We start from the raw sequence: 57,671 nt of genomic DNA on the forward strand, positions 1-57,671 counted from the left end.
GACGTCATGTGGCTGCAGCTGTCCGGCGCGGCCGGGCACGTCGCGGTGGTCGGCTCGACGATGAGCGGCAAGTCCACGGCGCTGCGCTCGATGATCTGCGGGCTCGCGCTCACCCACACCCCCGCCGAGGTGCAGGTCTACTGCCTCGACTTCGGCGGCGGCGCGCTGGGCACGCTGCGCGACCTTCCGCACGTCGGCGGCGTCTCCGGCCGGCTCGACACGGTCGGCGTCCGGCGTACGGTCGGCGAGATGTCCACCCTGCTCAACGAGCGGGAGGCGCGCTTCGCCGCGATGGGCATCGACTCGATGGCGTCCTACCGGCGCCGCCGCGCGAACACCGCCTCGCAGGCCGGCGACGACGACCCGTTCGGCGACGTGTTCCTGGTGATCGACGGCTGGGCCACGCTGCGCAAGGAGTACGAAGAGCTCGAGCCCGTCATCACCGACATCGCCACCCGCGGGCTGTCGTACGGCATCCACGTCGTCGCCGCGACCTCGCGCTGGATGGACTTCCGTCCCGGTATCCGCGACCTGTTCGGCTCGCGGCTCGAGCTGCGCCTCGGCGACCCCAGCGACTCCGCGGTGAACCGCCGCGCCGCGATGACCGTGCCCGAGAAGCCGGGCCGCGGCATCGTCGAACACCCGACGGACAAGAACAAGTTCCTGCACCTGCTCACCGTGCGACCCGAGCTGAGCACGCTCGCCGACACGACCGACCTGGTCAAGGAGATCACGGCGAACTGGCACGGCGCCCTTGCGCCGCGGGTACGGCTGCTGCCGGCCCAGGTCCCGTACGCCGACCTCGACCTCACCCGCAGCCGCGGGCTGCGCCTGCCCATCGGCATCAGCGAGGCCGACCTGCAGCCCGTCGAGATCGACTTCGCCTCCGACCCGCACTTCCTGCTGTTCGGCGACGCCGAGTGCGGCAAGTCGTCGTTCCTGCGCGCGCTGGCCACCACGATCACCCGGCGGTTCGCGCCCGAGGAGGCGCGGATCATCCTGGTCGACTACCGGCGGTCCCTCATGGACCTTCCGGAGTCCGAGCACCGCATCGGCTACGGGATCCAGGCGCAGAAGACGCTGGAGCTCATGCAGTCGGTGGCCGGCTACATGGAACGCCGCCTGCCCGGCCCCGACGTGACGGCCCAGCAGCTGCGCGAGCGCTCGTGGTGGACCGGGCCGGAGCTGTTCGTGCTGGTCGACGACTACGACCTGGTCGTGGCCGGGCCGACCAACCCGCTCACCCCGCTGATGGAATACCTGCCGCAGGCCCGCGACGTGGGCCTGCACCTGATCCTGACGCGGCGCGTGGGCGGCGCGGGCCGGGCGCTCTACGAGCCGGTGATCCAGCGGCTGCGCGAGCTGTCGGCGCCCGGCCTGGTGATGTCCGGGCCGTCGGACGAGGGCCCGCTGGTCGGCCCCGTACGGCCGGCGCTGCTGCCGCCGGGCCGCGGGCGGCTGGTCACCCGGCGTGAGGGCGTACGGCTGATTCAGTTGGCCCACCTGGCGCCGTACTGACCTGCCCCGCGAATTGACAGACAGCCGGTGCGACAAGGATCGACGGATCACCGCAATCGGACACCGTTTCGGAGTAATCTGCATCGACCGTGTTCCCAGCCTTTGGAGGCGGTGCGCCTTGGTGAGTGGTCGCCGACTGGCCGCGGCCGCGACGGCCGGGGTCTTCGCGCTAGGCGTGCCCGCGACGCCCGCTTTCGCCGAGCCTGTTCCGCTTCAGGGCGATTCCGTGCGGGCCGACGAGTGGCATCTGAGCGAGCTGAACGTCGCCGACGCGTGGACCTATGCCAACGGCTCCGGCGTGACGGTCGCCGTGATCGACTCCGGCGTCGACGCCGACCACCCCGACCTGCAGGGCCAGGTGCTCTCCGGCCTCGACCTGGTCGACGAGAAGGGCGACGGCGACACCGACCTGGTCGGCCACGGCACCACGGTCTCCGCGATCATCGCCGGCCGCAACGACGACGCGAACGGCGTGGTCGGCATCGCCCCCAAGGCCAAGATCCTTCCCGTACGGGTGCTGGACGAGGACAACCGCTACAGCGACGCGCTGATCGTCGCGCAGGGCGTCCGCTGGGCCGTCGACCGCGGCGCACGGGTCATCAACCTCTCGCTGGGCGGCAACGGCAGCAGCGCCGCCCTGGCCGCCGCCCTCGACTACGCGTTCGCCAAGGACGTCGTCGTGATCGCCTGCACCGGCAACACGAGCGCCTCCTCGTCCACCGGCGTGTGGTATCCGGCCCGCGAGCCCGGCGTGCTGGCCGTCGCCGGCATGGAACGCGACGGCCAAGCGCTCTGGTCGGGTTCGATCACCGGCAAGGAAACCGTCGTCACCGCCCCCGCCACCCAGCTGGTCGGCGCCAACACCGGCGGCCAGTACTGGAAGGTGCAGGGCACCAGCTTCGCCGCCCCCATGGTCTCGGCCACCGCAGCGCTCATCCGTTCCCGCTGGCCCCAGATGCCGGCCGGCGAGGTCATCAACCGCATCATCCGCACGGCGAAAGACAGAGGCCCGGCCGGCCGCGACGCCACCTTCGGCTTCGGTTTCGTCGACCCCGTCGGCGCCCTGACCGCCTCGGTCCCGCCCGTCTTCGAGAACCCGCTCGACACCTCTCCTTCCCCCGGCATCGCCCGTTTCGGCAGCGCTCCCGCTCCCGGCCAGGCCCAGTCGGCGCCCGACGGCACCACCAAGGAGCTGGTTCCCGCCTCCCCCCGCACCGAGTCCGGCAGCGGCGCCGCTCCGCTGGCCGCCCCACCATCTCCCAGCCATCGCAGCTGGTGGGCCGCGGGCGCCCTTTTCCTGATCTCAGCGGTAGCCGCCGTCCTGACAGTCCGCCGCTTCGCCGGCACCACCTGACGGATCAGCCTCCCCGGCCGTCCTTCCGTCGCCCTGGTGAGTCGCCCGGACCGCCACTCGCCCGTCGGCCGAGTACGTCTTTCCTTGCACGGCCGCCCGCCTTCGCACCCCGGTGCGGCACAACTGGCTGTCCGCCTCTCCCCTTATCGCCTGGGTGCGCCACCCACGGTTGTCCGCGTGGCGCCCACTCGCACCCTTCCACCCCGTGCGCCGCCCTCGAGCTGCCCGCACGCCCCCTGTCGGCCGCTCGCAGCGCGTCGGTCACCCGCGCCGTTCCCTGCCGATCGCCCGCATCCCAACGGACGCCTGCCGCGGTCGCTCCCACCGTCCCCGCCGCCCATCCAGCCGCGTGCCTCCAGCAGCCACCGCGCCTCCTCAGGCCCGCCCGTGCCTCCAGCTGCCACCGCGCTTCCTCCGGCAGCCGCCTGCACCGTCCTCTAGCCGCCGCGCGTTCTTCCCTGACGCGCTGCTCCAACGTTCGTCCCATTGGTCCCGCATACAGCCGCGCAAGCACTGCACCCGCCGCGGCATCGCCCATCCCACAGCCGATTCCCGCGGTCTCGCCTATCGCCACGCCCGCGTGTAGCGCCCGCTTCCCACCTGCGCTCGCCTTGACTCCCCCGGCGCTCCACGGAGCGAGCTCCCCAACACTTCACAGCGCATTCCCAGAACTTCAAGATCGCGGTACAGCCACCGCCTCCCCCACCCACCCGGGGTTCGGCGGTGACGCTACGCCCCTCCACCGACAGAAATTCGGATTGTCCACAGGCGACTCGAGCGGCCGAGCCAACCGCCCGGACTTATCCACAGACAGCCGCACGACTGGCTCGGCATGCGAGCCTTATTACCGCCCAGGGACACACCAACTGCTGGATCGGAAGGAGCCGAAGACGACGACAACCTGCATCGGCTGAGTTCTGGCGCGCCCACAAACCGCCACCCCACATAGCGGAGCACCCCCGCAGAGCTCCAGAATCATGCACCGTCCGCTCAGGCCGACGAAGGGTGGAGCCCGCTCGAGCCCGCGAAGGGTAGAGCCTGCTCGGGCCCGCGAAGGGCGGGGAGCGCGATCAGGCCCGCGAAGGGCGGGCAGCGCGATCAGGCCCGCGAAGAGCGGGGAGCGCGATCAGGCGCAGTCGCCGGTGCGGACGCCTCGGGTGCGGGTCACGCCGGCCCGGGCGACCGGAGCGGCCTCGTCGGCGGTCAGGGCGAAGCCGGTGTTCTTGTCATCGGCGGCGGCCGCGAAGATGACGCCCAGCACCTGGCCGTTCGTGGTGATCAGCGGGCCGCCGGAGTTGCCGCTGCGGACCAGGGCGCGGATCGTGTAGATCTCGCGCGTGACGTCGCCGGAGTCGTAGATGTCGGGGCCCGTGATGCGGCCGACGTCGCGTACCCGGGCCGACTGGGCGTCGTAGGGGCCGTCCTGCGGGTAGCCCAGCACGATGGCGCTGGCGCCGGTGTTGGCTTCCTTGCGGACGAAGGGCATCACGGGCGCGGTCAGGCCGGGTACGTGCAGCACGGCCAGGTCGCGGTCGGGGTCGTAGACGACGACCGTCGCGTTGCGCTGGCGGCCGTTGACCTCGACGGTTGTGCTCTCGGTGCCGGCGACGACGTGCGCGTTGGTCATCACGCGCTCGTCGGCGTAGACGAAACCGGAGCCCTCGATGCGCCTCGAGCAGCTGGGCGCCGTGCCCAGCACCTTGATGACCGAGCGCTTCGACCGCTGCACGATCTGGGAGCCCTTGAGAGCGGGGTCCGGTGCTGCGACGTCCTTGGCGTCGGTGGGGGTGAGCCCGCCGAACACGGCGGGGAAGCCGCTGGTGTCGAGGGTGTCGCGGAGCGCGCCGGAGAGCGCCTCGGCCTGGTCGGGCATGACGCGCTCGAGGCCGCCGAGGATGGCGCTGTTGCGGACCTCGCGGTTCAGGCCGGGGAACGGCGTGGAGCCCAGCGGCACCGCGATCAGCGAGGCGACGAGCAGCACGGCGAGCACCGAGACGGCGGCGCCGCCGGCGTCGTCGGCCTTCTGCAGCGGGCGGCTCTGGATCGCCCGGCGCAGGTGGGTGCCAAGCCAGCCGGCCAGCGTCTGCCCGAGCACGGCGAGCGCGAAGATGGTGACCAGCGAGACGACCAGGCGGGCCGTCGGGTCGGTGAAGCGGTCGGCGATCAGCGGGCCGACCTGCAGGCCGATCAGCACCCCGCTGAAGAAGCCGCCGAACGAGAGCGCGCCGATGACGAAGCCCTGGCGGTAGCCGCTGATCGCGAAGACCAGCATGAGCAGGATCAGGATGCCATCGACCACGGACACTCACCCAGGGTAGAAGTGGCGGGCCAGCGACGGGTCACGGCAGAACCTCGTCGGGCGCGCCGCCACGGCTGGCCGGCACCGGAGTGCTCGCGTCGGGCAGTTCGACCAGGGCGCCGGGCTGCCACGGCCGCGTCCAGCCACCCATGTCGAGCAACGTCGAGATCACCCCTGCCGTGAAGCCCCAGACCAGCATGCCGCGCACCTGGAACGCCGGACCGATCCAGCCGCTGGGGTGCCGCACCCGGATACGGTTGCGCGGGTCGACCAGTTCACCGATCGGGAGCCGCGCCACATGCGCGACCTCGGCGGCCTGGCGGGGGTGCACCGGGTGCGGGCGCCGCCACCAGGCGAGCACCGGGGTGACGACGAACGAGCTGACCGGGATGTAGAGGTCGGGCAGCAGCGCGAGCGCCTCGGCGCTGGACGGGTCGAGGCCGACCTCCTCGTTGGCCTCGCGCAGCGCGGTCGCCACGGCGTCGGCGTCCTCGGGGTCGGTGCCGCCGCCGGGGAAGGCGGGCTGCCCGGCGTGGTTGCGCATGGTCGCGGCGCGCTGGAGGACCAGCAGGTCGGGTCCGGCTTCGCCGTCGCCGATCAGCACCAGTACGGCACTGGGCCGCCCGCCGCCGGGCGGGGTGCGCAGCGGGGTGAAGTCCGCGGTGCCGCTCTCGCCGACGCGGGTCAGCAGCGGCTCGAACCAGTCGGGCAGCCCGTCCGGCCGGGCCAGGAGACGCGCCCGGCTCACCAAGCCACCCCGGGAGCCGCGGAAAAGCCGACCACGGCGGAGCGACCGGCAACCGCGGAACGACCGGCAACCGCGGAACGACCGGCAACCGCGGAACGACCGGCAACCGCGGAACGACCGGCAACCGCGGAACGACCGGCAACCGCGGAACGACCGGCAACCGCGAAGCGACCGGCAACCGCGAAGCGGCCGGCGGGAAGAACGTGCGGCGCGCTCACGGGGTCACCGTCACGCCGGTGTGCTTGCGGACCTGCTCGGCGAGGCCCGCGGCGTCCAGGGGCAGGGGGTGTACGTAGGAGCGCCCGGCAGCGTCGAGGAAGACCGTGACCGGCAGGTTGACGCGGCCCAGACCGTTGAGCAGCAGGCTTTTCTCGTCGAAGAGCGTCGGCATGCGCACGCCCTTGTCGCCGGCGAACGAGGCGCCCTTGTCGCGCTGGTCGCCGGTGTCGACGCCCAGGACGGTGAGCCGTCCGGCGGCCTTGTCGGCCAGGCTCTGCATGACCGGCAGCTCGGCCCGGCACGGCTGGCACCAGGACGCCCACAGGTTGATCACCGCGGGCCCGCGGAGGGAGCGCAGCGCAATGGCGCCGCCGTCGCCGGAGAAGCACGGCAATGACACGTCGGGCAGCCCGGTGGCCGGCGGAGCGGACGAGGATGCGGTGAGGGCCTCACAACCCGCGAACGGTGAGGCGACGGCGGGCTCGTCGTCGGAGCATGCGGCAGTCACCGCGGCAAGCAGGAGCACCAACGGGACAGCGAACAGCCGCGGCAGCGACACGCCGCGTGAACGCGATGCGCCACGGGGCAAGACAGTCCGAGGCAAAGATGCCGGGCGCGGCAAGGAGACGGGGCGCAACAGGGACGCAGGGCGCAGTAGGGAGGCGCGTGGCGGGAAGGAGACGGGGCGTAACAGGGAGGCGCGGCGCCGCAAGGAGCCGCAGCGCACCAAGAGGGCGGGGCGCCGCGGGGAGGGGGCGGACGGCCGCGGGAGTCTCACGGGGCCTCCGGGGCGGCGACGGCGGCGGCGGGGACCAGGTCGGGGTCGACGCCGGCGGCGGCGGCCAGGTCGCGGGCGCGGGGGCCCTTGAGCAGCTTGGCGGCCGCGGCGGCCTCGGTGGGGCCGGTGCCGTAGGAGGGGCACATCGGCGCCAGGGTGCAGGCTCCGCAGGCCGGCTTGCGGGCATGGCAGACGCGCCGGCCATGGAAGATCACCCGGTGCGACAGCATCGTCCAGTCGCGTTTCTCGATGAGGTCGGCGACCAGAAACTCGATCTTCACGGGGTCTTCCTCGGCGACCCAGCCGAAGCGGTTGGTGAGCCGCCGGAAGTGGGTGTCGACGGTGATGCCGGGAACGTCGAACGCGTTGCCGAGGATGACGTTCGCCGTCTTGCGGCCGATGCCGGGCAGCGCCACCAGGTCGTCGAGCCGGGCGGGCAGCACCCCGCCGTGCCGCTCGACCAGGGCCTGACCCAGCTTGATCAGCGAGTCGGTCTTGGCGCGGAAGAAGCCGGTGGGCTTGAGCAGCACCTCGAGCTCGCCCCGATCGGCCGCCGCGTAGTCCGCCGCGGTCCGGTAGCGCTGGAACAGCGTGGGGGTGACCTGGTTGACCCGCACGTCGGTGGTCTGCGCCGACAGGATGGTGGCGACCGCGAGCTCGAGCGGGGTGGTGAAGTCGAGCTCACAGTGCGCGTCGGGATGGGTCTCGGCCAGCACCCGGGCCATCTTGCGGGCCCGTCGTTTGCGCCCGATGGGCGTCTCTGCCGCGAACCGCTTAGCCGACCGCACCACCAGAGTCACCGCTAAAGAGTACGTCGCGGGTACGACAGGAATTACGGCGTGATCGACCCGTCCGCGCCGAGGCGGGCGCCGGTCTCGGGAAAGTCCTCCGCGGTGAGCCGCGCGACGAGCTTGCGCCCCTGCTCGGCGGAGGAGTCGCGGGTGGGCAGCCCCTCGGAGCTCATGGCGGTCGACAGCAGCTTGCCACCCGCGTACGACCCGTCCTTGCCCAGCGTCACGTGCAGGATCCCGCCGTACTTGAGCACCCCGGCGCGCGAGAGCGTCCGCCCGCCGCCGGCGAAGTTCCCGAGGCTGTACGCGATGAGCTTGCCCCGGTAGAACTCCATGCCGCGCAGCACGTGCGGCCCGTGCCCGACGACCAGGTCGGCGCCCGCGTCGATCACCGTGTGGCTGAACTTGACGGGGTCGCCCCTGTTCTCGCCGTGGAAGGTCTCGGTGCCCGGGCGTACGTGCTGCTCGCCCGCGCCCTCGGCGCCCATGTGCACCTGCACGACGACCAGGTCGGCCTGCTGACCGGCCCGCTCGACCACGGAGCGCGCCTGGTCGAGGTCGATCAGGCTGTTGGCGCCGGCGTACGACGAGAAGCCGATCACCGCGACCCTGACACCCTTGACCTCGACGACCGTGATCTCGTCGGTGTTGCCCGTGTATTTGACGCCCGCCTCGTCGAGCGCCGCCCGGGTGTTGCGCGCGCCGCGCGTACCGAAGTCCTTGGCGTGGTTGTTCGCCGTGTTCACCAGGTCGAAGCCGGCGTCGGCGAGGTGCGCGGCGTACGAGGGCGGCGAGCGGAACGCGAAGCAGTTGGGCGACGGCGGCGTGCCGCACTTGGAGGTGCCGGTGTTCTCGGTGAGCGGCTGCTCGAGGTTGCCCATCACCAGGTCGGCGGCGAGCGCCTGCTCGACGGAGTCGAAGAACCCCTTGCCGCCGGCGGGCGGCATCCGGTGGGGGGCGTTGCTCATCATGATGTCGCCGGTGGCCGACAGCGTGACGGTGCCCTGCGCCGCCACCGACTCGAGCGGTGGCGCGGGAGCGGAGGCGGAGGACGTGGGAGCCGGCAGCGGCTCCTGCCACCGGGAGGCGTCGTCGGAACCGGCGCGGGCGAACGCGACCCCGCCGGCGGCCAGGCCGGCCAGCGCAGCCAGGACAATGGTGATAGTAAGGACAGGGCGCCCGAAAAGGCCTTGTCGCTGGCGTGGGGGGTGGGAATTCATCGACGGCGACGATACCGTCAGGTAGCGACGCGGACGACCGTCGAAAGGCTTGTCGTCGCCTCCACCGGGCGACGAAAAATACTGCCCGTCACGGCGGGACTGGTTACCCTGCGGTATCTGGATCAAGGGGTGCCCGCCCGATTCACGCCCGCGTGCGCCTAGACTGATCGAGCGCAGGCGTTGCGCGTGTTCGGAGGTGCGGCGATGGATGAGGTACTGGCGCGCAGCGGAATCTTCCAGGGCGTGGACCCGGAAGCTGCCGAGGCGCTCGCCAAGGAGATGGACACGGTCGAGGTCCGCAAGGGCGACGTCCTGTTCAACGAGGGCGAGGCCGGTGACAGCCTGTACATCGTGCTGTCCGGCAAGATCAAGCTCGGCCGCCGCGCGGCCGACGGCCGGCAGAACCTCGTCTCGATCATGGGTCCGTCCGACATGGTCGGCGAGCTCTCGCTGTTCGACCCCGGCCCGCGCACCGCGACCGCGACCGCGGTGACCGACGCCCGGCTGGCCCGGCTCAAGAAGACGTCGCTGCGCCCCTGGCTCAACAACCGCCCCGAGATCGCCGAGCAGCTGCTGCGCGTGCTGGCCCGCCGGCTGCGGCGCACCAACGACGCGCTCGCCGACCTGATCTTCACCGACGTGCCCGGCCGGGTCGCGAAGAACCTGCTGCAGATGGCCGGCCGGTTCGGCACCCGCGACGGTGGTGTGCTGCGCGTCACGCACGACCTCACCCAGGAGGAGCTGGCTCAGCTCGTCGGGGCGTCCCGCGAGACGGTGAACAAGGCGCTCGCCGATTTCGCCTCGCGTGCCTGGCTGCGGCTCGACGGCAAGAGCGTCATCATCCTGGACCCCGAGCGCCTCGCGCGGCGCGCCCGCGTCTGACCCGCGCCGACCAGCAGGGGCCGTCCCGTCGGGGCGGCCCCTGAACTGCGTGCATTACGCCTGAACAGGCTACAAACCACCCGCATTCGCATCCGTGTCGCACCCGCTCGACCACTCGTTACGGAGGTGGTCGAGAGGCACCGGCGGATACGAGAGGGCGCGGCTTTGAACATGGTGGCGGGCGTACAGCGCATCGGGGTCCCGACGTGACCGTGCTCGACACCGCCATCGACTCGCGCACCCCCGGCTACCTCGACAGCCGCAACGCGACGCTCGACCGGCTCGACCGGCTGGAGGCGGCGATCGAGGAGGCACGGTGCGGCGGGGGCGAGCGGGCGGTCACCCGGCACCACGCACGCGGCAAGCTGCTGCCCCGCGAACGCATCGAGATGCTGCTCGACCAGGACGTGCCGTTCCTCGAGCTGTCACCCGTCTCCGGCTGGGGCACCGAGTTCCCGGTGGGCGCCGGCGTGGTCACCGGCATCGGCGTGGTCGAGGACGTCGAGTGCATGCTGGTCGCGACCGATCCGACCGTCGAGGAAACGGCGGTCAACCCGTACGCGGTCGAGAAGATCCGCCGTGCCGCCCGGATCGCCGCGTGCAACCGCCTGCCGCTGGTCAACCTCGTCGAGTCCGCCGCCGAGACCGCGTCGGGCTCGCCGCCGGGCGGGGGTGTCGCCCGCGACCTGAGCCGCCTGTCCGCCGGACGGGTGCCCACGGTGTGCGTGGTCTTCGGGCCGACCAGCGGCGACGTGGCGTACCTGCCGGCGTTCTCGGACTACACGATCATGGTGCGGGGGCACGCCAAGGCCCTCGCCGCGCCGGCCGACCAGCTCGCCGAGGATGAGCGCGACGCGCTGCGCCTGGCGCGTCAGTGCGTACGCCGTCTGAACTGGCGCAAGTCGGGCCCGCCGCCGCGCACCTTCCCGCCCGCCGCGCCCAAGTACGACGCCGAGGACCTGCTGGCGCTCGCCGGCCCCGCCGAGCTGTTCGACACGCGCGAGGTGCTGGCCCGCATCCTCGACGGCAGCGACTTCGACGAGTTCAAGCCGGCGGTGGGCACCTCGGTGCTGGCCGGCTGGGGCGAGCTGCACGGCTATCCGGTCGGGGTGCTCGCCACCGCGGACGGCACGCAGACCAGCGCCGACGCCCAGAAGGCGGTGCACTTCATCCAGCTCGCCAACGCCACCGACACGTCGCTGCTGCTCGTCCAGCGCGACGAGGCCGGCACGTTCGGCTCCGGCGCGCTCGACGCGCTGGCGCACTCCACCGTGCCGCTTCTCGCCCTCAACACCGGACGCACCGGCGACCCCCGCTTCGTGTTCAGCTGGCCGGCCGACGGCCCCACGGCGGGCGACGACGACGGCGTCATCGACCCCCGTGACACGCGCACCGTGCTCGGACTCTGCCTGTCGGCCGTGCACAGCGCGGCCGTCGAGGGCGCCGGGCGCGTCGGCGTGTTCCGACCCGGAAAGGTAGACCAGTGATCCGACGCCTGTTGGTGGCCGACCGTGGTGAGATCGCCCGCCGGGTGTTCGCCACCTGCCGCCTGGTCGGCATCGAAACGGTCGCCGTGTACTCCGACGCCGATTCCGACGCGCCCCACGTCGGGGAGGCGGACTATGCCGTACGCCTCGACGGCGACACACCCCGGTCCTCGTACCAGCGCGGTGACCTGATCATCACGGCCGCCCAGCGCTCCGGCGCGAACGCGATCCATCCCGGCACCGGCGAGCTCGCCGAGGACCCGGACTTCGCCTCCGCGGTGGCCGACGCCGGCATGATCTGGGTGGGCGCGCCCGCCAAGACGCTGGGCGTGCTGCGCAGCAAGCAGGAGACCAAGGCCCTGGTGGCCGAGGCGCGGGTGCCGGTGCTGCCCAGCTTCACCGACCCGGCGCAGGTGCCCGGCTTCCCCGTGCTGATCAAGCCGGACACCGGCGCGGGCGGGATCGGGCTGCGGGTCGTGCGCGACGCGGCCACGCTCGCCGAGGCGCTGGCCTCCACCCGCCGCGAGGTGGGCGGCGAGGTCTACTGCGAGCCGTACGTCGACGACGTGCGCCACATCGAGGTGCCGATCATCGCCGACGAGCACGGCGCGGTGATCCCGTTCGGTGAGCGCGAGTGCTCGATCCAGCGCCGCTATCAGAAGATCGTCGAGGAGACCCCGTCCCCCGCCGTCGACCCGGGGCTGCGCGAGGAGCTCTGCCGCGCCGCGATCATCACGGTCCGCGCGCTGGGCTACGTCGGGGCGGGCGCGGTGGAGTTCCTGCTCGATACCAACGGCGACTTCTACTTCCTCGAGCTCACCCCGACCCTGCAGGCCGACCACGCGGTCACCGAGTGCGTGTCGGGCTACGACCTCGTCCGCCTGCAGGTGCTGGTCGCCGAGGGCGGGAGCCTGCCGATGCCGGGCCCGCCGCCGATCCGCGGCCACGCGATCGAGGTGCGGCTGTGCGCCGAGGACCCCGCGTACGCCTGGCTGCCCGTCACCGGCACGCTGCACCGCTTCGCCGTCCCGGACGTGGCGAGCCGGTTCCGTCCGCTGGCCGCCCCCGGGCTGCGGCTGGACGCCGGGGTCGAGGACGGCTCGGTGATCGGCGTGCACCACGACTCGACGCTCGCGAAGCTGATCGCCTGGGCGCCCACCCGGCAGGAGGCGGCCCGGATGCTCGCCTCGGCGCTGACCCGCACCCAGCTGCACGGCGTCGCAACCAATCGGGACCTGCTGGTGCGCGCCCTGCGCCACCACGCCTTCCGCACCGGCGACGTGGACACCGGCTTCCTCGACCGCCGGCCCGAGGTGTTCGCCCCGCTGCTGTCGGCGGTCGACGCCGTACGCCTCTCGTGCCTCGCCGCCGCCCTGGCCGGAGCCGCCGCCCGGCGCGCCGCCGCCACCGTGCTGCGTTCGCTGCCCTCCGGCTGGCGCAACGTGCCGTCCGGCTCGCAGACCGCGGTCTACGACGGCCCTGCCGGCCCGGTGGAGGTCGGCTATCGCATGAACCGGCACGGCGAGCTTGCCGGCTGGTGGGTGCGCACGGTCGACCCCGAGGAGCTGGATCTGGCGGGGCTGGGCCAGGCGCCGGTGACCGCGGACTACCCCGAGACCGTGGTGGTGCACGCCGGCGACGAGCGCGTGGTGCTCGACGTGAACGGCATCCGGCTGACCTTCAACGTGCACCGGGTCGGCGAGGTCTCCTACGTGGACAGCCCCGAGGGCTCGGTCGCGCTGCGCGCGCTGTCCCGCTTCCCGCTGCCCGCCCCGGACGCCGTCGAGGGCTCGCTGATCGCGCCGCTGCCGGGAGCCGTCCGCCGGGTGCTGGTCGTGCCGGGTCAGCGGGTGCGGGCCGGGGAGCTGCTGCTCACGCTCGAGGCGATGAAGCTGGAGCATCCGGTGCACGCGCCGAGCGCCGGGGTGGTCGCCTCGCTGCCGGTGCAGCCGGGCGCCGAGGTCGACACCGGCGAGCTGTTAGCGATCCTGGATCCCGAGTAGGCCGAACAGCCACCTCTTCTTCGGCTGCCGCGGGTGCCGCACGGTCGGGGTGTCGTCGCCGGGGCCGAACCGCGGCGGTGGCACGTGGCTCGCCGGCTGCAGCTGCACGTCCGAGAGCATGTCGCGCAGCTGGCGGGCGGTCGGGCGGGAGGCCGGGTCGTTGGCCATGCCGTAGCGCAGCACCTGGGTCAGCGCCGGCGGGACGCCGGGCAGGTCGGGGATGGGCTGGTTGAACAGGTCCATCAGCGTGATCAGGCTGGGGCTGCGGTCGCCGTCCCAGCGCGGCGGGCGGCCCCGCATCACCGCGTAGAGCGTCGCGCAGAGCGCGTAGACGTCGACCGCGCCGCTGGGCTCGTCGTGGCGGAACATCTCGGGCGGCGCGTACGCCGGGGTGAGCACCTCGAGCGTCACCGAGGAGTCGCGCATCTCGCCCAGCACGGCGAGCCCGAAGTCGGCGAGCACGGCCGAGTTGAACTGCGAGTACAGGATGTTGGCCGGCTTGACGTCGCGGTGCAGCACCCCGTTGGCGTGCGAGTGCACCAGCGCGTCGGCGATCTTGACGCCCAGGTCGCGGGTCTCCTGCGCGCCGAGCGGGCTGCGGCGCATGCGGTCGAGGTACGACCCGTCGCACAGCTCCATGATCAGGTAGGGGTGCTGGTCGACCGTCACGCCGACGTCGAACAGGTCGACGACGTGCGGATGCGACGACATGCGCCCGGCCGCCCGCGCCTCGCGCAGGAAGCGGGCCTGGTCGCGGTCGCTGTCGAGGCGGCGGTTCTCCACCTTGATGGCGACCTCGCGGCCCACCGAGTCCTGCATCGCGCGGTAGACGGTCGCGTATCCCCCGCGGGCCATGACCGACAAGCCGGACATACCAGGCACGTACGGAGCCGGGATCGCTCCGCGCGGTGTCTCGGTCATGAGGATGAAAATACGCCAGATGCCCTGGAGATCATCGAGGCACGTCAGACGCGTAGGCGACAGTTGCCGGCGGGGCGGGCTCCACCGCGGTCGCCGCGAGCGCCGCCCGCAGCTCCTCGGCCGCCAGCCGTTCGCTGGTCTGCTCGGTCGAGTACGCCAGCAACACCGCCTCCTCCGCCGCCTCGCGCGCCTGCTCGCACCGGTCGGCGGCGGCCAGCACCCGGGCGTACGTCATCGCGGCCAGCACCCCGCTGCGCACGTCCTCGGCGTTCACCGCGCGCGCCCGCTCGATCCAGGTCAGGGCGGCGTCGACCCGGCCGTCGGCGAGCAGAGCGGCGGCGTACGAGGCCAGCGCGTGCCGCCGGGAGAACAGCAGCGACGGCACCCCGGTGTCGGTGGCGATCGGCGCCAGCAGGCCGATCGCGGTCGTCGCGTCGCCTGCCCGCAGCCGCGCCTCGGCCAGCAGCACCCGCGGGCCGACCTGCGCCGGCGCCATCGGGTTGTGCGGCTCCACCGCGGTCATCACCCGCCGGGCGTCCGCCTCCGCCGCGGCCAGGTCACCGCGGTGCAGCGCCACGAACCCGCGCAGCGTGCCCGCCATGCCCAGCAGCAGCGGGTGCCCGGTGCGGTCCGCGTACGTCAGAGCGTCGCCGAGCAGATCGTGGGCGTGCTCGAACTCGCCCAGCCCGCGGGCGATCGCACCACGCACGACCAGCGCGAATCCGCGCCCCCAGTCGTCGCCCACGGCGTTGAAGTCGCGGTAGGCCCGGCGCGCCTCGCCGTCCGCCTCGGCCAGCTCGCCCAGCTCGGCGGCCGCGTACGCCTCCACGGCGCGCAGCGTGCCGACCGCCCACGCCTCGCCCACCCGGTCGCCGAAGGGCAGGAACACCCGGGCCAGCCGCCGCGACTCCTGCAGCCGGCCGGCGAGCAGCCGCGCGAACGCCGTGGTGCCGCGCAGCCACGAGCGGCCCACCGGGTCGCCCAGCTCGGCGAAGAGCCGGGCCGCCCGGCCCAGCACCGCGTCCGTGCCGGCGAAGTCCCCGCGGGTCGTGGTCACCCAGGCCAGGTTCTGCAGCGCCCAGGCCTGCCCGTGCCGGTCCCCGGCCGCCAGCGTCACCTGGTAGGCCGCGGCGAACCGGCTGCTCGCCTGGCTGAGCCGCCCGGCCAGGAAGTCGGCCATGCCGAGCCGGCGCATCGCGTTGGCCCGCTCCGGCAGCAGCTCGGCCTCGGTGGCCACCTCGAGCGCCTCCTGCCACGCGGTGACCGCGCGGCCGGTATCGCCCAGCGCCTCGTGCGCCCGGCCGACCACGAGCAGCGCCTCGGCCTTGCTCACCGGCTCGTCCTCCGCGGCCTCGGCGATCTTCTCGCCGTGCGCGAGCGCCTCGTCGGCCCGGCCCAGGCGCAGCAGGGCCCGGGCGTGCACGAGCTGGTCGGGCAGGGGCAGGCCGCCGGGGGCCAGCGCGGCGGCGCGCTCGGCGTACTCGATGGAGGCGCCCGGTTCGATGTTGGCCAGCGCCCGGCGCGCCAGGCGGCCCAGCGCGGCCACGCCGAGCGGCGCGACGTCGCGTACGGCCGCCTCGGGGCGCAGCCGGACGGCGTCGGCCAGCTCGACCGCGCACTCGGCGTGGGTGGCGACGAACGCGTCCCGCTCGTTGTCGCTCAGGTTGAGCCGGGCCGTGCTGTCGTAGGTGGAGCTCGCCAGGTTCTCCGGCGCGGCCCAGTTCGCCAGGTAGGCGTGCCGGTCGGCGAGGTCGGCCTTGCCGATGCCGGTGTACGCCGCCTCGCGCATCAGCGGCGTCGTGAAGGCGTAGCCGCCGCGGGACCGATGCAACATGCGACGCTGCAGCAGCTCGTCGATCGAGCGTTCCAGCTCGACCGCGGCCACCGCGCCCGGCCGCGCGTCGGTCGAGGCCCGCCGCTCGCGCAGCGCCTCGATCACGCCGGTCGGCACCGTGTCGCCGACCACCGCGGCGTCGCGCAGCACCGACCGCGGCTCGGGCGGCAGCGCGTCGATGCGCGCCGCGAGCACGGCCGCGAGGTCGCGCGAGAGCAGCTGCTTGCCCAGCGAGCCCGCCGCGAGCTGCCACTTGCCGGCCGCGTTCGCGCCCACCGCCGGGGTCAGCGCGCCACGCTCCATGAGCAGCGTGACCATCTCGGCCAGATAGAACGGGTTGCCCTGCGCGGTGGCGAGCAGCTTGTCGGTGTCGGGCTGCGGCAGCTTGCCGCCGTTGAGATAGGAGGTGAGCAGCCGGGAGGCGTCCGCGCCGCGCAGCGGCGGCAGCGTGTGCACCTCGGCGTCGGCCAGCCGGGTCAGCGCGCCGGCCGTGCGCGCCAGCTCTGGCCGGCCGAGCAGCAGCACCACCACCGGGCCGTCGAGCAGCGAGAGCGTACGCCCGAGGGCGTCCACGGTCGACGCGGTGGCGTCGTGCAGGTCGTCGACGATGACCACCAGCGGCGCCTCGGCGGCCAGCGCGGTGAGCAGCTCGGCGACCGCGGACGACAGCGCCTCGGCGTCGGCCCGCTTGCCGCTGGGCTGCCAGTCGGCGTCCGCCGCGGGACCGACCGGGTTGGCCGGCGCCTCGCCATAGCCGAGCAGCGCCAGCAGCCGGTCGAAGTCCAGCTTCGCCGGCTCGCCGCGGCCCAGCCGGTTGGCGAGCTTGCGCAGCCGCTCCTCGACCACCGGCCGGCCGACCGTGGACACCACGTCCTTGGGCAGGCCCACCGACTTGCGCACCAGGTCGGCCAGCGGCGCGAAGCGGCGGCGCTCGCCGAACGCGCGGCAGCGGACCCGCAGCACCCGCGCCCCGGTGTGGGCCGCGTACTGCCCGTTGCCCACGTCGTAGCCGGCCGCGAGCCGCTTGACCTCGCCGGCGAACCGGGACTTGCCGATGCCCGCCTCGGCGGTCATCACCATCACCCGCGGCGTCTGCGAGTCGATCGCCTCGGCCAGCCGCCCGGCCACCCGGCCCAGCTCGGTCTCGCGCCCCACGAACGGCGCCTCGTCGCCCAGGCCCGAGCGGGTGCCCGGCGCGTCGTGCAGGCCGAGCAGCTCGAACGCGGGCACCGGCTCGCGCTTGCCCTTGAGCCGCAGCGGGCGCAGCTGGCGCCAGGAAGCCACGTGCCGGGTGCCGCCGCTGGTGCGCGAGCCCGCGTAGACCGCTCCGACCGCGGCGGCGTCGGCCAGCCGCGCGGCGGTGTTCACCGTGTCGCCGATGACCGTGTATTCGATGCCCGCCTGCATGCCGGCCACGACCTCGCCGGTGTTGAGGCCCACGCGCAGACCCAGCGGGGCGCCGCCGCCGCGCTCGTCGTCGAGCACCCGGCGGACCGCGCGCTGCATGCTCAGCGCGGCGCGGACCGCGCGCTCGGCGTCGTCCTCGTGGGCCACCGGGGCGCCGAAGACCGCCATGATGCCGTCGCCGGTCAGCTTGTCGACGTGACCGCCGAACGTCTTGACCGCGCCCGCCAGCGCGGCGAGCACCCGGTCGGTGACCGCGCCGACCCGCTCGGGGTCGAGGTCCTCCGACCAGGAGGTGAAGTCGGACAGGTCGCCGAAGAGCACGGTGACGATGCGCCGCTCCGCCGCGGGCAGAGTGGCGGCCGCCGGCAGGGCCGCGCCGCAGTTGTGGCAGAAGCGGGCGCCCGGGACGGCGACGGTTCCACACACCGGACAGGTCACAGCGGATCCAACCTGCCTGCGGGTGTTCCTGATTCCCCGATTTTGTGATTCAGATAATCGAGTTGCGCGGCCGCCGACCAGATCGCCGCGAACCGCACCGCCGGGTCGATGTCGGGATAAACGCGGTCGACCACCTGCTCAGGAGTGGTCGCTCCGGCGGCGACGGCCGCCTCCACCTGCGCCAACCGCTCCCGCCGGTGATCGAGGTAGGCGTTCGCGACCGCGGCCACGTCCTCGCGCACGGGGCCGTGGCCCGGCAGCATGACGACCTGCTCGTACGCACTGAGCTGCTCGAGACTGCCCAGATAGGCACCGAGGTCGCCATCCGGATGGGCGACCACCGTCGTGCCCCGTCCGAGGATCGTGTCGCCGGTGAACATCGCCGGCGACCTGCCCGCGCCCACCAGGAAACACACCGAGTCGGAGGTGTGCCCGGGCGTGGCCAGCACCGTGATGTCGCCGGTGAGGGGGCCGGGCCGGAGCGGACCGCCCCCGATGCAGTGCGCAGGATCGGCGGCCAGCACCGGCGTGCCGCCGAGGAGCTCGGACAGCCGGGCGGCGCCCTCGACGTGGTCGTGGTGACCGTGAGTGACGAGAATGGCCTCGTACGGTCCCAGCCCGGCTATCCGGGCCAGGTGCCCCTCGTCGAGCGGGCCCGGATCGATCACATAGCCGTGTTCCCGCAGGACCCACGTGTTGGTGCCGTCCAGCGTCATCGGGCCCGGGTTGGGCGCGCGCAGCAGCGTCACCCAGCCCGGCAGTCCGTCGCGCGCAGCACCCCCCATACGCGAAATCCTACGTCCTGCAGGGGGTTGAGCGAGAGGACCGGATGTGCGATCTCAGTGCCCGCTCAGGTTACGCATTGCAACCAGGCGGCTAGGCGACCTCGAAGATGACCTCGACCTCGACCGGGGCGCCCAGCGGGAGCTCGGCCACGCCGACGGCGCTGCGGGCGTGCCGGCCCTGCTCGCCCAGGACGTCGCCGAAGAGGTTCGACGCCCCGTTGACCACCGCGGGCTGGCCGGTGAAGCCCGGCGCCGACGCGACGAAGCCGGTCACCTTGACGACCTTGACGACCCGGCCCAGCCCGACGAGCGACTCGACCGCGGCCAGCGCGTTGAGGGCGCAGAGGCGGGCCGACTCGACGGCCTGCTCGGGCGAGACCTCGGCGCCGACCTTGCCGGCGTGCGGCAGCTTGCCCTCGACGAGCGGGAGCTGACCCGAGACGTACACGTGGTTGCCGGTCTGCACCGCCGGGACGTAGGACGCCAGCGGCGGCACGACCTTGGGCAGCGTCAGACCCAGCTCGGCGAGCTTCGCGTACGCGTCGACGCCCCCCTCACCGCTGATCGGCGTGGTCACGATTTCGGCCGCTTCAGATAGGCCACCAGCTGCTCCGGGTTCGGCCCCGGCACGACCTGTACGAGTTCCCAGCCGTCCTCGCCCCAGTTGTCGAGGATCTGCTTGGTCGCGTGGACCAGCAGGGGCACGGTCACGTACTCCCACTTCTGCATCGCTCGCCTACTCCCTAATCGTCGGTACCGGGTCAGCTTAGGGCCCACGGACGGCCCCGCTTGTCTAGGCTGAGCGAGCCGTAGCGACCGTCACTGGGAGATCACGGAGGGCGACATGACGCACCCGCGAGGCGGCGAGCCGGGTCATCCCGAGCCCACCCCGGTGCCCTCGCCCGAGCCGGAGCCGCCGCAGCCCATCCCGCCGGACGACCCCATCCCGGCGCCGCAGCCGCCGCACGACTGGCCGCCCGCCGCCGGCCCGGTCGCCCCGGCCTTCGCGGGGGCCGACTTCATCGACGCCGGGCCCGAGCCGGAGGACCACCGGCAGTGGCCGCCGCCCGGCGCCTTCGCCGACGAGGCGCCCGACAGCACCCAGGTCATCCCGGCCGGGCAGGCGAGCGGCTGGCAGCCCTCGCCGGCGACCTCGCCGTGGCACGCCCGGCACGAGGCGCCCGGCGAGTGGCAGACCTCCCCGCCCGAGCACCTGGCCTGGCAGCACTCGGTGCCCGCCCAGCCGCCGCAGGCCTCGCTGCAGTCGCCGCTCCTGCCCGGCGAGCCGTTGCAGTCGCCGCTCCTGGCGGCCGAGCCGCCGGAGGCAGGAGCGCCCGAGCCGATCTGGGCGGGCGCGCAGCAGCCCTACCAGGTGGCCGGCGACTACCGCCCCCGCCGCCGGGGCGGCCTGTGGGTCTCGCTGGCGCTGGTCGGCACGCTGGTCCTGTGCGGCGGCGGCGCTGTCTCGGCGTACTTCCTGCTGCGCGACGCCGACAACCCCGGCTCGCCTGACCCGGCCACCGCGGTCAACCGCTTCCTCACCGCCGTCTACACCGAGCAGGACGCGGCCGCCGCGGACGACCTGGTCTGCCGTGAGGCCCGCGACGAGACCAAGATCGCCGATCGGGTGTCGGAGATCAGGGCGTACGCCGAGGGCTACACCGACCCCGTGTTCCGCTGGGCCGACCCGCGGATCGCGGAGAACGGCGAGGACCGCGCCCGCGTCTCGGTGGAGGTCACGCTCACCACGGCGGACGAGAAGAGCGCGGCGCAGGAGCTGGAGTTCACCGTGATCCGCAAGACCGGCTGGCTGGTCTGCGAGGTCACGGGCTGAGCGGTCGCCGTACCTTTGGTCCATGGGCGAGCACGTGAGCAGATGGCCGGCACGGCTGCACGTCGTGACCGGCAAGGGCGGCACCGGCAAGACCAGCGTGGCCGCGGCGCTGGCGCTGGGCCTGGCCGCGGAGGGCCGGCGCACGCTGCTGGTCGAGGTCGAGGGCCGGCAGGGCATCGCGCAGCTGTTCGAGACCGAGCCGCTGCCCTACAAGGAGCTGCGGATCGCCACGGTGGCCGGCGGCGGCGAGGTGCGCGCGCTCGCGGTAGACCCCGAGGAGGCGCTGCTCGAGTACCTCGACATGTTCTACCACCTGGGCGCGGCCGGCCGGGCGCTGCGCAAGGTGGGCGCCATCGACTTCGCCACCACGATCGCGCCGGGTCTGCGCGACGTGCTGCTCACCGGCAAGGTCAAGGAGGCCACCACCCGGTCGCAGGACGGCCGCAGGGCGTACGACGCCGTCGTGCTCGACGCCCCGCCGACCGGCCGCATCGGGCGCTTCCTCAACGTCACCGCCGAGACCGCCAAGCTCGCCAAGGTCGGCCCGATCAAGTCGCAGAGCGAGGGCGTCTCGTCGCTGCTGCGCTCGCCGATGACCTCGGTGCACGTCGTCACGCTGCTCGAGGAGATGCCGGTGCAGGAGACGCTCGACGCGATCGCCGAGCTCACCGCGCTGCACATCCCGGTCGGCCGGATCGTGTTGAACGCCACTCGCCCGGCGCTCGTGACCGGCGGCAAGGTCACCAAGGCCGAGCTCAAGCGGGGTCTGGCCGAGGCGGGGCTGCCCACCGACCCGGTCACCGTCAACGGGCTGGCCACCGAGGTGAAGGCGCACCTCACGCGGCAGGAGCTGGAGGAGTCGCTGCGCACCGAGCTGGCCGAGGCGGGCCGGCCGCTGGTCGAGCTGCCGCTGCTGCCCCACGGCGTCGATCAGGCCGGGCTCGACGAGCTCGCCGCGGCCCTGATGCGTGCGTGACCGGACACAGTCGCCGTGCGCGGGATCAACGACGGATTACGCTTGAGCAGTGGCTGAAGTGACCGCTGAACGACTCGATGTCGACGGTCTGCTCGCCGACCCCGCGACCCGGATCGTCGTGTGCTGCGGCGCGGGCGGCGTGGGCAAGACGACCACCGCTGCCGCGCTCGGGCTGCGGGCCGCCGAGGTGCACGGGCGGCGCACCGTGGTGCTGACGATCGACCCTGCCCGCCGGCTGGCCCAGTCGATGGGCCTCAGCGAGCTCGACAACACCCCGCGCCAGGTCAAGGGCATCGACGGCGACAACGGCGGCGAGCTGCACGCCATGATGCTCGACATGAAGCGCACCTTCGACGAGGTGGTGCAGCAGCACACCACGCCGCAGCGCGCCGCGGAGATCTTCGGCAACCCGTTCTACCAGGCCATGAGCTCGACGTTCTCCGGCACGCAGGAGTACATGGCGATGGAGAAGCTGGGCCAGCTGCGGGCGACCGACGAGTGGGACCTGATCGTGGTGGACACCCCGCCGTCGCGGTCCGCGCTCGACTTCCTCGACGCGCCGGCCCGGCTGTCGCGGTTCCTCGACGGCCGCATGCTGCGGATGCTGCTCGCCCCGGCCCGCGGTGGGCGCAGCATGTTCAGCCTGGTCACCGCGTCGTTCGGGCTGTTCTCCAAGGCGGTGCAGAAGATCCTGGGCGCCCAGCTGCTGACCGACCTGTCCGGCTTCGTCGCGGCGCTCGACTCGATGTTCGGCGGCTTCCGGCAGCGCGCCGACCAGACGTACCGGATCCTGCAGGACCCGCAGACCGCGTTCCTGCTGGTCGCGGCGCCCGAGCGGGACGCGGTGCGCGAGGCGGCGTACTTCGCGGAGCGGCTCGTCGCCGACCGCATGCCGCTCGCCGGGCTGGTGCTCAACCGGATGCACCGCTCCGAGGTGGCGAGCCTGTCGGCCGACGACTCGCTCGCGGCGGCCGAGACCCTCGCCGGGGCCGGCGACCACTCGGTGACCGCCGACGCGCTGCGCATCCACGCCAACCTCGTCCGGCAGACCGAGCGCGAGGAGCGGGTCGCAGCGACCTTCACGGACGCCTTCCCCGCGGTCCCGACGGTCGCCGTCACGGCGCAGCCCGCCGACGTGCATGACGTCGACGGGCTGCGGACGATCGGCGCGCTCCTGGCGTAGCCCCGCTGTTTCAGCGGGTCGGGACGAGCACCTTGTCGGAGCCCTTCTCCCGCATGGCGGCCTCGAACATCTTCCGCCAGCTCGCCACGTGCGGGTGGCGGCGCAGCAGCGCGCGCCGTTCCCGCTCGGTCATGCCTCCCCAGACGCCGAACTCGATCCGGTTGTCCAGGGCATCGGCGAGGCACTCGTAGCGAACCGGGCAGCTGCGGCAGATCCTCTTCGCCACGTTCTGCTCGGCGCCCTGCACGAAAAGCGCGTCAGGGTCGCCACTCTGACACGCCGCCATGCTGGGCCAGTCGCTGATCATCCCCATGTGTAAACGTCCCCCCTTGCGTTACCCCCTGACGCCCGCGCGCTCCTGCCTGACCAGGCAGTTGAGTCCCCCAAGCAGCACAGACGTCGTGCGACAGCTCGCCGGACCATCATGCTCTGTAGTCGGGCGATTACGCAACGTTGTCCCTCAAATACGTACAGCTCGGTGGTTCCGGGCGAAGGACACAAACCCATGGCAACAGTTCGGGTGCCGGGACGGTGCGCATCGTGGAAAAGTCCCCCAAGATCTCCTCCGGAGGGGCAGAATTGTTGGTGCGAAGCGTGACCTTCTCGACGGGCAGTCACGTGCGGTCGTCGCGTACCCTGCTCAGGTGACCTCCTGGATGCGCAGACGCGATCACAACATCTTCGCCAATGCGACCTCGCTGCTGATCTGCGGTTTACTCGCCGGTGTCGTCGTCGCCGCCGCGGCCTTCCCCGCCGCCGCGATGTCCGGACTGGCGGCCAAGGCCGGTGGCGAGACCTTCGCGCAGCTGCCCAGTGAGCTCAAGGACTTCAGCTCCCCGCAGATCACCCGGATCTACGCGTCGGACAACAAGACACAGATCTCGCAGTTCTACGACGAGTTCCGCAGCGACGTCCCGCTCAAGGACATGTCGAAGTACATGCGCGACGCCATGGTCGCGGCCGAGGACCGGGAGTTCTACAACCACAACGGCGTCGACCTCAAGGGCGTCGCGCGCGCGTTCGTGAACAACAGCGGCAAGTCCGACTCCAAGCAGGGCGCCTCGACGATCACCATGCAGTACGTGCGGATGTCGCTCGCCTACTCGGCGACGAACCCGCAGGAGGTCGTCGACGCGACGAAGGACACGCCCAAGCGCAAGATCACCGAGATGAAGTACGCGCTGCAGGTGGAGAAGGAGCTCAACAAGGACCAGATCCTGGAGCGCTACCTCAACATCGCGCCGTTCGGCAACCAGGCCTACGGCGTGTACGCCGCCAGCCAGGTCTACTTCAACAAGAAGCCCAAGGACCTCACCGCCGGCCAGGCCGCGATGCTCGCCGGCATGGTGAAGGCGCCGACCAGCTTCAACCCGACCACCAAGGGCGGCTACGACCAGATCAAGCAGCGCCGCGACAACTACATCCTCCCGGCCATGGTCGAGATGGGTTCGATCACCGCGGCGCAGGCCGACAAGGCGAAGAAGGAAGCGATCCCGCGCCAGGTCAAGCCGATCGGCAACGGCTGCGTCTCGGTCGCCAACAACAACTGGGGCTTCTTCTGCGACTACTTCTACCGCTGGTGGATGAGCCAGGAGGCGTTCGGCGCCACCCCGTACGACCGGGAGCGGCGCCTCAAGAGCGGCGGCTACCGGATCACCACGACGCTGGACATCAAGGCCCAGGCCGACGCGCGCAAGCGGATCGCCGACCACATCGCCGAGATGGACAAGAACGCGCTGCTGCTGGCCGCGACCGAGCCGGGCACCGGCAAGGTGCGGCTGCTGGCGGCCAACCGCAAGTACAAGCTGCCCGACGCCGAGCACCCGAACCCGCTGTCCTCGGACAAGCGCAAGGCCAGGGCGGGCGTCCGCGCGACGTACCCGAACACGACCAACCCGCTGCTCAGCGGCGGCGGTGACATCACCGGCTACCAGGCCGGCTCGGTGTTCAAGATCTTCACGATCATCGCCGCGCTCGAGAAGGGCTACCCGCTGGCCTACCCGATCAAGGCCGAGAAGCGGGCGAAGACCAGCTACATCATCGACAGCAGCAACGACTCGGCCTGCCCGGGCACGCACTTCTGGTGCCCCAGCAACTCCGGCGGCGGCGGTGAGGGCGTCTACAACATGTGGACCGGCTTCGGTAAGTCGATCAACACGTACTTCGTGCCGCTCGAGGAACAGGTCGGCGCGGAGAACGTGGTGGCCGTGGCCAAGCGGTTCGGCGTGCAGTTCCGGGTGCCCAACGAGAACGACTGGGCCAACGACCAGGAAGCCGCCCACCAGTGGGGCGCGTTCACGCTGGGCGTTTCGTCGTCGACCCCGCTCGACATGGCCAACGCGTACGCCACGCTCGCCGGCGACGGCATGTACTGCGAGCCCACCCCGATCGAGCAGATCAGCACGGCCGACGGCGACAAGCTCGACATCGGCAAGCCGATGTGCCGACGGGCGACCAGCAAGGACGTGGCCCGTGCCGCGATCGACGCGGCCCGCTGCCCGGTCGGCGACTCGGCCCAGCTGGGCTCCTGCAACGGCGCCTCGACCGCCCGCGCCACCAAGCAGACGGTCAAGCACCCGGTGTTCGGCAAGACCGGCACCACCGACAAGGACAAGACCGCCGCGCTGATCGCGGGCACCACGTCGCTGGTCGTCGCCGGCTACATGGCGAACCCCGACTGGCCCGACCACCGCGACCGCATGTCGCACGACGTGGTCAACCCGGCGGTCTACGAGACGCTCGCCGACTTCATGGACGGCAAGCCGAAGGACCAGTTCAAGGAGCCGGAGAACCGCAAGATCGCGTTCGGCGACCAGCGGTCGATCCCCACCGTGACCTGCAGCTCGCTCGACGACGCCCGCGACGAGATCGAGGACGCCGGCTTCGACGTCTCGATCGGCACCGAGCAGGAGTCGGACTGCCCGGCCGGCACCGCCGCGGGCACGAGCCCCGACGGCCGCACCATCAAGGGCGGTTTCGTCATCATCCACCCGAGCAAGGGCAAGGCCCCCGAGACGCCCGCCGTCCCCGGCGGCCAGCCCTCGGGCCCGCCACGGCGCCGCTAGCTCACCTGCCCGGAGAGGGGCGGGACATCCACCGGATGTCCCGCCCCTCTCGCGTGTGGACGCGCGTTCCTACCCTTTGACCATGGAACGCATCGTGATCCGGCCCCGCATCCAGGTGCCGCTGCTGGTGGGGCTGTTCGCCATGTGGACCTTCGTCGGGGCCAGTTACTTCATCGATGGCGAGACGGTCGCCAAGCACGACTGGTTCGGCGTCGGACTGGGTGTCCTCTGCCTGATCACGGGCCCGGTCGGCATCTGGCGAGGCCTGCGGCTCGGCACCGTGATCGACCGGACCGGCATCCGGGTACGCAACTTCGACAGCCGGGACCAGGTGATCCCGTGGAGCGACGTGCGGTCGGTGGAGTGCGCGGAGATCGACGTCAGGGGCGGCCTGCCGCTCTACGGGCCCGTCATCGTGCTCGACGCCGTCGCCTTCCCGGTCCGGTTGCTCGGCTCCTATTCGCGCAAGGACGCCCAACGCAAGGTCGAGATGCTGCGGGGTTTCGGCGTCACGGCGGAGACACCAGAGGCCGCCTCCCGTGAGGGAGACGGCCTCTGACGTGGCCGGGGTGCGGCACTGGCTCCCGGTACTCCACGACGGCCCGGATCAGCTCAGTCGCCTCTGATCTCCTTGGCCCGCTCGTGCAGGATCGCCTCGAGGACTTTCTTGGGCAACGGCTTGTCCGGCGGGAACCGCACGGTGCTCTCGGCGTGGTCGTAGCCGTCCAGCAGGTCGCCGACCCGGCTCAGCGCGGAGGTGCTCCACACGCCCAGCGAGGAGTGGTTCTTGAACGCCTTGAAAGCGCACAGTGTGTCGCCATCCAGCTTGAACAGCGGCTGACTCCACTTAATGTGCTCGGTGGCCTCCGGGTACAGTTCCTTGATCTGTTCGTAGAGCGCCTCGAGCGCCGCGCGATGCGATTCCGGCACAGTGGCCAAATAGCCCGGGACGTCATCGAAATCTGCAGCCATATCGACTTAACCTAACGAGGCTATGGCATACCGTCAACGACCTCGGGATGACCCGGGAATAGTGAAATAATCGGATTTGTGTCACAACTGCGCGAGGCTTGTCCGCAGATCGATCCGCTGCCGCCGGCCCAGCACCGCGCGCCCGCCGCGCTGACATCGGAGCGCTGCCAGGGCACCGCGCGGTCCTGAGTAAGTGACTACCAGCACGCTTAACCTGGTTCTCATCCCCCAACGGCATGCCTCCTGTCCGGCAGGAATGATGAATCCGTCGCGATCGTCACCGAGCGGATGACCGGTATGCGGTGAGGTGAACCAGTCGGTCTCGAAGCCGGGTTCGTGCGATCGAGGGAAATCCGTATCGAGTGGCAGCTCTACGAATAGGACACGGGCGAATTCGTGCGGTGCCCACCGAAGGACGACTCCCGTCGAACGGTGGATACGCCGGAGTATCTCGACCTGTTGATCCGGGAGCACATCGAGCGAACCAGCCTGAAGCTGTGCCGCTGCCACGCACGGTCGACAAGGCCGCTCCTGGCCTGGGCGCCGAGTGGCCGGCCGCGCAACGGCACCGGAACTGCCGCCGGAAAAGCATCAGGCCCGGTCATCGTTTCCGGTGACCGGGCCTGCCCTGCAACTACCTTGGTCGGGGTGGCCGGATTTGAACCGACGGCCTCTTCGTCCCGAACGAAGCGCGCTACCAAGCTGCGCCACACCCCGAGCTGCCTGGAAATACTATCCGACGCCGCGCGCGACGCGAAATCGGTATCCCCAGAAGCGTAAAACCGCAGGTCAGCGCGGTATCAGGGTGAGCAGGGAGGCCTCCGGGCGGCAGGCGAAGCGGACCGGGGCGGTGGGGTGGGTGCCCAGGCCGGCGGAGACGTGCAGCCACGCGTCGGAGCCGGGGCGGCGGTGCAGGCCCTTGGCCATCGACAGGGGCAGGTCGCAGTTGGTGGTCAGCGCGCCGAGGAACGGGACGCACACCTGGCCGCCGTGGGTGTGGCCGGCCAGCAGCAGCTCGAAGCCGTCGCCGGCCATCGCGTCGAGCACCCGGGAGGCGGGGGTGTGCGTGACGCCCACGTGCAGGTCGGCGCCGCTGGAGATGGGGCCGGCCACGAGGTCGTACCGGTCGCGGTTGATGTGCGGATCGTCGACGCCCACGAGCTCCACCGAGCGGCCGCCCGCCTTGAGGACCGTACGGGCGTTGTTGAGGTCGGCCCACCCCGCGTCCAGCAACGCGGCGCGCAGGTCCTCCGTGGGCAGGTTGGGACGCCTCAGCTGGTCGTCCTCGTACTCCGAGGAGGGGCGCACCAGGTACGACAGGGGGTTCTTCAGCCGGGGGCCGCGGTAGTCGTTGGATCCGAAGACGAACGCGCCGGGCACGCCCAGCAGCGGGTCGAGCGCGCGCAGCACGCCGGGCACCGACTCGGGGTGGGCCATGTTGTCGCCGGTCACCACGACCAGGTCGGGGTCGAGACCGCCCAGCGCGGCCACCCAGGCCTGCTTGCGCCGCTGGTCGGGCATCATGTGCAGGTCCGAGAGGTGCAGGATGCGCAGCGGCTCCGCATCGGGCTCGAGCACCGGCACGTCGAAGCGCCGGAGCGTGAAGAGGTTGCGTTCGATCAGCGAGCCGTAGGCGAACGTGGCGGCGCCGGCCGCGACTGCTGCGGAGCCCACGGTGAAAAGGGAGCGCTTGCGCATGGAAAGCAAGGGTAGTTTCTCCGTCCATGGGAACGCTGAAGGACCGCCTGAACGATGATCTGCACACCGCGATGAAGGGTCGCGACGAGCTGACCACGGCGACGCTGCGGATGGCGCTGGCCGCCGTGCGCAACGCCGAGGTCGCCGGATCGCAGGCCCGTGACCTCTCCGACGACGAGGTGCTCGCGGTGCTGACCAAGGAGTCGAAGAAGCGTCGCGAGGCGGCCACCGCGTTCGCCGACGCGGGCCGGGCGGAGCAGGCGGCGAAGGAGCGTTCCGAGGACGAAGTGCTCGAGCGCTACCTGCCCCGGCAGCTGACCGACGACGAGATCGCCGATCTGGTGGCGCAGGCCCTCGCGGCGGGCGGCTTCACGGGCAAGGGGCAGATGGGCCCGGCCATGAAGGCCGCGCAGGCCGCGGTCGCGGGCCGCGCCGAGGGCGGGCGCGTGGCCGCCGAGGTCCGCAAGCAACTGGGATAAAGCTCAGGTCCGCAGGTTGCGGGTCGATTGCTGCAATCGACCTGCAACCGCGGAGGAAGAGCGTCCATGACCTGCACGAACTGCGGCTCGGCCGCATCCGAGCCGAACGGCTGGTGCGGCAACTGCGGCCAGCCGGTCGCCTCGTACCCGCCGGTGCAGCACCCGCCGTCCTGGCCGGCCGCCCCCGGGCCGGGCGCCGGGCAGCAGCCGGCCTGGGCCACCGACGCGACGGCGACCTTCGCGGTGCCCGGTCAGCACGTCGCCGGCCCGCCGCCCGTCGCTCCGCCGGCCGCGTATCAGCAGGCCGCTTATCCGCCGCCCGCCGCCGCGTATCAGCAGGCCGCGTATCCGCCGCCCTACGCCCCGCCCGCTCCCCCGCCGTACGGCTCCCAGCCGCCGCCCTATCTGGTGAGCATGCAGGCGCCGCAGGCGGCGGCGCGCCGGACCGGCAACCCGTTCAGCATCGTCGCGTTCGTGCTGGCCGCCGTCTCGCTGCTGTTCCCGACGCTCGTCGGACCGCTCGCGATCGTCTTCGGCGCGGTGGCGCTCTACCGCCGCGAACGTCACGGCAAACTGGCCCTCACGCTGGGTCTGCTGGGCCTGCTCGCCGGCGTCGCGCTGAGCATGGCGATCACCCACCTCCTGACCAGCTGAGCCCGCACAAAGCAGCGGGGGCACGGCCTCAGGCCGTACCCCCGCACTTCTCCGGTTCTGATTCAGGCGACCCACAGCGGCGATCGCGGGCCTAGAGGGCCAGCTGGGGTCGCACCGGCACCGCCGTCACGGCGGGTCCGACGCTGCGGCCCGGGAGCTGCTGCTGCGGCACGGCGTACGGGCCCAGCATCGACTCGACCGCCGGGGCGATGGCCGGACGGTCGTTGAGCTGGATCAGCCGGGCGGCGCGCGCCAGCGAGCCGGTCTCACCGTCGCGGAAGCCCTCGCGGTATCCCTTCTCGTAGCGTTCACCCCGGCCGAGGGCACGGCCCAGGGCGAAGCAGGAGGAGCCGGCGAGGGCTAGGAGGAAGAGCAACGCGAAGGGTGTCACCGTTATTTTCCTTCCGGGGTTTATGTACTAATTAGCCGAAAAGTACCCCTAGAGGATCCCGCATGCGGTAGAGCGGTGATCAAGTACGCCAACGGGTGACTAGACGTTGACAGGAGCCCCGGACAGCCGTTCGGGCACGGCGTCCACGTCGGTCGGTGGACACAGGTGGTAGCCCTGGCCGTATCCGCAGCCCAGCCCGCGCAGCGCCGCCAGCTGCGCCGCGTTCTCGATGCCCTCGGCCACGACCCGCAGGCCGAGGATCTGCGCGAGCTCGACGATCGTACGGACCAGAGCCAGATCCTCCCCGGTGAGCTCGGCCCGCGCGATGAACGCCCGGTCGATCTTCAGCTCGTCCACGGGCAGCTCGCGCAGGTAGGCAAGCGACGAATAGCCGGTGCCGAAGTCGTCGATGGACAGCTGCACGCCGAGCCCGCGCAACAGGTTCAGCGCCGACTTGCCCAGGTCGGGCTCGCTCATCAGCACCGACTCGGTCAGCTCGAGCGTGACCGCGCTCGACGGCAGGCCCGCCACGGCCAGCGCGCGCATGACGTTGTCGGCGAACCGCGGATGCATCAGCTGGTGGCCCGACACGTTGACGTTGAGCCCGAGGTCGGGGAAGTCGCGCCGCCACTTCGCCACCTGCACGGCGCTCGTCTCGAGCACCCACTGTCCGATGTCGGCGATCAGGCCGAACTCCTCGGCGATCGGGACGAAGTCGACCGGCGAGACGAACCCCCGCGTCGGGCTGTGCCAGCGGATCAGCGCCTCCACCCCGGCCGGGCGCCCGTCGGCGAGCCGGATCAGCGGCTGGTACTGCAGGCGGAACTCGCCCTCGCGCAGCGCTCGCTGCAGGTCGCCGCGCAGGCTGAGGTGGTCGAGCGCTTCGGCGTGCATGTACGGCTGATAGAGCAGCACCCGGCCCGGCCCGTCCTTCTTGGCGCGGTACATCGCCACGTCGGCGTTGTTCAGCAGCTCCTCGGACTTCTCCTCGGCCTCGCGCGAGATCGCGATCCCGACGCTGGCGCCGATGAAGATTTCGCGGCCGGCGATCCGGAACGGCTCCTTGATCGCGGCGACGACGCGCTCGCCGACGACCTCGGCGGACTCGGCCGGGGAGTCGTGCAGCAGCGCGGCGAACTCGTCGCCGCCGAGCCGGGCGGTGGTGTCGCTGGCCCGTACGCATCCCCGCAGCCGGCGGGCCACGAGGGCGAGCAGCTGGTCCCCCGCGTCGTGGCCGAGGCTGTCGTTGACCGCCTTGAACCGGTCCAGGTCGATGAACAGCACGCTGGTCGGGTCGGAGTCGGTGCCGCGCGACGCGAGCACGCGGTTGAGGATCTTGAGGAACAGCGCACGGTTGGGCAGCCCGGTGATCGGGTCGTGGTGCGCCTCGCGCACCGCCTCGACCGTACGGGCATCGGTCAGCGCCAGGCTCACCTGCTGGGCGAAGGCCGCCAGCTGGTCGCGCTGCTCGGTCTGCTGCCCGGCCACCCCCGGCAGGTGCGCCACCAGGCTCCCGGCCATCTCGCCGGTGACCCGCACGGGGGCGCCGATCATCCAGCCGTTGCGGTCGGGGCGCACCACCACCGTGCCGCCCGCCATCGCCGCGCGGGCCAGGCTCTCCGGCGGCGACTCGCCGTCCCCGCAGGTGGAGGCGACGGTCAGCCGGCGGTCCGCGCCACCCTCGGCCAGCATGAGCGTCACCGTGGCGCCGCCGAGCAGGTCGGCCGCGCCGCTCGTGACCGCGTCGAGAATCTCGGGCAGCGGCCGCCGGGCCGAGATCGCCCGCTGGATCGTCAGCAGCGACTCGACCAGGCGTTGCCGGGTCTGCGCCGTGGTGGCCTGCCGTTCCTTCTCGGCGCGCAGGTGACGTTCCGCGGCGAGCACCCGGATGCTGCGCAGCGCCAGCCCGAGGACTTGGCCCATGCCGCGCAGCATCTGGCGTTCCGCCGGGTCGAACGGCTCGGCCAGGCGGGCCACGATCAGCGCGTCCCCGCTCTCGGCGCCGAGCGGGTTGCTGACGGCGTGCAGCTCCCCGACGTACGGGACGGCGAGCATCGGCTGCCCGGCGGCCACCTCGTGCAGGGCGGTCGTGGGGATGATCGGGCCGAAGCCGTACGCCCCGAAGACCTGCCCCTCGCGGACGACCGCGCCCACCTCGGCCTCGACCATCTCGGTCGCCCGCTCGACGGCGTCCGCGATGGCCGATACCTCGTCCTCGGCCGCGTTCACCGCGGTGAAGTACTCCGTGAGCTGATGCGTCGACCAGGAGACCATGGTCAGGCCAGGGCGAGGGTGACGAGGGTCAGCGCGTGGGTGCCGAGCGCGCCACGGACCCGGGCGATCTCACCGAGCGTGTAGAAGCCCGCGAACGGCGCGTCGCTCAACGCCGTACGCATCGCCTGGATCTCCTGCTCGATGCCGCCCTCCACGAGACCGGCCCAGCGGCCGCCGCAGTCGAAGGCGAGCACGCCCAGCGGCGGCAGGCCGTCGAGCCGGGCGATCGCCTCGGTGCACGACCAGGCCGCGCCGTCCAGCATCGCCTGCCGGTCGCCCTCCATGAGCCAGACCAGCGCGCCCTGCGGCACGTCTGCGGTGCCCCAGACCGTACGGGCCTCGTCGTCGCCGGCGTGGATGACGCGGATGTCCTCGCCGCTGCGGCGCGACAGCCCGAGGGGTTGCAGCGCCCGGCCGCCGTTGAAGAGCTGATCCGCCGAGCCCTCGAGGTTGTTGCGGCGCAGCAGCACATCCAGCGCCGGCTCGCCGTCGAGCTGGTAGATGTGCGGGCCGCTGCTCTTGGTGACCACCATCGGCGGTTCGATGCGGCGCCAGCCGTGCGCCACCCCGATGCCGATCGGCCCGTCCGAGCCGAGCGCCAGCCCCACCACCGAACCGGTGAGCACCTCGTCGCCGATGAACTGGTAGGTCTGCTGGAACCTGCGGTCGTCCGCCGCGAAGCCGCCGACCAGCGGAACCCCCGCGCCGACCGCCGTGTACGCCCCGCGGACGATCTCGTGCGGCTGCCCGGACAGCCCGTCGGCGAACAGCACCAGCACCTGGTTCTCGTCGTCCAGGCCGTGCAGCGCCTCGGCGGCCGCCGCGCCCGCGGCCCGCGGGTCGTTACGGCTGATCCGGGCGGCCCGCGCCTGCACGGTGAAGCCGTCGCCGCCGAGCGCCGCGACCGCGACGCCCCCGCTGGTGGTGCCCGCGCTGCCCAGCTCGCCCATGGTCGTGGCGCCGACGATCTCCGCGTCCGGCCCGCACTCGAGCCGTACGCCCGAGAGCAGCGCGGGCAGGTCGTGAGCCACCGAGGCGAAGACGAACACCGCCTTGGTCTCCCGGCCGCCGATCGCCTCCGCCGCCGCCTCGGACCCCGCCTTGCGCGAGTCGGGTGCGCTGCTCTGGCCCACGCCGAACCACCGGTGCAGGATGCTCTGCATGATCCTCTGATCGGCACGGTTTGTCGGTTGCTGAGTGGTTGCATGCGGGGTGCTGTCCGGTGTCCGGGAGCGGCCTGACAGGCTAGTGTCTTGTGACTGACTCTGACCTCGCGCGGCAGGTCCGCGCCGTGAGCCGGCTGACCGGCGAGTTCACCCTCCGCTCGGGCCGCATCGCGAACGAGTACTTCGACAAGTACCAGTTCGAGGCCGACCCCGAGCTGCTCGACCGGCTCGCCGAGCAGATGGCCGTGCTGATCCCGGAGGGCACCGAGGTGCTGGCCGGACTCGAGATGGGCGGCATCGCGGTGGTGACCGCGCTGGCCCGGCACGCCAAGCTGCCCACCGCGTTCGTCCGCAAGCAGGCCAAGCAGTACGGCACCGCCCGGCTCGCCGAGGGCGCCGAGGTGGCCGGCCGCCGGGTGCTCGTGGTCGAGGACGTGGTGACCTCCGGCGGCCAGGTCGTCATCTCGACGAAGGACCTGCGCAAGCTCGGCGCGCACGTCGACCACGCGCTCTGCGTGATCGACCGCCAGGAGGGCGGCGCCCAGGCCCTCTCCGAGGAAGGCATCCAGCTGCGCGCGCTGCTGACCCGAGCCGACCTCGAGGCCGCCGCCTAGATCCCATGGTCGTGGTGCGGGGTGGTGGAGCCGCTGCCCTGCACCGAGGCATCAGAGCGCAGGCGCTCGGCAAGGCGGAGGTGGCGGAACTCGTAGACCATCCCACCTGCCGCAGAACTCCCCGCTCATACGCATCTTCGAGGGACGAGCACCCAGGCCAGCAGGAACATCAGGTCGTGAACAGCCGCAGCACGAGGGCCGCCGTGCAGGCGAGGAGCACCAGCACCGCCACGCGCAGCCACGGGAAGCCCGGTCGCGACACCAGGCCAGTCTGCGCGTGACCCGGCGCGGCAACAGTCGCCCGCGCGACCGGAGGGTCAGACTTTCAGCGTTTCCCGGCGTACCCAGTCCAGGTACGCCGGGTTGCCGGCGAGCACCGGCAGGGCCAGCACGCACGGGACGTCGTACGGGTGCTCGGCGTTCGCGCGTTCGACGATGCGGTCGACCAGGTCGGCGCGCGTGTGCAGGGCCACCCGCGCCTCGGGGTCGTCGTGGACCGCGCCGTCCCAGCGGTAGATCGAGCGGATCGCGGCGACCTGCTGGCCGCACGCGGCGAGGCGGTCGTCGACCAGGCGGCGGGTGAACTCCGCGAGCCACGACGGGTCGGCCGCGGTGATGACGACCTCGACGACGTCGGGCCGGGTCATTTGGACAGCTCGGCGGCGAGCAGCTCGGCGATCTGCACCGTGTTGAGCGCGGCGCCCTTGCGCATGTTGTCGCCGGTGACGAAGAGGTCGAGCGCGCGGGGGTCGTCCATGGCGCGGCGGATGCGGCCCACCCACGACGGGTCGGTGCCGACCGCGTCTATCGGCATCGGGAACTCGCCGGCCTCGGGGTCGTCGACCAGGATCACGCCGGGCGCGTTGCGCAGCACCTGACGGGCGCCCTCGGCGTCGACCTCGGAGGCGAAGACGGCGTGCACGGCGATCGAGTGCCCGGTGACGACCGGGACCCGTACGCAGGTGGCCGACACCTTGAGCGCGGGCAGCTCGAGGATCTTGCGGGACTCGTTGCGCAGCTTGAGCTCCTCGGACGACCAGCCGAGCGGCTCCAGCGCGCCCGACCAGGGCACCACGTTGAGCGCGAGCGGCGCCGGGAACGGGCCCAGGTCGTCGCCGACCGCCTGGCGTACGTTGCCCGGCCGCGAGCCCAGCAGCCGGTCGCCGGCCACCTTGCTGAGCTGGTCGTGCAGCGTGTCCACGCCGACCTGCCCGGCGCCGGAGGCGGCCTGGTAGGAGGCCAGCACCAGCTCGCGCAGCCCGTACTCGTGGTGCAGCGGCGCGATCGCCATGATCATCGCCAGCACCGTGCAGTTCGCGTTCGCGACGATGTTGCGCGGGCGGTGCCGCAGCACCTCGCGGTTGACCTCGGGCACGACGAGCGGCACGTCGGGGTCCATGCGGAACGCGGCCGAGTTGTCGACCACGATGACGCCGCGGGCCGCGATCACCGGCGCCCACTGCAGCGACACCTCGTCGGGCACGTCGAACATCGCGACGTCGACGCCGTCGAACGCCTCGGGGGTCAGCTCGGCCACGGTGAGCTGTTCACCGCGGCAGCTCAGCACCTTGCCGGCCGACCGCGACGAGGCGATCAGCCGGATCTCGCCCCAGACGTTGCGCCGGGACGACAGCAGCTCGAGCATGACCGTGCCGACGGAACCCGTGGCACCGACGACGGCGAGCGTGGGCTGCGCCATGGCCCGGCTTACCGGCCGGTGCCCGCGTAGACCACCGCCTGCTCGCCGCCGCCCAGCTCGAACTGGTCGTGCACGGCTCGGACCGCGGTGTCGAGGTCGCTGTCGCGGCAGACCACCGACACCCGGATCTCCGACGTGGAGATCATCTCGATGTTGACGCCGGCCTCGCCGATGCACGCGAAGAAGGAGGCCGCGACGCCCGGGTGCGACCGCATGCCCGCGCCGATCAGCGACACCTTGCCGACGTGGTCGTCGAAGAGCAGGCTCTTGAACTTGATCTGCTCTTTGATCTTGTCGAGGGCGGCCATCGCGGTCGGGCCGTCGGCCTTGGGCAGCGTGAACGAGATGTCCGTGCGCCCGGTGCCCTCGGTCGACACGTTCTGCACGATCATGTCGATGTTGATCTCGGCCTGGGCCACCGTGTCGAAGATGCGGCCCGCGGAGCCCGGCTCGTCGGGCACGCCGACGATCGTGATCTTCGCTTCGCTCCGGTCGTGCGCGACCCCGGTGATGAGCGCTTGTTCCACGTCAGGGTCCTCCATCGATCCGGTGACCAGGGTGCCAGGCTTGTGCGAGTAGGAAGAGCGTACGTGGATGGGGACCTTGAAGCGGCGCGCGTACTCCACGCATCGCAACATCAGCACCTTCGCCCCGCCGGCGGCGAGCTCGAGCATCTCCTCGTACGTGATCTGCTTGATGTGCTGCGCGTCGGGCACGATGCGCGGGTCGGCCGTGAAGACCCCGTCCACGTCGGTGTAGATCTCACAGACGTCGGCGTGCAGCGCGGCTGCCAGCGCCACCGCCGTGGTGTCGGAGCCGCCGCGGCCGAGCGTCGTGATGTCCTTCGTGTCCTGCGAGACGCCCTGGAAGCCCGCGACGATCGCGATCGCGCCCTCGTCGAGCGCGCCGCGCAGCCGGCCGGGCGTCACGTCGATGATGCGCGCCTTGCCGTGCGTCGAGGTGGTCAGCACGCCGGCCTGCGAGCCCGTGTAGGACCGGGCCTCGTAGCCCAGGTTGTGGATCGCCATCGCGAGCAGCGCCATCGAGATGCGCTCGCCCGAGGTGAGCAGCATGTCGAGCTCGCGGCCGGGCGGCAGCGGGCTGACCTGGTTGGCGAGGTCCATCAGCTCGTCGGTGGTGTCGCCCATCGCGGAGACCACGACCACCACGTCGTCGCCGCCCTTGCGGGCCGCCACGATGCGCTCGGCGACGCGCTTGATGCGCTCGGCGGTCGCGACCGACGAGCCACCGTATTTCTGCACCACCAATGCCACGGCGAACCAATCCTTCAGGATGTGCGTACCGGCGGCGCCGGCGGAGGACAATCGCCCCCACAGTAGCCGCGCCCCGGACCCACTCCGACAGCCGATCCCAGAATCCGGCCTCTTTCGCGCTGCCTGTGGGCGCTCCGCAGCGCCGGACACGCGCGACACGCCGAAGCCCGATCGGCCCCGCAGCCGGGGCGATACGGCCGGGAGAGGCGAGAATGTCTCGGTGCGCCCACCCTCGATGTCTCGACGCGGTTTGTCCCTGTCCGCGGCTGCCCTGACGGTGTTCGGGGTCGCGGCGTGCGGTGACGCGTCGCAGGGTGAGCCCGCGGCGCCGCCCTCGGCCTCGGCCTCCTCCGCGCTGACCGACGCCGGCTCCCGGGCGCGCGGCGAGCTGGCCGCCCGCGCCGCGCTCGCGATGGACAAGGCGTACGCGGCCCTCTACTCCTTCGACGACGGCAACGGCCGGACGCGCAACGTCGTCGCCACGGTCGGCAAGGACGGCACCTGGCGGGTCGATGTCGGCGGCGGCGCGCTGGGCGGCACCGCCGACGTCACGATCGTCTCGACGGCGGCCGGCGTCTTCCAGTGCACGCTCGGCTCGCAGGCCAACCCGATCACCCCCACCTGCGTGAAGGTCGCCCGGCCGGGCAAGCGCGTGCCCGCCGACTACGACCCGAGGGTCCAGCGGCTGTTCCGGCAGTGGCTGAGCGTGTTCACCGACCGGCAGGCCGGGCTCGCGGTCGCCGAGGCGCCGCTGCTGGCGGGCGCGAAGGGCGCCTGCTACTCGGTCGACTCGATCTCGGCCTCGCTCGCCGACCCGGTCGACGTGGGCATCTACTGCTACGCCGAGGACGGGGTGCTCACCGCGGCCCGGGTCGGCTTCGGCTCGATCAAGATGGTGAGCCAGATCGACGGCCCCGCGACGGTGCCGCTGCCGGGGCCCGAGGTGGCGGGCCCGCCGATGGGCATGGACAGCCCGCCGCCGGTCGTTCAGCAGCCGTCCGCGGTGGTCCCGTCGGCCTGAGGCGGGGCGTTCCCACCATCCGGGCGTACGGCTGGCAACGCCCCAGCCGATCACGTAGGGTCATTTGCGACATGTGGCAGGCGTTCCTTCTTCTTCGCTGCCGCGACGAGGCCCCATCCCAGGCCGGCACCTCGTCGCGGAGTTGACGCGCGCCGCCCTCTCGTCTCGTCTTCCTTTGGAGCAGTTCCACATGTCCGAGAACGCCTTTGCGTCGCAGCGTGCCAGCAAGATGCCGTTCGAGCGCTACGTTCCCTACCACAAGCAGTTCGCCGTCGACCTGCCCGAGCGCCGCTGGCCGGCGCGCCACGTCGAGGCGGCGCCCCGCTGGTGCGCGGTCGACCTGCGCGACGGCAACCAGGCTCTGATCGACCCGATGTCCCCCGAGCGCAAGCGGCGCATGTTCATGCTGCTGGTGCAGATGGGCTACAAGGAGATCGAGGTCGGCTTCCCGGCCGCGAGCCAGACCGACTACGACTTCGTCCGCCAGCTCATCGAGCAGGACCTGATCCCCGACGACGTCACCATCCAGGTGCTGGTGCAGTGCCGCGAGCACCTGATCGACCGCACGTTCGAGTCGATCCGTGGCGCCAAGCGCGCGATCGTGCACTTCTACAACTCGACGTCCACGCTGCAGCGCCGGGTCGTGTTCGGCCTGGACAAGGACGGCATCACCGACATCGCCACCACCGGGGCGCGGCTCTGCCAGAAGTACGCCGAGATCCACACCCCGGACACCGAGATCTTCTACGAGTACTCGCCGGAGTCCTACACGGGCACCGAGCTGGACTACGCGCTCGAGATCTGCTCGGCCGTGATCGACGTGATCGACCCGACCCCGGACCGCCCGCTGATCATCAACCTGCCCGCCACGGTCGAGATGGCGACCCCGAACGTGTACGCCGACTCGATCGAGTGGATGGACCGGCACCTGCCGCGGCGCGACTCGGTCATCCTGTCGCTGCACCCGCACAACGACCGCGGCACCGCGGTGGCCGCCGCCGAGCTGGGCCTGCTGGCGGGCGCCGACCGCATCGAGGGCTGCCTGTTCGGCAACGGCGAGCGCACCGGCAACGTCGACCTGGTGACGCTGGGCCTCAACCTGTTCTCGCAGGGCATCGACCCGATGATCGACTTCTCCGACATCGACGAGATCAAGCGGGCCGTCGAGTACTGCAACCAGCTGCCGGTGCACGAGCGCCACCCGTACGTCGGGGATCTGGTCTACACCGCGTTCTCGGGCTCGCACCAGGACGCGATCAAGAAGGGCTTCGCGGCGCTGCAGGCCGACGCGGACGCCGCCGGGGTCGACATCGACAAGTTCACCTGGGGCGTGCCCTACCTGCCGATCGACCCCAAGGACCTGGGTCGCAGCTACGAGGCGGTCATCCGGGTCAACTCGCAGTCCGGCAAGGGCGGCGTGGCGTACATCATGAAGGAGGAGCACAAGCTCGACATGCCGCGGCGGCTGCAGATCGAGTTCTCCGGCGTGGTGCAGCACCACACCGACGAGGAGGGCGGCGAGGTCAGCCCGCAGGAGATGTGGGACATCTTCGCCGGCGAGTACCTCGTCGAGCACCAGACCGCCAAGGCCTTCACCATCGAGGACTACTCCACCTCGATCCGCGACGGCAAGGTCGAGATCGACGTCGAGATCTTCCACCGCGGTCAGCGCCGGCCGCTGGTGGGCGTCGGCAACGGCCCGATCGACGCGTTCGTGCAGGCGATCCAGCCGCTGGGCATCACCGCGCGGGTCCTGGACTACAACGAGCACGCGCTCACCTCGGGCGGCGACGCGCAGGCCGCGGCGTACGTCGAGGTCGAGGTCGGCGACCGTACGGTCTGGGGCGTCGGCATCGACGAGAACATCGTGAGCGCCTCGATCAAGGCGATCGCCAGCGCGGTCAACCGCGGGCACTGAGTCGGGCCCGCCCCGCGGGATGATCCACTCACGGGGTACGACTGGGGCAGATCGGGCACGCTCCTCCTACGCTGGGGAGCGTGCCCCCTCGTACCCCCCTGGTTCTCGCCACCGCCCTGCTCCTGCTCGCCGGCTGTGAAGGCGTCACGCTTCAGCCGAGCGGCCCGACACCGAAGCCCACGACCGACGCGGCCACCTCGCGCAAACAGCTCGACGCGCTGACCGTGGCCAGGGCCGGAACGATGGCGAAGTACAGCCGCGACAAGTTCCCGCACTGGCGCACCACCGGAGACAACTGCGACGTACGCGACTCCGTGCTCAAGCGGGACGGCAAGAACGTCAAGACGTCGGGTTGCAACGTGGTCGCCGGCACCTGGACCAGCTTCTACGACGGCAAGGTCCTCAACTCCCCGACCAAGGTGGACATCGACCACGTGGTGCCGCTGGCGAACGCCTGGCGCTCGGGCGCCGCGAAGTGGACGACGGCCAAGCGCGAGGAGTTCGCCAACGATCTCGACGATCCGCAGCTGATCGCGGTGTCGGCGGGCTCGAACCGGGCAAAGGGCGATCAGGACCCGTCGACGTGGAAGCCGACGCAGTCCAGCAGCTGGTGCGAGTACGCGCAGGACTGGATCGCGGTGAAGACCAGGTGGAAGCTGACGGTCACCACCAAGGAGAAGGCGGCGCTCGACGACATGTTGGAGACGTGCTGATGACCACCTCCCCCGCGGAGCCCGTGCCCGCGGCCGCCGAGCCGCCGGAGGAGACGAAGACCGCCCAACCGCCGGCCGCCGAACCGCCGGCTGCCGAACCGCCGGCCGCCGAACCGCCGGCCGCCGAGCCGCCGGCCGCCGAGCCGCCGAAGAAGCGCGCCCGCCGGAAGGCCGCCGCCAAGCCGGCCGCCGCCGAGCCGGAGCCGAAGAGCACCGACATCGTCGCCGGGCCCGGCGGGGTGATGACCGACGAGGTGGGCGTCGTCACCGGCGACCTCACTCTGCGTACCGAGATGGCCGACAGCGAGGTCATCGTCCGCGTGCAGTACAAGGACGCCGACGAGTGGTACGCCGTGACCGGCGCCAAGGCCGTACTCAGGGACCCCTCGGACATCGATGCCGTTCATGCTGTCGTAGTGGGCATCCTGAATCGTCCGGAAGGTTGAGGTCCGAGGCCGGATCGGGACAGCAGAACGCTCACGTAGCGTCCTATGATCTTGTGGCTCGCGCATCCCCCTCGAGCGTCAGCCACAAGGAGCCCCCTTGCCCCGCCTGTCGTCCTGGCCCGCCCGGGCTGCCCTGACCCTGCTCGCCACCGGTGCCGTCGGCGTCGTGGCGACGCCGGCCGCTCAGGCAGCCACCAACGGCACCGTCGCCGTGGTGAGCTCGACGATCGTGCAATACCCCGCCGCGACCGGGAAGACCAACAAGGTCGTCTTCACCCGCGCCGGCAACACGGTCACCGTCGACGACGTCGTGTCGATCAAGGCGGGCGCCGGCTGCTCGGCCGTGTCCGGGGACAGCACCAAGGTCCGCTGCACCACCAAGTCCGCGCCCACCTGGGTGCGGGTCTACCTGCGCGACAAGAACGACTCGGTGGTCAACAACTCGGGTCTGCGCCTGAGCGCGGACGGCGGCACCGGCAATGACCGCATCACCGGCGGCCCGGGCGCCGACCTGCTCTACGGCGACGACGGCAGCGACTCGATCTGGGGCCTGGGCGGCAACGACCTCATCGAGGGCCACGCCGGCAGCGACGCCCTCTCGGGCGGCGACGGCGACGACTCGGTGACCGGCAGCCTGGGCAACGACCGGATCTACGGTGGGAACGGGCACGACACGCTGACCGGCTTCGAGGGCAACGACGTGCTGGACGGCGGCGCGGGCAACGACTCGTTCGACGAGGGCGTGGAGCCGACCGGGCCTGACGCCGACCGCATCGCCGGCGGACCGGGCGACGACACGGTCATCTATCTGGGCCGCCCGAAGCCGATCACCGCGGACGCGGACGGCGTCACCGGCGACGACGGCTACCCGAGCGAGCACGACTCGATCGGCACGACCGTCGAGATCATCTACGGCGGCGACGCGGCCGACCGGCTGATCGGCACGTCCGCCCGGAACATCCTGATCGGCAGCGCGGGCAACGACGTGATCGCCGGCGGGGCGGGCAACGACGTCCTCATCGGCGGCGACGGCCGCGACTACCTGAACGGCGCGACCGGCGACGACGTCCTCGAGGGCGACGACCTCTCGTACGGGGACTCGCCCGCGTCCGACACCATCCTCGGCGGCCCGGGTCACGACCGGGTCGACTACTCCGACTACACCAAGTCGCTCGTCATCGACCTCGACGGCGCCAAGGGCGACGACGGCGTGGCCGGCGAGAAGGACACCGTCGGCGCCGACGTCGAGGACGTCGGGGCCGGCCGGGGCAACGACCGGATCACCGGCAACGCCGCCGCCAACACCGTCTACGGAGGCCTGGGCAACGACGCCCTGTACGGCCTCGGCGGCAACGACACCCTCACCGGCGAGGAGGGCATCGACACCGTCTCCGGCGGCGCCGGCGACGACTCGCTGGACGTGGTCGACGGCCGCCCCGGCGACCGGGTGGACGGCGGCGCCGCCACCGACATCTGCCAGACCGACGATTCCGACAAGATCGCTAACTGCGAGAGGAACCAGCCGTGAACAAGCGCAAGACCGCCATCCGAGCCGGAGTGGGCGTCTTCGGCGCCGCCGCCGTCGCGGGCGTGACGTGGCTCGCGATCCCGGCCGAGGCTGCAACGACCGGCACCGTCTCCAAGGTCAGCGGGAACGTGGTCGTCTACACCGCCGCGTCCGGCAAGGCCAACACCGTCGTGCTGACCCGCTCGGGCACCACCGTCACCGTCGACGACGTCTACGGCCTCAAGGCGGGCTCGGGCTGCTCGGCCGTCAGCGGCGACAAGACCAAGATCAAGTGCACGGGCGCCGTCTGGGTCCGCGTGGACCTCGGCGACGGCAACGACAAGCTGGTCAACAACAGCAACCTGGGCATGACCGCCTGGGGTCGCGCCGGCAACGACCAGATCACCGGCGGCTCGCTCAAGGACGACGTGTACGCCGGTGACGGCGCCGACTCGCTCTGGGGCAACGCGGGCAACGACCAGCTGCGCGGCGAGGCCGGCAACGACGCCATCTCCGGCGGCGACGGCGTCGACTCGCTGGCGGACGGCACCGGCAACGACAAGGTGCTGGGCGGCAACGGCGACGACACGTTCTACGCCCAGCAGGGCAACGACCGCTACGACGGCGGCGCGGGCAACGACGAGATCTTCCAGTCGGGTGACTTCGCCAACGGCACCGACTCGGACGTCTTCATCGGCGGCGCCGACGCGGACGCCGTGGACTACCAGGGCCGCAAGAAGGCCGTCACCGCCGACGCCGACGGCGTTGCCGGCGACGACGGCGCGGCCGGCGAGAAGGACACGATCAGCGGCACGATCGAGGGCATCGGCGGCGGCGAGGGCGGCGACAAGCTGCTCGGCACGGCGCGCAACGACGCCCTGCTCGGCCGTGGCGGCAACGACGCCATCGCCGCCGGCGCCGGCGACGACATCCTGTTCGGCGAGCTGGGCGAGACCAACCTGCTGAACGGCGCCGCGGGCTACGACTACTGCCCGGACGCGGTGGAGGGCCTCGACACCATCATCGGCTGCGAGGACTTCTCGGACCCGACCTCCGCGGCCGCCGCGTCCCGCAAGCCGTCGGCCAAGGCGTCCACCAAGGAGCGCGCGGCCGACCACTCGATCGTCGAGTACCTGAAGATGGCCCGCAACAAGTAACCGAGCCGCAAACGCTCGTCTCGTCCGCCGCCTCGGCCACTCCGGCCGGGGCGGCGGTGCGGTCTCCGGCGGCGGAAAGCGAAAAGGATGCGACGGTGAACCTCGCCAAGAAGTCCCTGCGTGTGGGCACGGCCGTCGTGGGCGCCGCCGCCGTGTCGGCCGCCGCCTGGATCGCCCTGCCGGCCGAGGCCGCGTCGACGGGCGTCGTCTCGGTCGTCAGCTCGAACGTCGTGGTCTACACCGCCGCGACGGGCAAGGCGAACAGCGTGGTCGTGACCCGGTCGGGCAACGCGGTCACCGTCGACGACGTCCACGGCCTCAGGGCCGGCGCGGGCTGCTCCGCGGTCGGCGGCGACGCCACGAAGATCCGCTGCTCGCTCGGGGTCGTCCCCGTGTGGGTGCGCGCCGACCTGGGCGACGGCAACGACACCCTGGTCAACAACAGCGGCCTGGGCATGACCGCCTGGGGCCGCTCCGGCAACGACAAGATCACCGGCGGCCCGCTCAAGGACGACGTGTACGCCGGCGACGGCGCCGACGCGGTCTGGGGTCTCGCCGGCAACGACGTGCTGCGGGGCGACGGCGGCAACGACGCCGTCTCCGGCGGCGACGGCAACGACGTGCTCTCCGGCAGCACCGGCGACGACAAGCTGCTCGGCGGCAACGGCAACGACAAGACCATCTACGGCGGTCCCGGCGCGGACCGGCTCGAGGGCGGCCCCGGCGACGACCACCTGCAGGGCGACCAGGGCAACGACATCGAGGACGGCGGCGCGGGCACCGACTTCTTCGTCGAGGCGACCGACTACGCCCCCGGCACCGATGCCGACTCGTTCATCGGCGGCGACGGCTCGGACATCGCGCTCTACTGGCACCGGTCGAAGGCCGTCACCGCCGACGCCGACGCGGTCAAGGGCGACGACGGCGCGGCGGGCGAGAAGGACACCATCGGCGCCTCCGTGGAGCAGATCTGGGGCGGCGACGGCGACGACCGGCTCCTGGGCACGGCCCGTCCCGAGACCCTCGACGGCGGTGGGGGCAACGACACGCTTCTCGCCGGCGCCGGTGACGACGCCCTGTGGGCCGGGGCCGGCATCGACAAGGTGGACGGCGGCGCCGGGCGCGACTACTGCCCCGACTCCGCCGACGAGGGCGGCTATTCGATCAATTGCGAGTACGGCGACGGTTCGGTCGTCGCCGAGCACCTCGCGCTCCGCCGCCAAGCGGCCGGGACGCGCTGAGCCACGGGGAGAGACACACGTGAACAAGAGGCGTTGGGCGACTCGGGCCGGTCTGGGCCTGCTCACCGCGGCCGGCATCGGCGTGGTCGCGATGCCGGCGGACGCGGCCACCACGGGCGTCGTGTCGATCGTGGACGCCAAGATCGTCCAGTACCGGTCGGCCGGCGCGCAGACCCACAACGTCGTGGTCACGCGCTCCGGCCGTACGGTGACCGTCGACGACGTCGTGGCGATCAAGGCGGGCTCCGGCTGCGCCGCGGTGAGCGGCGACCGTACGAAGGTCCGCTGCACCGCCAAGGTCGACCCGACGTGGGTCCGCGTCTACCTCGGCACCTACAACGACACGCTGGTCAACAAGACCGACCTGTCGTTGTCCGCGCAAGGTTCCACGGGAAACGACAAGATCACCGGCGGGTCGCGGAACGACATCCTCGACGGCGGGCTCGGCAACGACGCGCTCTGGGGGCTCGGCGGCAACGACAACCTCCACGGCTCGGACGGCGCCGACGCGGTCTCCGGCGGTGACGGCGACGACAAGGTGTTCGGCGGCCGGGGCAACGATCGCCTGCTCGGCGGCAACGGCCTCGACGAGCTGTACGGCAACCTCGGCAACGACATCGAGGACGGCGGCGCGGGCAACGACTACCTCGGCCAGGACGTCGATCCGACCGGCGCGGACGCCGACTCGCTGATCGGCGGCACCGGCACCGACACGGTCCACTACGACTTCCGGAACAAGGCCGTCACCGCGGACGCGGACGCGGTCAAGGGCGACGACGGCGCGGCCGGCGAGAAGGACACGATCGGGGCCTCGGTCGAGGGCATCACGGGCGGCTTCGGCAAGGACCGGCTGATCGGCACCCCGCGTGCCGACCACCTCATCGGCGGGCCCGGCAACGACGTGATCGCCGGTGGCGCGGGCAACGACGTGCTCGAGGGGCTCGGCGGCAGCGACTATCTGAACGGCGCCGCCGGCGACGACCAGCTGCAGGGCGACATGCCGGAGTGGGCGCCCATCGCCGCCGACACCCTGCTCGGCGGCGCGGGCACGGACACCGTCACGTACAGCTGGTACACCAAGCCGCTCGTGGTCGACCTCGACGGCGCGACGGGCGACGACGGCGTGGCCGGCGAGAAGGACACCGTGGGCGCGGACGTCGAGAACCTCTCCGGCGGTGAGGGCAGCGACCGCCTGACCGGCAACGCGGCCGACAACGTGCTCGACGGCTGGCAGGGAGCCAACGTCATCTCGGGCGGGGCGGGCGACGACCAGCTCGACGGCAACGGCCGGCTCGACGGCGGCGCGGACCGGACCGCGGCCGGAGACATCTGCCGCAACGGGCCCGACATCGTCGTGATCAACTGCGAGCGCGTCCTGCTCTGAACCACACGGGGGTATCCATGTCACGCAAACGTCTGGCCGCTCGTACCGGCCTCACCCTGATCGCCATCGCCGGGGCGGGCGCCGTCGCGCTGCCCGCCCAGGCCGCCACGACCGGCGTGGTCTCGATCGTCGAGACGAACGTCGTCAAGTACGTCGCCGCGACCGGCAAGGCCAACAACGTCGTCATCACGCTCGACGGCAACACGATGACCATCGACGACGTCTACGGCCTCAAGGCCGGCGCCGGATGCAAGGCCGTCAGCGGCGACACCACCAGAATCACCTGTACGCCCACCGGTGGACGGCCGGTGATCTGGGTCCGCGCCTACCTGGGCGACGGCAACGACACCCTCGTCAACCGCAGCATCCGGGGCGCGACGATCGACGCCGGCGCCGGGAACGACCGGATCACCAGCGGCCGGCTCGGCGACTACGTGAAAGCCGGTCCGGGCAACGACGCCGTCTGGGGCGGCTCGGTGGGGTGGGACCGCATCGAGGGCGGGGACGGCGCGGACGCCATCTCGGGCGCCGGCGGCGACGACATCCTCGACGGCGGCCCGGGCAACGACCGCATCTACGGCGGCGAGGGCCTCGACGCGATCACCGGGGGCCCGGGCAACGATCTCGAGGACGGCGGCAACGGCAACGACAAGTTCTACAACTGGACGCAGTACGCCGCGGGCAAGGACGCCGACACCTTCGTCGGCGGCGCCGGATCGGACATCGTCCAGTACACGAACCGCAAGCTCAGCGTCACGGCCGACGCCGACGGGGTGGCCGGCGACGACGGCACCGCGGGCGAGCGCGACACGCTGACCGCCTCGGTCGAGGGCGTGGTCGGCGGGAGCGGCAACGACCGCCTGATCGGGAGCGCGGCCGACGACATCCTGCTGGGCCGGGCGGGCAACGACGTGATCGCGGGCGGCGCCGGCAACGACCACCTCGAGGGCGGCTACGGCCGCGATTACCTCAGCGGCGCCGCCGGCAACGACAACCTGTACGGCGACGAGCCGTACGACCTGCCGAAGTACGCCGACACGATCCTCGGCGGGCCGGGCCGTGACCTGGTCTCGTACTTCAACTACGAGCAGGGCGTGCGGGTCGACCTCGACGGCTCGGCCGGCGACGACGGACAGCCCGGCGAGGGCGACACGGTCGGCGCCGACATCGAGAAGGTGTACGGCGGCAACGGCGACGACGTCATCACCGGCAACGCCGCCGACAACGCCATCGAGGCCGGCTACGGCGACAACGTGGTCTACGGCGGGGACGGCAACGACCGCCTCACGGCCGGGTCGTTCGCCAACCGCCTCTACGGCCAGAACGGTGACGACGAGGTCCTCGCCGTCGCCGGCATCCTGGACGGCGGCCCGAACGCCACCGGGGCCGGGGACGTCTGCGCCCAGCGGCCGCAGACCACACCCGTGAACTGCGAGCGCCTCGTCGACTATCCCTGAGCCCGCACAAGCGAACGGCCGTTCCGCCCACCGGGCGGAACGGCCGTTTCTCGTACGGGATCAGGCAGGTGTCGCGGCCGGCCGGCGACCCGCGACCACCTCGTCCTCGACGACCGGGAAGTGGCACGCGGTGAGGTGCGACGCCGGGTCGTCGAGCCGGGTGACCAGCGGCGGCTCCTCGGTGGCGCAGATGTCCTGCGCCTTCCAGCAGCGGGTGCGGAACCGGCAGCCGGACGGCGGGTTGATCGGGCTCGGCACGTCGCCGGTGAGCAGCACCCGCTCGCGCTGCGCACGGTCACGCCGCGTCGGGTCGGGCACCGGTACGGCGGACATCAGGGCGACCGTGTACGGGTGACGCGGGTTCTTGTAGAGATCGGCGCGCTCGGCGATCTCCACGACCTTGCCCAGGTACATGACCGCGACCCGGTCGGAGATGTGCCGCACCACCGACAGGTCGTGCGCGATGAACACGTACGTCAGGTCGAACTCGCGCTGCAGGTCGTCGAGCAGGTTCACGACCTGCGCCTGGATCGACACGTCCAGCGCGGAGACCGGCTCGTCCGCGACGATCAGCTTGGGCCGCAGCGCGAGCGCCCGCGCGATCCCGATGCGCTGCCGCTGACCGCCGGAGAACTCGTGCGGGTAGCGGTTGTAGTGCTCGGGGTTGAGGCCCACGAGCTCCAGCAGCTCCTGCACGGCCTTCTTGACGCCCTGCGGGGTCGGGATGTTCTGGATCTGCAGCGGCGCCGAGATGATCGCGCCGACCGTGTGCCGCGGGTTCAGCGACGAGTACGGGTCCTGGAAGATCATCTGCACGTCGCGGCGCAGCGGGCGCAGCTGGGTGACCGACTTGTGGGAGATGTCCTCGCCCTCGAAGAACACCTTGCCGCCGGTCGGCTCCAGGATCCGCGTGAACAGCCGGCCCGTCGTCGACTTGCCGCAGCCGGACTCGCCGACCAGGCCCAGCGTCTCGCCGGACTTGACCTCGAGGTCGATGCCGTCGACCGCGCGCACGGCCCCGATCTGGCGCTTGAACAGGCCCTTCGTGATCGGGAAGTGCTTTTCGAGTCCGGACACCTCGAGCAGGTTCTCGCTCATCGTTCAATCACTTCCGCTCAGAGGTTCGGGAGCACTTCCTGCTGGAAGAGCAGCGTGCGCTCCTCCGGAGACATGTGGCAAGCGACCTTGTGGACGTCGCCGCGCAGCACCGGCACCTCGGTGAAGGACCGGTCGCCGTTGCGTCCCGCGTACGGGCAGCGCGGATGGAACGCGCAACCGCTCGGCAGGTTGATCAGGCTGGGCGGGGAGCCCTTGACCGGGTTGAGCCGGTCGCGCACCTCGCGGTCGAGGCGCGGCATCGAGCCGAGCAGACCCCAGGTGTACGGGTGCTGCGGGTTCTGGAAGACGTCGAGCGCCGGCCCCTTCTCGATCACCTTGCCGCCGTACATGACCAGCACGTCGTCGGCGAGCTCGGCCACCACGCCGAGGTCGTGGGTGATCATGATGACCGCGGAGCCGAACTCCTCCTGCAGGTCGCGGATCAGGTCGAGGATCTGCGCCTGCACGGTCACGTCGAGCGCCGTGGTGGGCTCGTCGGCGATCAGCAGCGACGGGTCGTTGACCAGCGCCATCGCGATCATCGCGCGCTGGCGCATGCCGCCGGAGAACTGGTGCGCGTAGTCGTTGAAGCGCCGCTCCGGCTGCGGGATGCCGACCCGGGCGAGCATGTCGATCGCACGCTCGCGGGCGACCTTCTTGTTCACCTCGGGGTGGTGCACCCGGTACGCCTCGACGATCTGCGACCCGACCGTGAAGTACGGGTGCATCGCGCTCAGCGGGTCCTGGAAGATCATGGCCATCTTGCCGCCGCGGAGCTTGCGCACCTGCTCGTCGGTGGCGGTGACCAGCTCCTGGTCGTCGAGCCAGATCTCGCCGCTGACCTTGGCGTTGCTGCGGGTGCGGTGCAGGCCCAGGATCGCGAGCGAGGTGACGCTCTTGCCGGAGCCGGACTCGCCGACGATGCCGAGCGTCTTGCCGCGCTCGAGGCTGAACGTCGAGTCGCTGACCGCCTGGACGATGCCGTCGTCGGTCTCGAACCGGACGTTGAGGTCCTTGATCTCGAGGTACGGGCGGGCGTTGGTGGCGCCGATGGACACGTGACTCTCCCTCAGGCCAGCCGGACGCGGGGGTCGATGTAGCCGTAAACCAGGTCGACGACGAGGTTCGCGAGGACGATGAACGCCGCCGCGATCAGCGTGACGCCGAGGATGATCGGCAGGTCGTTCTGCCGGATCGCGGTCAGGGCCTGATAGCCGAGGCCGCGCAAGTTGAAGACCGTCTCGGTCAGGACGGCGCCGCCGAGCAGCGCGCCCAGGTCGAGGCCGAAGACGGTGACGATCGGGGTGAGGCCGGAACGCAGCGCGTGCTTGCCGATGACGGTCCGCTCCTTGAGGCCCTTGGCCCGAGCGGTGCGGACGTAGTCCTCACCGAGCGTCTCGAGCATGTTGGCGCGCGTCAGGCGGGCGTACGTCGCCGCGAACAGGAACGCCAGCGTGATCCACGGCAGGAGCAGGTTGGTGAACCACTCGGCCGGGTTCTCGGTGAACGGCACGTACTGGCCCTGTGGCAGCCATTCGAGCCAGTACACGAAGATCGCCGAGGCGAGCAGGCCCGTGAAGTAGACGGGCAGCGAGACGCCGGCCAGCGCTGTGGTCATCGCCGCGCGGTCGACGAAGGAACCTCTTCGGAGCGCGGAGATGACGCCGGCGGCGATGCCCAGCAGCAGCCACAAAACGGCGGCGCCGAGCGCTAGCGACAGGGTGACCGGAAGGTCCTCCATCAGCAGCGGAGTGACTTCCTGGTCGGTCGAGAACGAGTAACCCAGGCACGGCGCCGGACAGTGGTTGACGTCCGCGCCGTTGGCGTAGTCCCGTCCGGCGACGATGCCCTTCAGGAACTTGCCGTACTGCACGACGATCGGGTCGTCGAAGCCCATCTTCGTCCGGATGCCCTCGATCGCCGCCGGGTCGGACTGCTTGCCGATGTAGAGCAGCGCCGGATCGCTACCGGTGGCCTTGGGGATCGCAAAGAAGATCGCGAAGGTCACCGCGGTCACCACGAGCAGCGTGAGGATCGCGTTGAACAAGCGACGAACGATGTATGCCAGCACGACTTTCGGCCAAGGGACGGGCGGGCATCGAATCCCTCGCGGAATCCGATGCCCGCCCACCGCGGGCGGCCTTCACCAACCCTTCGAATTACCCGTTGTCACTTGGGGTGGGGCGACGTCACTTGCCGTCGCTGACGCCGAGCGCCTGGAAGTCCAGCATGCCGAAGGACTCGTGCACGTACGCGTTCGTCAGCCGCGGGTTGCGGTAGTTGAGCGCCTTGTCGACCACGAACGGCAGCACGTACGCGCCCTCCATGACCTTCTGGTTGATCTGCGAGTAGATCGCGGCGGCCTTGTCCGGGTCGGTCTCGGCGGCAGCGTCGTCGAACAGCTTGTTGATCGCGGGGTCGTTGACCTCGGACCGGTTGAAGTTGCCGTTCTTGGTGATGAAGCGGCCGTCGATCAGCGGCTGCATGTAGCCGGCGCCGGTCGGGTAGTCGGCGCCCCAGCCGGTGATGATGATGCCGTAGCCGCGCTTCTTCACGATCTCCGGCGAACCACCGATGGCGGAGTCCTGCGCGCCGTCGTACTGGTCGATCTTGGCGGTGATGCCCACGGCCTTGAGCGACGCCTGCAGCGCCTCGGCGGTCTTGACCTCGGCGTCGCGGTTGTTACGCGCGGCGATCGTCACGTTGAAGCCGTTCGGCTTGCCACACGCGGCGAGGGCCTCCTTGGCCTTGTCGACCTGCGGCTTGCCCTGCTTGCGGTTGTACGGGTCGTAGTTCGGGTCCGAGCCGGCGATGTTCGGCGGCAGGATGCTGGTGCCGATGTCGCCACCGGCGAACTCGCCACCACGGGCGGCCTGCAGAGCGGTCGGGTCGGCCGCGTAGATGACCGCCTTGCGGCAGTTGATGTCGTTCATCGGCGCGACCGGCGTCATGTCGGCGAACCGCAGGAAGCCGGTGTTCGGGGCGTCCGCGTTGGCCTTCAGGTTCGGGTCGGTCAGCAGCTTCGTACGGGCCGCGGCCTGCACACCGGTCTGGCCGACGTCGAGGTCCGCCGTGCCGGCGAGCAGACGGTTGTCCAGGTCATCGGCGTTGGTGGTGATCGTCAGGTTGATCTTGTCCGGCAGGGCCTTGCGGATCGGGTCGGTCGCCTGGTCCCAGTTCGGGTTGCGGACCCACGCCACGCTCTTGCCCGGCTGGATGCTCTGGAACATGTACGGGCCGGAAGCCGCCGGCTTCGAGCCGTACTGGGCGCCGGTGTCACGCTTCTGCGGCACCGGGCCGGAACCCGGCATGGCCAGCAGGTAGAGGAAGTCCGAGTACGGCTTGGCCAGCTTGAAGACGATCGTCGAGTCGTCCGGCGTGGTGACCGTCTTGAGGCCCAGCTTGTTCGGGTCGGTGTCCTTGTACGGGCCCTTGTAGTTCTGACCCTGGTCGAGCACGTTCGGCAGGTAGTACGGGCCACCCGAGATGACGTCGGTCGCCCAGACGCGCTCGATGCCGTACTTCACGTCCTTGGACGTGATGGGGCTGCCGTCGTCCCACTTCAGGCCCTGGCGCAGCTTGAAGGTGTAGGTCAGCTTGTCGGCGCTGATCGTCGGCTCGGCCTCGGCCAGGTCGGGCTGCAGCTTGAGGCCGTCCTTGCCCGGGGAGGCCGCGTAGTCGACCAGCTTGCGGGTGTAGAGACGGTTCAGGTTCCACACGAACGCGTAGTAGCCACGCGCCGGGTCCCAGCTGTCGGCGTCCTGCGACGTCCACAGGTTGAGCGTGCCGCCCTTGGTCGTGCTCGGGTTGACGACCTTGGTGATGGCAGCGCCGAACTCCGACTTGCCGTTCGAGTTGCCGTTGCTGTTGTTGTCGCTGTCCGAGCCGCCACCGCACGCGGCGGTGGTGAGCCCGAGCGCGAGCGCGACGCCTGACGCCGCGAGCACCCTTGTCTTGCGTGCCACCTGTTCTCCTACCTCCTCGAACAGCGAACCCGGCCGGTCCGCGTAAGAAATGCGTGGTGGTGCCGACCGTCCGGCTCAGCGAGCCTTCGGGTCGAGTGCGTCGCGCAGGCCGTCGCCGAACAGATTGAAGGCCAGCACGGTAATGAAGATCACTCCACCCGGAATGATCATGAACATGGGGTCGATCGAGTAGAAGGTCACAGCGTCCGACAACATGCCGCCCCAGGACGGGTTCGGCGGCGGGATACCGACGCCGAGGAAGCTCAACGCGGCCTCGGTCAAGATGTTGGTCGGGATGATCAGCGTCGTGTAGACGAGGATCGGCGCGGCCAGGTTCGGCAGCAGCTCGCGGAACAGGATGCGGCCCGAGCGGGCGCCCATGCTGCGCGACGCCTCGACGAACTCGCGCTCCCGCAGCGACAGCGTCTGACCGCGCACGATGCGGCCGATGTACGGCCAGCCGAAGAAGCCGATGACGCCGACCAGCACGAAGACCCGCGACCAGCGGTCACCGAGGCCGAGGAACTCGTCGGGGACGACCGACAGCAGGGCGATCGCGAAAAGCAGCTGCGGGAACGCGAGCAGGAAGTCCATGACTCGGCTGATCACCGAGTCGATCCAGCCGCCGAGGAAGCCGGCCATCAGGCCGAAGATCGTGCCGAGGATCGTCGAGACGAAGGCCGACAGGAACGCGACCGACAGCGAGGTCTGGGCGCCGTAGACGATGCGGCTGAAGATGTCGCGACCGGACTGCGGCTCCACGCCGAGCAGGAACTCGCGGCTGATGCCGCCGAGCTTGCCCAGCGGCGTGCTCAGCGTCGGGTCGATCTGATCGATGTGCGGCTCGTCGAACGGGTGGCCGAACCACTTCGTCAGCAGTGGAGCCAGGATCGCGACGACGATCAGGAAGATGACGACGCACGCGCCGGCGATCGCCACCTTGTCCTTCTTGAGGCGACGCCAGGCGATCTGCTTGAGCGATCGACCGGCGATCGCCTTCTCGCCAGGTCGTTCGGCCGCATCGACGGCGGGCGCGGTCTTCTCGTCGGTGACCGACGCCTCCGGGCCAAGCGACATCTAAGCGCCGGTCCTCTCCCGGCGGCCGGACGAGCGGGAGTCCACGGCCGCCGGCGCGCAGGTTTCGAAGACCCGCGAGACCGGAGACGATGGCCCACGCAGCGAACGGCAACCGATCGGTTATCGCATGCCTCGAGTGCCGACCCTCGTCGCGGTGGTCAGATCAGACCCACGCCACGAAGGCACTCGACGGCGGGTGTGCCGCCATCGCAAGGAACACTCACCTAATGCGGTGCTTCAGGTCAAGTTCACGGACCGCACACGAACGGTTCCGTGTCCCCGTCGTGATGTGACCGTGACCTTGCCCTCCGACCAAACGGAAACTACCGCGTAGAAGGCTTGCAAGGAGCGATTCCGGACCAAAACGCTATCGCCTCGTGACCATACGGTCACGGTATGTCAGCTAGACGGCTCGACGCCCTTCGAAGGCTCGACCCAGAGTGATCTCGTCGGCGTACTCAAGGTCACCACCGACCGGCAGGCCGCTCGCCAGGCGGGTGACGGCGATCCCCATCGGCTTGACCATCAGCGCCAGATAGGTCGCCGTGGCCTCACCCTCCGTGTTCGGATCTGTGGCGAGGATCAACTCCTTGACCTCGCCCGTGCCGAGCCGCATCAGCAGCTCACGGATGCGCAGGTTGTCCGGGCCGATGCCCTCGAGCGGATTGATCGCCCCGCCGAGCACGTGGTAGCGGCCCCGGAACTCACCGGTCCGCTCGATCGCCACGACGTCCTTGGGCTCCTCGACGACGCAGAGCACCTCGTTGGTGCGGCGGGGGTCACGGCAGACCCGGCACTGCTCCGACTCGGCCACGTTGAAGCAGGTGGTGCAGAACCGCACCAGCTCCTTGACCTTGCGCAGCGCGGTGGACAGCCGGTTGACGTCGGCCGGGTCCGCGGACAGGACGTGGAAGGCGATCCGCTGGGCGCTCTTCGGGCCCACGCCCGGGAGCCGCCCCAGCTCGTCGATCAGGTCCTGGATGGCGCCTTCGTACACGCGATCAGAACCCCGGCAGGGTCAGGCCACCGGTGGCCGGCCCCATCTTTTCCTCGGTGAGCTCCCGCTGCGCCTCGGCCGCGTTGTGGATCGCCGCGAGCACCAGGTCCTCCAGCGTCTCCACGTCATCCGGGTCGACGGCCTTCGGGTCGATCTTCACCGACTTGTACTCCCCGAGCCCCGTCACCACGACGGTCACGAGCCCGCCGCCCGCGGTGCCGGTCAGCTCTGCCGCAGCCAGCTCAGCCTGCGCCTGCGCAACCTGCTGCTGCATCTTCTGCGCCTGCTTCATGATCTGCTGCATGTTCGGCTGTCCACCGGGCCGCATGACACCGCTCCTCAATCCGATCGAAAGTCCTCGACAACGCCGAGCCCCGTCAATAACCACAACCCGCTCGGCGCAATCGCCGCCCAGCGTAGCCGCCGCGCACCCCCGCACCACCACACGCCACTCGGGCGTCAGCTCTCCCCGATCTTCTCCGCGCCGAGCGCCTCCTGCAGCAGCCGCATGGCCTGCTGCTCGCTGCTCTCCCGGGCGGTCTTCTCGTCGATCACGTCGTCCAGCGGCTCGTCCCCCGGGTCGAACCCCTCGAACCGGGCCCCCCGCGCCGGCGGACCGTCGTACTCCGGGTCGTACGGCGCCTCCTCCGTGGGCGACCCGTCCGCCCAGGCGTCGCCGCCCGCCGGCTTGGCCCCCTGCCGGGTGGCCGCCGCTCCGCGGGCTCCCGCAGCCGCAGCCCGCGCCGCCGCCAGCCCACTGCTCGGCCCCCTGCCCGGCCCAGCGTTGCGCCCCGCACCCGCAGCGCCCCCTGCCGCCGACCCGCCTCCCGCAGGCCCACCTGCCGCCGAGCCGCCTCCCGCAGGCCCGCCCGCCGGTCCTCCGCCCGCAGTTGCACCGCCGTCCCCCGCACGCGCCGCCCCGCCTGCCGAAGCACGCGCCGCTGCCCGCGCAGCCGCAGCCCGCGCAGCCGCCGCCGCCGAACCTCCCGCAGCCGCCTTGGCAGCCGCGGCACCACCTCCGCTCACTGGTTGCGCCGCAGAGTCATCTCCGGGCCGTACTGCCTCTCGGCGGTCGTCCACTTCCCCGGTCCTACCGTCGAGAGCGTGCGTCCCACCGCCATGAGCGGCGCCGCCGACGTCACCAACCCCCGGCGCCTGGGCCTGCAGCGCATCGCCGACGACACCCCGAGCGCCAAGCTCAGCGCCGCCGTCTGCCTCCGAGCCACCCCCGGCAGAAGGAACAACTCCGCCACTGCCCGGACCGCCCGACCGGCTGCCCAGCCCAACAGACGACGCGACGGCCCCGTCGCCCGACGGCGAACCCAGCCCGGCCCCCGGCTCGCCCGACAGGGAACCGCCGGCGGGCCCACCCGCCGCATGGCCGGCCGCGCCGGCTCCGTTCACACCGCTGGAAGCACTGCCGCCGTCCGCAAGCTCGCCGCCAGGCACACCACCCGCGACGGCACCGCTGAGACCGCCCGAGACGGCACCGGCCGAACCGCCCGCGACGGCTTCGCTCGGGCCGCCGTCCACAGCCCCGCTCGGGATACTGCTGCCGGCCACAACACTGCTTGTCCCGCTGACGTGCGGCCCACCGCCCTCGGCGGCATCCCTGGGAGCGCCGCCGACCGCGCCGCTGACGGCCGTTCCGCCGGAAACGCCACCGTCGAAGTGCCCACCAGCCGCGCCCGGAGCGCCGGAAGCGCCACCGTCGAACTGGGCGCCAGCCGCGGCCGGGCCGCCGGGAGTTCCGCTCGGCATGCTCGTCGCGGCGGAACCGATCCCCCCGGACGCGGGGCCACCGGCAGCCGCGGCGCCCTGGGCACCGCCGGGCGGCCCGCTCTCAGCGCCGGAGCGATCGTCCGCCGAGTCTGCGGTCGGCTTGGGAGGGCTTGTCGGGATGGCCCGCACCTCGGGCCAGCCGCCATCGTCCTCCTCGTCGACCGCCGGAGCGGGAGCGGCGAGCCCGCCCGGCCGGGCCGGCTCCGGCCAGTCGTCGTCGCCGCCGGAAGCGGGGGCCTCCGGCTGTCGGCGCTGGGTGTGCGGGGCCCGTCCGGATGCTGCGGGCTGGGCCCCAGCAGAAGGCGCACCGACCGGAGCGCCCGGGGAGGCCGCACCGGCGGCGGTGCCTGCCCCACCCCGGCTCGGAGCCTGCCGCTGCCCGGGGCCGCCCTGCCGGCCCGGCGCCCGGCCGTCGGCCGACGCACCGCCGCGCGCGGGACGGCCCTGCGGCGCCGAGCCGTACGACGTTGCACCGGCCGCGCCCGCGACCTCGCAACGGATCTCCCAGTGGCCGCCGAGCACCTCGTAGAGCGCGTTCGCGATGATCGCCGCCCCCTGGGTGATCCCCTGCGCGTGCCGCGGCGAGGGGACGGTCAGCACGACCGTCTCGCCCTCGAGCTCACGCACGGTGGCGTCCGCGGCCATCGCGCGCAGGATCACCCCGCGTGGCTGCTTCTTCACCTCGTCGAGCACCTCGGACCACACCTGCCGCACCGCATGGGCCGTCAACTGGCCCGGCCCAGCAGCCACCGCCTCGACGGCCGCGGCCCCCGGCTCCTCGGGCGCATCCGGCAGCACGCCGGCCGGCTCACCCCGCCGTACGGGAGGCGGCTCGACCTGCGCGGACGCCGGCGCGGGCCGCCCGGACGCAGCGACCGACGGCTCGGCCCGCCCGGGCGCGCTCGCCACCGAGGAGCTCCGCTGAGCGCCGTCCCCGGCAGCCCC

At 71.6% G+C, this 57,671-nt stretch carries 49 protein-coding genes and 1 tRNA gene (2 of these 50 running past the window's edge); 22 read left to right on the forward strand and 28 right to left on the reverse strand.

Features of this window, described 5'->3' with window-relative positions; genetic code table 11:
• Positions 1-1,518, forward strand: partial view of a type VII secretion protein EccCa gene (eccCa, locus tag ACSNN8_RS11005; protein ID WP_436648552.1) — the final stretch only. Its footprint begins 2,451 nt before the window's first position; the window shows 1,518 of its 3,969 coding nt (coding positions 2,452-3,969); its start codon lies beyond the left edge, outside the window; its stop codon occupies positions 1,516-1,518.
• A 118-nt stretch (positions 1,519-1,636) separates the two neighbouring features.
• The gene (gene mycP, locus ACSNN8_RS11010; protein ID WP_436648553.1) at positions 1,637-2,872 is read left to right on the forward strand and encodes a type VII secretion-associated serine protease mycosin; all 1,236 of its coding nucleotides are present in this window, start codon (positions 1,637-1,639) and stop codon (positions 2,870-2,872) included.
• A 1,126-nt stretch (positions 2,873-3,998) separates the two neighbouring features.
• Here the strand turns inward: mycP and ACSNN8_RS11015 are convergent.
• From ACSNN8_RS11015 to ACSNN8_RS11035, 5 genes are all read right to left on the reverse strand, one after another.
• Positions 3,999-5,177, reverse strand: a complete 1,179-nt coding sequence (locus ACSNN8_RS11015; RefSeq protein ID WP_436648554.1) for a MarP family serine protease — start codon at positions 5,175-5,177, stop codon at positions 3,999-4,001.
• 34 nt (positions 5,178-5,211) lie between these two features.
• A complete protein-coding gene (locus tag ACSNN8_RS11020) occupies positions 5,212-5,919 on the reverse strand; it encodes an NUDIX hydrolase (RefSeq protein ID WP_436648555.1) in 708 nt (235 codons plus the stop codon).
• 214 nt (positions 5,920-6,133) lie between these two features.
• Entirely contained in the window at positions 6,134-6,664 is a 531-nt protein-coding gene (locus ACSNN8_RS11025; protein WP_436649514.1) for a TlpA family protein disulfide reductase, read from the reverse strand.
• A gap of 248 nt (positions 6,665-6,912) precedes the next feature.
• Positions 6,913-7,710, reverse strand: a complete 798-nt coding sequence (gene nth, locus ACSNN8_RS11030) for an endonuclease III (RefSeq protein ID WP_436649516.1) — start codon at positions 7,708-7,710, stop codon at positions 6,913-6,915.
• A 38-nt stretch (positions 7,711-7,748) separates the two neighbouring features.
• Positions 7,749-8,927 carry a CapA family protein gene (locus tag ACSNN8_RS11035; protein WP_436648556.1) on the reverse strand — a complete coding sequence of 393 codons (1,179 nt, stop codon included), beginning with the start codon at positions 8,925-8,927 and terminating at the stop codon, positions 7,749-7,751.
• A 204-nt stretch (positions 8,928-9,131) separates the two neighbouring features.
• On the opposite strand from ACSNN8_RS11035, the gene ACSNN8_RS11040 reads away from it, so the two are divergent.
• The 3 genes from ACSNN8_RS11040 (at position 9,132) to ACSNN8_RS11050 (ending at position 13,299) form a co-directional block, all read left to right on the forward strand.
• Positions 9,132-9,809 (forward strand): Crp/Fnr family transcriptional regulator, encoded by a 678-nt coding sequence (locus ACSNN8_RS11040; RefSeq protein ID WP_020515203.1) that lies wholly within the window; start codon positions 9,132-9,134, stop codon positions 9,807-9,809.
• A 206-nt stretch (positions 9,810-10,015) separates the two neighbouring features.
• Positions 10,016-11,296 carry a carboxyl transferase domain-containing protein gene (locus ACSNN8_RS11045; protein ID WP_436648557.1) on the forward strand — a complete coding sequence of 427 codons (1,281 nt, stop codon included), beginning with the start codon at positions 10,016-10,018 and terminating at the stop codon, positions 11,294-11,296.
• The gene (locus ACSNN8_RS11050) at positions 11,293-13,299 is read left to right on the forward strand and encodes a biotin carboxylase N-terminal domain-containing protein (RefSeq protein ID WP_436648558.1); all 2,007 of its coding nucleotides are present in this window, start codon (positions 11,293-11,295) and stop codon (positions 13,297-13,299) included. The genes ACSNN8_RS11045 and ACSNN8_RS11050 overlap by 4 nt, the downstream gene beginning before the upstream one ends.
• Here the strand turns inward: ACSNN8_RS11050 and ACSNN8_RS11055 are convergent.
• The 5 genes from ACSNN8_RS11055 to ACSNN8_RS11075 form a co-directional block, all read right to left on the reverse strand.
• On the reverse strand, positions 13,276-14,220 hold the full coding sequence (locus tag ACSNN8_RS11055; protein WP_436648559.1) for a serine/threonine-protein kinase: 945 nt from the start codon (positions 14,218-14,220) through the stop codon (positions 13,276-13,278). The two genes, ACSNN8_RS11050 and ACSNN8_RS11055, sit on opposite strands and share 24 nt — an antisense overlap.
• 31 nt (positions 14,221-14,251) lie before the next feature.
• A complete protein-coding gene (locus ACSNN8_RS11060) occupies positions 14,252-17,899 on the reverse strand; it encodes an adenylate/guanylate cyclase domain-containing protein (RefSeq protein WP_436648560.1) in 3,648 nt (1,215 codons plus the stop codon).
• Positions 17,896-18,684 (reverse strand): MBL fold metallo-hydrolase, encoded by a 789-nt coding sequence (locus ACSNN8_RS11065; RefSeq protein ID WP_436648561.1) that lies wholly within the window; start codon positions 18,682-18,684, stop codon positions 17,896-17,898. The genes ACSNN8_RS11060 and ACSNN8_RS11065 overlap by 4 nt, the downstream gene beginning before the upstream one ends.
• A gap of 91 nt (positions 18,685-18,775) precedes the next feature.
• Complete coding sequence (locus tag ACSNN8_RS11070; RefSeq protein ID WP_436648562.1) at positions 18,776-19,261, reverse strand: RidA family protein; 486 nt, start codon at positions 19,259-19,261, stop codon at positions 18,776-18,778.
• Positions 19,258-19,413, reverse strand: coding sequence for a DUF4177 domain-containing protein (locus tag ACSNN8_RS11075; protein WP_093619400.1), 156 nt, complete (start codon positions 19,411-19,413; stop codon positions 19,258-19,260). Before ACSNN8_RS11075 ends, ACSNN8_RS11070 begins: the two co-directional genes overlap by 4 nt.
• 115 nt (positions 19,414-19,528) lie before the next feature.
• Between ACSNN8_RS11075 and ACSNN8_RS11080 the strand changes: the two genes are divergently transcribed.
• From ACSNN8_RS11080 to ACSNN8_RS11090, 3 genes are read left to right on the forward strand one after another with little or no spacing between them, the layout of a single operon-like run.
• Positions 19,529-20,518: an Rv0361 family membrane protein gene (locus ACSNN8_RS11080; protein ID WP_436648563.1), complete on the forward strand. Its 990-nt coding sequence runs from the start codon at positions 19,529-19,531 to the stop codon at positions 20,516-20,518.
• Between the two features lie 22 nt (positions 20,519-20,540).
• A complete protein-coding gene (locus ACSNN8_RS11085) occupies positions 20,541-21,494 on the forward strand; it encodes an ArsA family ATPase (RefSeq protein ID WP_436648564.1) in 954 nt (317 codons plus the stop codon).
• 58 nt (positions 21,495-21,552) lie between these two features.
• Positions 21,553-22,677, forward strand: coding sequence for an ArsA family ATPase (locus ACSNN8_RS11090; protein WP_436649518.1), 1,125 nt, complete (start codon positions 21,553-21,555; stop codon positions 22,675-22,677).
• A gap of 10 nt (positions 22,678-22,687) precedes the next feature.
• Here the strand turns inward: ACSNN8_RS11090 and ACSNN8_RS11095 are convergent, their stop codons facing one another.
• Positions 22,688-22,990 carry a WhiB family transcriptional regulator gene (locus ACSNN8_RS11095; protein WP_436648565.1) on the reverse strand — a complete coding sequence of 101 codons (303 nt, stop codon included), beginning with the start codon at positions 22,988-22,990 and terminating at the stop codon, positions 22,688-22,690.
• Between the two features lie 343 nt (positions 22,991-23,333).
• Here ACSNN8_RS11095 and ACSNN8_RS11100 point away from each other — a divergent pair, with 343 nt between their 5' ends.
• Positions 23,334-25,742, forward strand: a complete 2,409-nt coding sequence (locus tag ACSNN8_RS11100; protein ID WP_436649520.1) for a transglycosylase domain-containing protein — start codon at positions 23,334-23,336, stop codon at positions 25,740-25,742.
• 82 nt (positions 25,743-25,824) lie between these two features.
• Positions 25,825-26,301 (forward strand): PH domain-containing protein, encoded by a 477-nt coding sequence (locus tag ACSNN8_RS11105; protein WP_436648566.1) that lies wholly within the window; start codon positions 25,825-25,827, stop codon positions 26,299-26,301.
• A 53-nt stretch (positions 26,302-26,354) separates the two neighbouring features.
• Here the strand turns inward: ACSNN8_RS11105 and ACSNN8_RS11110 are convergent, their stop codons facing one another.
• The 3 genes from ACSNN8_RS11110 to ACSNN8_RS11120 form a co-directional block, all read right to left on the reverse strand.
• A complete protein-coding gene (locus ACSNN8_RS11110) occupies positions 26,355-26,714 on the reverse strand; it encodes an iron chaperone (protein WP_436648567.1) in 360 nt (119 codons plus the stop codon).
• Positions 26,715-27,354: 640 nt separating this feature from the next.
• Positions 27,355-27,431 (reverse strand) — tRNA-Pro (locus tag ACSNN8_RS11115).
• A gap of 72 nt (positions 27,432-27,503) precedes the next feature.
• Entirely contained in the window at positions 27,504-28,412 is a 909-nt protein-coding gene (locus ACSNN8_RS11120) for a metallophosphoesterase (protein ID WP_436648568.1), read from the reverse strand.
• 26 nt (positions 28,413-28,438) lie between these two features.
• Between ACSNN8_RS11120 and ACSNN8_RS11125 the strand changes: the two genes are divergently transcribed.
• Entirely contained in the window at positions 28,439-28,891 is a 453-nt protein-coding gene (locus tag ACSNN8_RS11125; protein ID WP_436648569.1) for a GatB/YqeY domain-containing protein, read from the forward strand.
• 66 nt (positions 28,892-28,957) lie between these two features.
• A complete protein-coding gene (locus ACSNN8_RS11130) occupies positions 28,958-29,545 on the forward strand; it encodes a DUF4190 domain-containing protein (protein WP_436648570.1) in 588 nt (195 codons plus the stop codon).
• 91 nt (positions 29,546-29,636) lie between these two features.
• On the opposite strand, the gene ACSNN8_RS11135 is transcribed toward ACSNN8_RS11130, so the two are convergent.
• The 3 genes from ACSNN8_RS11135 to ACSNN8_RS11145 form a co-directional block, all read right to left on the reverse strand.
• Positions 29,637-29,936, reverse strand: a complete 300-nt coding sequence (locus ACSNN8_RS11135; RefSeq protein WP_436648571.1) for a hypothetical protein — start codon at positions 29,934-29,936, stop codon at positions 29,637-29,639.
• A gap of 99 nt (positions 29,937-30,035) precedes the next feature.
• A complete protein-coding gene (locus ACSNN8_RS11140) occupies positions 30,036-32,210 on the reverse strand; it encodes a putative bifunctional diguanylate cyclase/phosphodiesterase (protein WP_436648572.1) in 2,175 nt (724 codons plus the stop codon).
• Positions 32,211-32,212: 2 nt separating this feature from the next.
• Positions 32,213-33,373 carry an FIST signal transduction protein gene (locus tag ACSNN8_RS11145; RefSeq protein WP_436648573.1) on the reverse strand — a complete coding sequence of 387 codons (1,161 nt, stop codon included), beginning with the start codon at positions 33,371-33,373 and terminating at the stop codon, positions 32,213-32,215.
• 92 nt (positions 33,374-33,465) lie between these two features.
• On the opposite strand from ACSNN8_RS11145, the gene pyrE reads away from it, so the two are divergent.
• On the forward strand, positions 33,466-33,990 hold the full coding sequence (gene pyrE, locus ACSNN8_RS11150) for an orotate phosphoribosyltransferase (RefSeq protein ID WP_436648574.1): 525 nt from the start codon (positions 33,466-33,468) through the stop codon (positions 33,988-33,990).
• Between the two features lie 317 nt (positions 33,991-34,307).
• On the opposite strand, the gene cutA is transcribed toward pyrE, so the two are convergent.
• The 3 genes from cutA to ACSNN8_RS11165 are packed head-to-tail and all read right to left on the reverse strand — an operon-like array spanning position 34,308 to position 36,963.
• Entirely contained in the window at positions 34,308-34,637 is a 330-nt protein-coding gene (gene cutA, locus ACSNN8_RS11155; RefSeq protein ID WP_436648575.1) for a divalent-cation tolerance protein CutA, read from the reverse strand.
• Complete coding sequence (locus tag ACSNN8_RS11160; RefSeq protein WP_436648576.1) at positions 34,634-35,689, reverse strand: aspartate-semialdehyde dehydrogenase; 1,056 nt, start codon at positions 35,687-35,689, stop codon at positions 34,634-34,636. Before ACSNN8_RS11160 ends, cutA begins: the two co-directional genes overlap by 4 nt.
• Before the next feature lie 8 nt (positions 35,690-35,697).
• On the reverse strand, positions 35,698-36,963 hold the full coding sequence (locus ACSNN8_RS11165; RefSeq protein ID WP_436648577.1) for an aspartate kinase: 1,266 nt from the start codon (positions 36,961-36,963) through the stop codon (positions 35,698-35,700).
• A gap of 250 nt (positions 36,964-37,213) precedes the next feature.
• Between ACSNN8_RS11165 and ACSNN8_RS11170 the strand changes: the two genes are divergently transcribed.
• From ACSNN8_RS11170 to ACSNN8_RS11210, 9 genes are all read left to right on the forward strand, one after another.
• Positions 37,214-37,984, forward strand: coding sequence for a hypothetical protein (locus tag ACSNN8_RS11170; RefSeq protein ID WP_436648578.1), 771 nt, complete (start codon positions 37,214-37,216; stop codon positions 37,982-37,984).
• A 190-nt stretch (positions 37,985-38,174) separates the two neighbouring features.
• Positions 38,175-39,902 carry a 2-isopropylmalate synthase gene (gene leuA, locus ACSNN8_RS11175; protein WP_436648579.1) on the forward strand — a complete coding sequence of 576 codons (1,728 nt, stop codon included), beginning with the start codon at positions 38,175-38,177 and terminating at the stop codon, positions 39,900-39,902.
• Between the two features lie 80 nt (positions 39,903-39,982).
• Positions 39,983-40,615, forward strand: a complete 633-nt coding sequence (locus ACSNN8_RS11180) for an HNH endonuclease family protein (protein ID WP_436648580.1) — start codon at positions 39,983-39,985, stop codon at positions 40,613-40,615.
• Positions 40,615-41,061, forward strand: a complete 447-nt coding sequence (locus tag ACSNN8_RS11185) for a hypothetical protein (protein ID WP_436648581.1) — start codon at positions 40,615-40,617, stop codon at positions 41,059-41,061. Before ACSNN8_RS11180 ends, ACSNN8_RS11185 begins: the two co-directional genes overlap by 1 nt.
• 97 nt (positions 41,062-41,158) lie before the next feature.
• The gene (locus tag ACSNN8_RS11190; protein ID WP_436648582.1) at positions 41,159-42,589 is read left to right on the forward strand and encodes a calcium-binding protein; all 1,431 of its coding nucleotides are present in this window, start codon (positions 41,159-41,161) and stop codon (positions 42,587-42,589) included.
• A complete protein-coding gene (locus tag ACSNN8_RS11195) occupies positions 42,586-43,725 on the forward strand; it encodes a calcium-binding protein (protein ID WP_436648583.1) in 1,140 nt (379 codons plus the stop codon). Before ACSNN8_RS11190 ends, ACSNN8_RS11195 begins: the two co-directional genes overlap by 4 nt.
• A 95-nt stretch (positions 43,726-43,820) precedes the next feature.
• Positions 43,821-44,966: a calcium-binding protein gene (locus ACSNN8_RS11200; RefSeq protein WP_436648584.1), complete on the forward strand. Its 1,146-nt coding sequence runs from the start codon at positions 43,821-43,823 to the stop codon at positions 44,964-44,966.
• Positions 44,967-44,985: 19 nt separating this feature from the next.
• On the forward strand, positions 44,986-46,350 hold the full coding sequence (locus tag ACSNN8_RS11205) for a calcium-binding protein (RefSeq protein WP_436648585.1): 1,365 nt from the start codon (positions 44,986-44,988) through the stop codon (positions 46,348-46,350).
• A gap of 17 nt (positions 46,351-46,367) precedes the next feature.
• Positions 46,368-47,807, forward strand: coding sequence for a calcium-binding protein (locus ACSNN8_RS11210; RefSeq protein ID WP_436648586.1), 1,440 nt, complete (start codon positions 46,368-46,370; stop codon positions 47,805-47,807).
• A gap of 60 nt (positions 47,808-47,867) precedes the next feature.
• Here the strand turns inward: ACSNN8_RS11210 and ACSNN8_RS11215 are convergent, their stop codons facing one another.
• From ACSNN8_RS11215 to ACSNN8_RS11250, 8 genes are all read right to left on the reverse strand, one after another.
• Positions 47,868-48,905: an ABC transporter ATP-binding protein gene (locus ACSNN8_RS11215; protein ID WP_436648587.1), complete on the reverse strand. Its 1,038-nt coding sequence runs from the start codon at positions 48,903-48,905 to the stop codon at positions 47,868-47,870.
• Positions 48,906-48,922: 17 nt separating this feature from the next.
• Positions 48,923-49,963 (reverse strand): ABC transporter ATP-binding protein, encoded by a 1,041-nt coding sequence (locus tag ACSNN8_RS11220; RefSeq protein WP_436648588.1) that lies wholly within the window; start codon positions 49,961-49,963, stop codon positions 48,923-48,925.
• A gap of 11 nt (positions 49,964-49,974) precedes the next feature.
• Positions 49,975-50,976: an ABC transporter permease gene (locus ACSNN8_RS11225; RefSeq protein ID WP_436648589.1), complete on the reverse strand. Its 1,002-nt coding sequence runs from the start codon at positions 50,974-50,976 to the stop codon at positions 49,975-49,977.
• A 118-nt stretch (positions 50,977-51,094) separates the two neighbouring features.
• Positions 51,095-52,870 (reverse strand): ABC transporter substrate-binding protein, encoded by a 1,776-nt coding sequence (locus ACSNN8_RS11230; RefSeq protein WP_436648590.1) that lies wholly within the window; start codon positions 52,868-52,870, stop codon positions 51,095-51,097.
• A gap of 75 nt (positions 52,871-52,945) precedes the next feature.
• Positions 52,946-53,947, reverse strand: a complete 1,002-nt coding sequence (locus tag ACSNN8_RS11235) for an ABC transporter permease (protein ID WP_436648591.1) — start codon at positions 53,945-53,947, stop codon at positions 52,946-52,948.
• A gap of 403 nt (positions 53,948-54,350) precedes the next feature.
• Positions 54,351-54,944, reverse strand: a complete 594-nt coding sequence (recR, locus tag ACSNN8_RS11240) for a recombination mediator RecR (RefSeq protein ID WP_364664520.1) — start codon at positions 54,942-54,944, stop codon at positions 54,351-54,353.
• Between the two features lie 4 nt (positions 54,945-54,948).
• Complete coding sequence (locus ACSNN8_RS11245; protein WP_436648592.1) at positions 54,949-55,272, reverse strand: YbaB/EbfC family nucleoid-associated protein; 324 nt, start codon at positions 55,270-55,272, stop codon at positions 54,949-54,951.
• Between the two features lie 131 nt (positions 55,273-55,403).
• Positions 55,404-57,671, reverse strand: partial view of a DNA polymerase III subunit gamma and tau gene (locus ACSNN8_RS11250; protein WP_436648593.1) — the 3' portion only. Its footprint extends 2,043 nt past the window's final position; the window shows 2,268 of its 4,311 coding nt (coding positions 2,044-4,311); the start codon falls outside the window, past its right edge — the gene reads right to left on this strand; the stop codon is at positions 55,404-55,406.

Source organism: Actinoplanes sp. URMC 104, assembly GCF_051386375.1.
Taxonomy (GTDB): Bacteria; Actinomycetota; Actinomycetes; order Mycobacteriales; family Micromonosporaceae; genus Actinoplanes.

Bases quoted from the DNA above. Each gene is read 5' to 3' on its own strand.
- ACSNN8_RS11035 (WP_436648556.1), bottom strand. From the start codon at position 8,927: ATGAATTCCCACCCCCCACGCCAGCGACAAGGCCTTTTCGGGCGCCCT.
- ACSNN8_RS11040 (WP_020515203.1), top strand. From the start codon at position 9,132: ATGGATGAGGTACTGGCGCGCAGCGGAATCTTCCAGGGCGTGGACCCG.
- ACSNN8_RS11055 (WP_436648559.1), bottom strand. From the start codon at position 14,220: ATGACCGAGACACCGCGCGGAGCGATCCCGGCTCCGTACGTGCCTGGT.
- ACSNN8_RS11065 (WP_436648561.1), bottom strand. From the start codon at position 18,684: ATGGGGGGTGCTGCGCGCGACGGACTGCCGGGCTGGGTGACGCTGCTG.
- ACSNN8_RS11075 (WP_093619400.1), bottom strand. From the start codon at position 19,413: ATGCAGAAGTGGGAGTACGTGACCGTGCCCCTGCTGGTCCACGCGACC.
- ACSNN8_RS11080 (WP_436648563.1), top strand. From the start codon at position 19,529: ATGACGCACCCGCGAGGCGGCGAGCCGGGTCATCCCGAGCCCACCCCG.
- ACSNN8_RS11085 (WP_436648564.1), top strand. From the start codon at position 20,541: ATGGGCGAGCACGTGAGCAGATGGCCGGCACGGCTGCACGTCGTGACC.
- ACSNN8_RS11095 (WP_436648565.1), bottom strand. From the start codon at position 22,990: ATGGGGATGATCAGCGACTGGCCCAGCATGGCGGCGTGTCAGAGTGGC.
- ACSNN8_RS11100 (WP_436649520.1), top strand. From the start codon at position 23,334: ATGCGCAGACGCGATCACAACATCTTCGCCAATGCGACCTCGCTGCTG.
- ACSNN8_RS11105 (WP_436648566.1), top strand. From the start codon at position 25,825: ATGGAACGCATCGTGATCCGGCCCCGCATCCAGGTGCCGCTGCTGGTG.
- ACSNN8_RS11110 (WP_436648567.1), bottom strand. From the start codon at position 26,714: ATGGCTGCAGATTTCGATGACGTCCCGGGCTATTTGGCCACTGTGCCG.
- ACSNN8_RS11120 (WP_436648568.1), bottom strand. From the start codon at position 28,412: ATGCGCAAGCGCTCCCTTTTCACCGTGGGCTCCGCAGCAGTCGCGGCC.
- ACSNN8_RS11125 (WP_436648569.1), top strand. From the start codon at position 28,439: ATGGGAACGCTGAAGGACCGCCTGAACGATGATCTGCACACCGCGATG.
- ACSNN8_RS11130 (WP_436648570.1), top strand. From the start codon at position 28,958: ATGACCTGCACGAACTGCGGCTCGGCCGCATCCGAGCCGAACGGCTGG.
- ACSNN8_RS11140 (WP_436648572.1), bottom strand. From the start codon at position 32,210: ATGGTCTCCTGGTCGACGCATCAGCTCACGGAGTACTTCACCGCGGTG.
- ACSNN8_RS11145 (WP_436648573.1), bottom strand. From the start codon at position 33,373: ATGCAGAGCATCCTGCACCGGTGGTTCGGCGTGGGCCAGAGCAGCGCA.
- cutA (WP_436648575.1), bottom strand. From the start codon at position 34,637: ATGACCCGGCCCGACGTCGTCGAGGTCGTCATCACCGCGGCCGACCCG.
- ACSNN8_RS11160 (WP_436648576.1), bottom strand. From the start codon at position 35,689: ATGGCGCAGCCCACGCTCGCCGTCGTCGGTGCCACGGGTTCCGTCGGC.
- leuA (WP_436648579.1), top strand. From the start codon at position 38,175: ATGTCCGAGAACGCCTTTGCGTCGCAGCGTGCCAGCAAGATGCCGTTC.
- ACSNN8_RS11185 (WP_436648581.1), top strand. From the start codon at position 40,615: ATGACCACCTCCCCCGCGGAGCCCGTGCCCGCGGCCGCCGAGCCGCCG.
- ACSNN8_RS11210 (WP_436648586.1), top strand. From the start codon at position 46,368: ATGTCACGCAAACGTCTGGCCGCTCGTACCGGCCTCACCCTGATCGCC.
- ACSNN8_RS11215 (WP_436648587.1), bottom strand. From the start codon at position 48,905: ATGAGCGAGAACCTGCTCGAGGTGTCCGGACTCGAAAAGCACTTCCCG.
- ACSNN8_RS11235 (WP_436648591.1), bottom strand. From the start codon at position 53,947: ATGTCGCTTGGCCCGGAGGCGTCGGTCACCGACGAGAAGACCGCGCCC.
- ACSNN8_RS11245 (WP_436648592.1), bottom strand. From the start codon at position 55,272: ATGCGGCCCGGTGGACAGCCGAACATGCAGCAGATCATGAAGCAGGCG.